Annotated in this window: 41 protein-coding genes, 2 tRNA genes and 1 pseudogene (2 of these 44 running past the window's edge); 24 read left to right on the forward strand and 20 right to left on the reverse strand. The window is 28.6% G+C overall.

Translation table 11 applies throughout. The features are described from left to right. The 6 genes and pseudogenes from M9408_RS01465 to yihA form a co-directional block, all read left to right on the forward strand. Window positions 1-669: the 3' portion of a YicC/YloC family endoribonuclease gene (locus M9408_RS01465; RefSeq protein WP_250257412.1), read on the forward strand. It extends 198 nt beyond the left edge of the window; only the last 669 of its 867 coding nucleotides appear in the window; its start codon lies beyond the left edge, outside the window; the stop codon is at window positions 667-669. A 1012-nt stretch (window positions 670-1681) separates the two neighbouring features. Next, window positions 1682-2122 carry a MarR family winged helix-turn-helix transcriptional regulator gene (locus tag M9408_RS01470; RefSeq protein ID WP_250257414.1) on the forward strand — a complete coding sequence of 147 codons (441 nt, stop codon included), beginning with the start codon at window positions 1682-1684 and terminating at the stop codon, window positions 2120-2122. Window positions 2123-2436: 314 nt separating this feature from the next. Next, window positions 2437-3075 (forward strand): guanylate kinase, encoded by a 639-nt coding sequence (gmk, locus tag M9408_RS01475; RefSeq protein ID WP_250257415.1) that lies wholly within the window; start codon window positions 2437-2439, stop codon window positions 3073-3075. Window positions 3076-3148: 73 nt separating this feature from the next. Beyond that, window positions 3149-3328: pseudogene (gene rpoZ, locus M9408_RS01480) on the forward strand (DNA-directed RNA polymerase subunit omega); the annotation flags it as partial. A gap of 639 nt (window positions 3329-3967) precedes the next feature. Beyond that, on the forward strand, window positions 3968-5392 hold the full coding sequence (gene glnA / locus M9408_RS01485) for a type I glutamate--ammonia ligase (protein WP_250257463.1): 1425 nt from the start codon (window positions 3968-3970) through the stop codon (window positions 5390-5392). A gap of 126 nt (window positions 5393-5518) precedes the next feature. Then, complete coding sequence (gene yihA, locus M9408_RS01490) at window positions 5519-6124, forward strand: ribosome biogenesis GTP-binding protein YihA/YsxC (protein ID WP_250257417.1); 606 nt, start codon at window positions 5519-5521, stop codon at window positions 6122-6124. A 153-nt stretch (window positions 6125-6277) separates the two neighbouring features. On the opposite strand, the gene polA is transcribed toward yihA, so the two are convergent. The 10 genes from polA to ftsY form a co-directional block, all read right to left on the reverse strand. After that, window positions 6278-9073 carry a DNA polymerase I gene (gene polA / locus M9408_RS01495; protein ID WP_250257419.1) on the reverse strand — a complete coding sequence of 932 codons (2796 nt, stop codon included), beginning with the start codon at window positions 9071-9073 and terminating at the stop codon, window positions 6278-6280. 183 nt (window positions 9074-9256) lie between these two features. Further along, window positions 9257-9886, reverse strand: coding sequence for a thiol:disulfide interchange protein DsbA (dsbA, locus tag M9408_RS01500; protein WP_250248591.1), 630 nt, complete (start codon window positions 9884-9886; stop codon window positions 9257-9259). A 465-nt stretch (window positions 9887-10351) separates the two neighbouring features. Next, window positions 10352-11833 (reverse strand): 4-hydroxy-3-polyprenylbenzoate decarboxylase, encoded by a 1482-nt coding sequence (gene ubiD, locus M9408_RS01505; RefSeq protein WP_250257421.1) that lies wholly within the window; start codon window positions 11831-11833, stop codon window positions 10352-10354. Between the two features lie 308 nt (window positions 11834-12141). Beyond that, entirely contained in the window at window positions 12142-13782 is a 1641-nt protein-coding gene (gene ubiB, locus M9408_RS01510) for a ubiquinone biosynthesis regulatory protein kinase UbiB (protein ID WP_250257423.1), read from the reverse strand. Window positions 13783-14348: 566 nt separating this feature from the next. Continuing rightward, window positions 14349-15107: a bifunctional demethylmenaquinone methyltransferase/2-methoxy-6-polyprenyl-1,4-benzoquinol methylase UbiE gene (gene ubiE, locus M9408_RS01515; protein ID WP_250257425.1), complete on the reverse strand. Its 759-nt coding sequence runs from the start codon at window positions 15105-15107 to the stop codon at window positions 14349-14351. Window positions 15108-15211: 104 nt separating this feature from the next. Beyond that, window positions 15212-16750 (reverse strand): DNA recombination protein RmuC, encoded by a 1539-nt coding sequence (gene rmuC, locus M9408_RS01520; protein WP_250257427.1) that lies wholly within the window; start codon window positions 16748-16750, stop codon window positions 15212-15214. Between the two features lie 299 nt (window positions 16751-17049). Further along, complete coding sequence (gene udp / locus M9408_RS01525) at window positions 17050-17832, reverse strand: uridine phosphorylase (RefSeq protein ID WP_250257429.1); 783 nt, start codon at window positions 17830-17832, stop codon at window positions 17050-17052. 239 nt (window positions 17833-18071) lie between these two features. Continuing rightward, window positions 18072-20363: a 5-methyltetrahydropteroyltriglutamate--homocysteine S-methyltransferase gene (gene metE, locus M9408_RS01530; RefSeq protein ID WP_250257431.1), complete on the reverse strand. Its 2292-nt coding sequence runs from the start codon at window positions 20361-20363 to the stop codon at window positions 18072-18074. Window positions 20364-20675: 312 nt separating this feature from the next. Continuing rightward, window positions 20676-21524 carry an RNA polymerase sigma factor RpoH gene (gene rpoH, locus M9408_RS01535; protein ID WP_250257432.1) on the reverse strand — a complete coding sequence of 283 codons (849 nt, stop codon included), beginning with the start codon at window positions 21522-21524 and terminating at the stop codon, window positions 20676-20678. A 638-nt stretch (window positions 21525-22162) separates the two neighbouring features. Next, window positions 22163-23089: a signal recognition particle-docking protein FtsY gene (gene ftsY, locus M9408_RS01540; RefSeq protein WP_250257434.1), complete on the reverse strand. Its 927-nt coding sequence runs from the start codon at window positions 23087-23089 to the stop codon at window positions 22163-22165. A 471-nt stretch (window positions 23090-23560) separates the two neighbouring features. Here ftsY and rsmD point away from each other — a divergent pair, with 471 nt between their 5' ends. Continuing rightward, window positions 23561-24154, forward strand: coding sequence for a 16S rRNA (guanine(966)-N(2))-methyltransferase RsmD (gene rsmD, locus M9408_RS01545; protein WP_250257437.1), 594 nt, complete (start codon window positions 23561-23563; stop codon window positions 24152-24154). Window positions 24155-24310: 156 nt separating this feature from the next. On the opposite strand, the gene pgi is transcribed toward rsmD, so the two are convergent. The 3 genes from pgi to M9408_RS01560 all read right to left on the reverse strand — a co-directional run bounded on the left by pgi (window position 24311) and on the right by M9408_RS01560 (window position 27745). Then, window positions 24311-25966, reverse strand: coding sequence for a glucose-6-phosphate isomerase (pgi, locus tag M9408_RS01550; RefSeq protein ID WP_250257465.1), 1656 nt, complete (start codon window positions 25964-25966; stop codon window positions 24311-24313). Between the two features lie 424 nt (window positions 25967-26390). Continuing rightward, entirely contained in the window at window positions 26391-27293 is a 903-nt protein-coding gene (locus M9408_RS01555; protein WP_250257438.1) for a homoserine O-succinyltransferase, read from the reverse strand. A 378-nt stretch (window positions 27294-27671) separates the two neighbouring features. Next, window positions 27672-27745, reverse strand: a tRNA-Ile gene (locus tag M9408_RS01560). Between the two features lie 673 nt (window positions 27746-28418). Between M9408_RS01560 and mnmG the strand changes: the two genes are divergently transcribed. From mnmG to glmU, 10 genes are all read left to right on the forward strand, one after another. Continuing rightward, window positions 28419-30317, forward strand: coding sequence for a tRNA uridine-5-carboxymethylaminomethyl(34) synthesis enzyme MnmG (gene mnmG, locus M9408_RS01565; protein WP_250257440.1), 1899 nt, complete (start codon window positions 28419-28421; stop codon window positions 30315-30317). A 625-nt stretch (window positions 30318-30942) separates the two neighbouring features. After that, window positions 30943-31755 carry a F0F1 ATP synthase subunit A gene (gene atpB / locus M9408_RS01570; protein WP_250248576.1) on the forward strand — a complete coding sequence of 271 codons (813 nt, stop codon included), beginning with the start codon at window positions 30943-30945 and terminating at the stop codon, window positions 31753-31755. 43 nt (window positions 31756-31798) lie between these two features. Further along, the gene (gene atpE, locus M9408_RS01575) at window positions 31799-32038 is read left to right on the forward strand and encodes a F0F1 ATP synthase subunit C (protein ID WP_250236172.1); all 240 of its coding nucleotides are present in this window, start codon (window positions 31799-31801) and stop codon (window positions 32036-32038) included. Window positions 32039-32097: 59 nt separating this feature from the next. Continuing rightward, entirely contained in the window at window positions 32098-32580 is a 483-nt protein-coding gene (atpF, locus tag M9408_RS01580; protein WP_250257442.1) for a F0F1 ATP synthase subunit B, read from the forward strand. Further along, complete coding sequence (locus M9408_RS01585; RefSeq protein WP_250257444.1) at window positions 32581-33126, forward strand: F0F1 ATP synthase subunit delta; 546 nt, start codon at window positions 32581-32583, stop codon at window positions 33124-33126. Window positions 33127-33163: 37 nt separating this feature from the next. Next, entirely contained in the window at window positions 33164-34705 is a 1542-nt protein-coding gene (atpA, locus tag M9408_RS01590) for a F0F1 ATP synthase subunit alpha (RefSeq protein WP_250257445.1), read from the forward strand. Window positions 34706-34739: 34 nt separating this feature from the next. Then, window positions 34740-35606 (forward strand): F0F1 ATP synthase subunit gamma, encoded by an 867-nt coding sequence (gene atpG, locus M9408_RS01595; protein ID WP_250257447.1) that lies wholly within the window; start codon window positions 34740-34742, stop codon window positions 35604-35606. 29 nt (window positions 35607-35635) lie between these two features. Then, on the forward strand, window positions 35636-37027 hold the full coding sequence (atpD, locus tag M9408_RS01600) for a F0F1 ATP synthase subunit beta (protein WP_250257467.1): 1392 nt from the start codon (window positions 35636-35638) through the stop codon (window positions 37025-37027). Window positions 37028-37059: 32 nt separating this feature from the next. Then, complete coding sequence (locus tag M9408_RS01605; RefSeq protein ID WP_250257449.1) at window positions 37060-37494, forward strand: F0F1 ATP synthase subunit epsilon; 435 nt, start codon at window positions 37060-37062, stop codon at window positions 37492-37494. Window positions 37495-37611: 117 nt separating this feature from the next. Continuing rightward, window positions 37612-39000 (forward strand): bifunctional UDP-N-acetylglucosamine diphosphorylase/glucosamine-1-phosphate N-acetyltransferase GlmU, encoded by a 1389-nt coding sequence (gene glmU, locus M9408_RS01610; RefSeq protein ID WP_250257451.1) that lies wholly within the window; start codon window positions 37612-37614, stop codon window positions 38998-39000. A gap of 242 nt (window positions 39001-39242) precedes the next feature. Here the strand turns inward: glmU and mnmE are convergent, their stop codons facing one another. The 4 genes from mnmE to rpmH form a co-directional block, all read right to left on the reverse strand. Continuing rightward, a complete protein-coding gene (mnmE, locus tag M9408_RS01615; protein ID WP_250257453.1) occupies window positions 39243-40658 on the reverse strand; it encodes a tRNA uridine-5-carboxymethylaminomethyl(34) synthesis GTPase MnmE in 1416 nt (471 codons plus the stop codon). A gap of 75 nt (window positions 40659-40733) precedes the next feature. Further along, on the reverse strand, window positions 40734-42656 hold the full coding sequence (gene yidC / locus M9408_RS01620; protein WP_250257455.1) for a membrane protein insertase YidC: 1923 nt from the start codon (window positions 42654-42656) through the stop codon (window positions 40734-40736). Beyond that, window positions 42635-42982, reverse strand: coding sequence for a ribonuclease P protein component (rnpA, locus tag M9408_RS01625; RefSeq protein WP_250257456.1), 348 nt, complete (start codon window positions 42980-42982; stop codon window positions 42635-42637). Before rnpA ends, yidC begins: the two co-directional genes overlap by 22 nt. A 29-nt stretch (window positions 42983-43011) precedes the next feature. Further along, a complete protein-coding gene (rpmH, locus tag M9408_RS01630) occupies window positions 43012-43152 on the reverse strand; it encodes a 50S ribosomal protein L34 (protein ID WP_250232548.1) in 141 nt (46 codons plus the stop codon). Between the two features lie 341 nt (window positions 43153-43493). On the opposite strand from rpmH, the gene dnaN reads away from it, so the two are divergent. The 3 genes from dnaN (at window position 43494) to M9408_RS01645 (ending at window position 47957) form a co-directional block, all read left to right on the forward strand. Then, window positions 43494-44600, forward strand: a complete 1107-nt coding sequence (dnaN, locus tag M9408_RS01635) for a DNA polymerase III subunit beta (protein WP_250256956.1) — start codon at window positions 43494-43496, stop codon at window positions 44598-44600. A gap of 313 nt (window positions 44601-44913) precedes the next feature. Continuing rightward, window positions 44914-47331, forward strand: coding sequence for a DNA topoisomerase (ATP-hydrolyzing) subunit B (gene gyrB / locus M9408_RS01640; RefSeq protein ID WP_250256958.1), 2418 nt, complete (start codon window positions 44914-44916; stop codon window positions 47329-47331). A gap of 215 nt (window positions 47332-47546) precedes the next feature. Continuing rightward, window positions 47547-47957 (forward strand): Hsp20 family protein, encoded by a 411-nt coding sequence (locus M9408_RS01645; protein WP_250236204.1) that lies wholly within the window; start codon window positions 47547-47549, stop codon window positions 47955-47957. A 144-nt stretch (window positions 47958-48101) separates the two neighbouring features. Here M9408_RS01645 and M9408_RS01650 read toward each other — a convergent pair whose 3' ends face one another. Next, on the reverse strand, window positions 48102-49109 hold the full coding sequence (locus M9408_RS01650) for an AI-2E family transporter (protein WP_250248556.1): 1008 nt from the start codon (window positions 49107-49109) through the stop codon (window positions 48102-48104). Between the two features lie 411 nt (window positions 49110-49520). Between M9408_RS01650 and glyQ the strand changes: the two genes are divergently transcribed. Together glyQ and glyS are read left to right on the forward strand one after the other, a co-directional pair. Continuing rightward, window positions 49521-50435: a glycine--tRNA ligase subunit alpha gene (gene glyQ, locus M9408_RS01655; RefSeq protein ID WP_250256959.1), complete on the forward strand. Its 915-nt coding sequence runs from the start codon at window positions 49521-49523 to the stop codon at window positions 50433-50435. 24 nt (window positions 50436-50459) lie between these two features. Further along, window positions 50460-52544: a glycine--tRNA ligase subunit beta gene (gene glyS / locus M9408_RS01660; RefSeq protein WP_250256960.1), complete on the forward strand. Its 2085-nt coding sequence runs from the start codon at window positions 50460-50462 to the stop codon at window positions 52542-52544. A gap of 162 nt (window positions 52545-52706) precedes the next feature. Here glyS and M9408_RS01665 read toward each other — a convergent pair whose 3' ends face one another. Then, a complete protein-coding gene (locus tag M9408_RS01665; protein ID WP_250236217.1) occupies window positions 52707-53324 on the reverse strand; it encodes a Fe-Mn family superoxide dismutase in 618 nt (205 codons plus the stop codon). Between the two features lie 355 nt (window positions 53325-53679). Here M9408_RS01665 and M9408_RS01670 point away from each other — a divergent pair. Next, window positions 53680-53753: transfer RNA gene (locus tag M9408_RS01670), tRNA-Leu, on the forward strand. A 197-nt stretch (window positions 53754-53950) separates the two neighbouring features. Then, the gene (locus M9408_RS01675) at window positions 53951-56023 is read left to right on the forward strand and encodes a M3 family metallopeptidase (protein ID WP_250256961.1); all 2073 of its coding nucleotides are present in this window, start codon (window positions 53951-53953) and stop codon (window positions 56021-56023) included. Between the two features lie 355 nt (window positions 56024-56378). On the opposite strand, the gene M9408_RS01680 is transcribed toward M9408_RS01675, so the two are convergent. Next, window positions 56379-57671, reverse strand: the 3' portion of a protein-coding gene (locus M9408_RS01680) for an inorganic phosphate transporter (protein ID WP_250256962.1). Its footprint extends 330 nt past the window's final position; only the last 1293 of its 1623 coding nucleotides appear in the window; the start codon falls outside the window, past its right edge; its stop codon occupies window positions 56379-56381.

Here is a 57671-nt window from a genome sequence, read left to right on the forward strand (position 1 = left end):
AATAGTAATTGTGATAATAATAATATAAGCACGCTTATTGTTAATAAACAGTTGGTTTATCATCTTGTTTCTTATGCAAAATGGGTAAAAACATTAATTAATGATGAAGGTGAGATAAATCCAATAGATATTTTATCTTGGCCAGGAGTAATAACATATGAAAAAAATGACATGAATAATGTTAGTACTGAATTATTAATATGTTTTAAAGAGGCATTACATAATTTAGTGCAAAATAGGGAAAGAGAAGGTATTTTTTTAAAAAATAAAATTGTTGAACGTTTACATTTAATGTATAAGGAAGTTAATGAAATTCGTCAATATATTCCTAATGTATTAGAGTGGAAGCGAAAGAAACTTTTGGAACAAATGCAGGATGTTTGCGTTTATGTTGATCCAATACGATTAGAACAAGAGTTATTAATAGTAGCCCAGAAAATTGACATTTCAGAAGAAGTAGATCGTTTAACAGGTCATATCAAAGAAATGCATCGCGTTCTTGATCAAAAAGGATCTATTGGTAGGCGATTAGATTTTATAATACAGGAACTGTGTAGAGAAGCTAATACATTAACTTCAAAATCTATAAACTCTCATATTACTCAATTAGCAATCTCTTTAAAAATATTTATTGAACAAGTTCGAGAACAAACTCAAAATATTGAATAAAATATAGCCATTAAATAAAGAGTTTTTTGTTTAATTTGAATTAGATTGTTTAGTTGTATCTATATTTATTGTCAATAGTTGATTTCGATAATTTTTGAATTAAATAAAATATTTTAATTAATTATCTTAGAACTAAGATTTTAATATTAAAATTCTATATTTTATTTATGTAAACATTGTTACTTACACTTTTGCATTATGTTGCAATCATTACTAGAAATATATTTCTAGTTTAACAGCCCTATTTAATCAAAAACGATATATTATTTGATATTGTTTATAGATGAACTGTTATCATATATTTATGAATAAATTATATTTCTTCAAAATTTAATTTTTTGTTAAAATAACATATCAATTTGTAAACCAAAATATTTTACTATAAATTAAATGATATATATCACTTAACTTACGGTATTTTTATGAATTTATATAAACTGAAATGTATAATATATTATTATTTAAAAATATTATTTATTATTAAATATAAATTTAAATAATATTCTTATAAAAAAATAAAAAGATATTTTATTTTTTTATAAGAATATTATTTAAAGATTGTGATTTATATCTGTTTAAATGTAAATATATAATTTTAAATTAAAAATAAATCATAAAAAATAAAAAAATTATTTTTTTGTAAATCTATCAGAAATTTTCTTTTTCCTACAGTAATATTTCAAATTTAAAAAAACTCCGATAAAATAAAAATAGCAAACAATATAAAAGTTATATATCAGAATATATGCGTTTTGGAGTAACAATGTCTGATTATTTCAATATAATTGAAAATATTAATTTAGTAGAATTACAATAATTTAGGAGGCATGAACTGAAATAATTGATTAAATAAGTGTTGTTAATTATTAGGTTAAAATAATTAAACTGAAAGTTATTATTTTAATAAACAATATACTGCAGATAATTTATTTTATAATTTAACCTGATATTAATTGAAACTGTCAAATACAGTCCTATTATCGTTATTGATTTAATATAGAGATACACAATTATGAATAGATTAACAGATATTTCAAATATGGTAGAATCTTTATCCCGTATTTATCATCGTTTACGCAAAGAAATAAACGGTCAGTTAGTTAATGAAGGACTTTCGATGTCTAAAATGAAAATATTACATCTTATTACTACCGGTAAAACTAGTGCAACAGACATTAAAAATTATATGGGATTTTCTTCAAGAACTGTAGTAACAGTACTTGACGCGTTAGAAAAGGATGAAATGTTACGCCGACAACAAAGCTTGACAGATCGCAGAGTAAAGTATGTTCATATTACAGAAAAAGGACGTGATAAATTACGTATTGCTAAAGATACGCATAATATTATTTTAGACCGTATGTTTTCTCCTTTGTCTGATATGCAACTTAAAAGTTTTAGAGAAGTATGTAATTTGCTTGAAATACGACAAAAAAATAATATATTAAACTAATATAAACGTGTTGTATATTATAATATACATTATAAGCATTTAGTAACATAAATAGGGTTTTCGGCAAGACTGTTTTATGAATTTAGTACATAACCATATAATAATCACTATTGAATTATCTAATAATTGTTAAGTCTTGCCGAAAACCCTCCATCAAAGACTATTAACAATTAAATGTGTTAATGTAGATGGTAAGTTTTAGTATCAACTAGAATTAATTGTAGACCGTGGTCATGATTTAGTCATGTACAAAATAATAATATATTTTTAAAAATTGATTATTCATATAATTAAAAGTTGTATATTCCTTTACGATGAAGAATTTAGGAACATTATGCGTCATATCTGCTCCAAGTGGCACAGGAAAGTCTACGTTAATTCAAACTTTAATGCAATATAATGGTTTCATTTATAAAATTAAATTATCTATCTCTTATACTACACGTATTAAAAGATCTGGGGAAATTCATGGAAAAGATTATTATTTTATTTCAAGAAAAAAATTTAAATATATGATTAATAAGAATAAGTTTTTTGAATATGCTAAAGTTTTTGATCATTATTATGGTACCTTGAAAAATGATATCAAAACTATGTTAAGTACTGGAATACATGTTGTGCTCAATATTGATTGGAAAGGAGCGCAACAAATTCGAAATAAAATAAAAAATAATATTTATACTATTTTTATTTTACCTCCATCAAAGAAAGAATTATCACGTCGGTTATATTTTAGGGGACAAGATGCAAAAAAAATTATTGCTGAACGTATGAAGCATGCAATGGATGAAATTAGTCATTTTAAAGAATATGATTATGTCGTGGTAAATGATGACTTTAATATTGCTCTAATACATTTACAATCAATTATATTATCTGAACAATTGCGTATAGCATATCAAAAAATACACCATGCAACATTAATACATAACTTATTGTTACCAGACGTATAGCAATAATACGAAATTTACATAATAATGCTCTTAATATGGTTAGTAATTTAAAAATTAATAAGGATACAATAAAATGGCACGTATTACTGTACAGGATGCTGTAGAAAAAGTTGGTAATAGATTTGATTTAATATTAGTTGCTGCACGGCGTGCACGACAAATGCAGATTGGTGGAAAAGAAACGTTAGTTAAAAAAAATAACAATGACAAATATACTGTGCTTGCTCTTAGAGAAATAGAAGAAGATTTGATTGCTAAGTAAATTTTAATATTTGTATATAGTGTAAACATTATATGGTTTTAAGTTTTTAAATTATCTTTACAAGTTAGAATTTATATATAGCAAATATGAAAAATAGTCTTAAAAGACTATTTTTATCATGTAATTTAAATATTGAAGTAATGTATTGCAATATTTATTTTTTTATTAACATTTATATTTATATTCTAAAATAGCGTATGAATTACATATGTTTTTAAAGATAAAAAATTTATTACAAAAAAATTAATTTTTTCAATCTATAAAAAACCATATATTTATTGCAGTGCTTTATAGTATGTATTTTTATAGCAATAAAATACTGCATTGAGGTTTAAGTAATTAAAAATTATTATTCGTACAAATATTTATTTTGTTAAATTGTATTGTTATAAAATTACAATGAGTGACGTTATAATTTCAGATTAAGAATTGTAAATTTAGGTAATTATCAATAGCACTTGCTAAATATATCAAATACTAATAATATCAATGATCATTCCAACACGGATATATTTAAATTAAATAAATTTTTAGAAGATATTGATAGCAACAATTTTTATAAGTAATAATTCTAAAGTGTTATTTTATGACTGTATTATCATGGGATCTATAATGGCTGAGAGATCAAATATGACAGATATCGAAAAAATTTTTTCCATTCTTAATGAAAAACAAATAAAATTTGTTGATTTGCGTTTTACCGATACAAAAGGAAAGGAACAACATATTACTATCCCTAAAATGCAAGTTGATGATCATTTATTTAATAATGGCAAGATTTTTGACGGATCTTCTATTAAAGGCTGGAAAAATATTAATGAGTCAGATATGATTTTAATGCCTGATCCCACTAGCTTTGTGATAGATCCATTTTATGAAAATACTACAGTAATTATTCGTTGTGATATCTTCGACCCTAGTACTATGAAAAATTATGATAGGGATCCACGATCTATAGCTAAACGGGCAGAAATGTTTTTGTATAATTCTGGTATTGCTGATGTTGTAATGTTTGGGCCTGAACCAGAATTTTTTTTATTTGATGACATTCGTTTTGAAACAACACAATCAGGGTCTTATGTGATAGTTGATGATCGAGAATCGGCGTGGAATAGCGGTAAAGTATATAAAGACGGAAATAAAGGTCATCGTCCTAGAATAAAAAGTGGATATGCTCCAGTGCCTCCAATAGATTCTTCGCAAAATTTACGCTCTACTATGTCTTTAATAATGGAAAAAATGGGATTAATTGTAGAGGCTCATCATCATGAAGTTGCAACATCTGGACAAAATGAAATAGCAACCCGGTTTAATACTCTTACCAAAAAAGCTGATGAAATACAAATATATAAGTATGTAGTACATAATGTTGCTCATAGTTCTGGTAAAACTGCGACTTTTATGCCAAAACCCATTATAAATGATAACGGGTCAGGTATGCATTGTCATATATCTTTACATAGAAAAGATGTTAACTTATTTTCAGGCGAACAATATGGATATCTCTCTGATATAGCTTTATTTTATATTGGAGGAATTTTGCGTCATGCTAAAGCATTAAATGCTATAACTAATCCAACTACTAATTCATATAAACGTTTAGTTCCAAATTATGAAGCTCCAGTGATGTTGACTTATTCTGCTGGTAATCGTTCCAGCGCTATCCGGATTCCATCGATTATTAATAAATCAAAAAATGATGCATCATGTCGCGTTGAAATTCGTTTTCCTGATCCAGCTGCTAATCCTTATTTAGCTTTTTCTGCGTTGCTTATGGCTGGATTAGATGGAATTATTAATAAAGTCCATCCTGGAGCACCTATAGATAAAAATTTATATACTATTTCTAAAAAAGAAGCATTATCTATTCCGTGTATGGCATCATCTTTTGATGAGGCATTGAATTCTTTGGCAGAAGATTATACATTTTTGACACGAGGCGATGTTTTTAGTGAAGATTATATCAATGCTTATATTCTGTTATGTCAAGAAGAAATCAGGTTAGTACATATTACTCCGCATCCTGTGGAATTTGATTTATATTATAGTGTTTAAAGTTTTACATTAATTATATGATGACTCATCATATAATTAATGTAAAACAGGGTAGTTGTTATAATTAAATATATAAATTTAAGTAATTTATTTTCATTTTACCATAATTATACATAATATATATGTATGAAATATAATTATCATATCACTTATTTTTTAGTAAGTGTGCCTGGAATTTGTAAATTACCTGACGGAAAGATGGGTATGGAGGTGGCTTTTGTTGGCTATTCTAATAGCGGGAAATCTAGCGTTATTAATGCTCTAACTTATCAAAAAAAACTTACCAAAGTCAGTAAAACACCAGGATGTACGAAACTAATTAATTTATTTGAAGTAAAACCGGGCATTCGTCTTATTGATTTTCCTGGTTATGGTTATGCTAAAGGTATAACCATAAGAAAAAATTATTGGCATGATGTGGCATGCAAATACTTGGAGAAGAGAGAGAATTTAAAAGGATTGATTTTAATCATGGATATTAGGCGTCCTATAAAAAATTTAGATCAAAAAATAATTGAAAGTGCGCTTTCTATGAAAGTTCCGGTTTTTACTCTATTAAATAAATCAGATAAAATTTCTAGAAATATTTTGAAAGTTACAACTCAAAAAATGATTCATGACATGAATATAAGGTTTACAACGTCGTGCATACAAGTTGCGCCCTTTTCTGCTGTTAAGAAACATGGAATAGAATTGTTAAAAATTACTCTTAATCATTGGCTAAAATATTGAAGTAATAACGTAATACATATCTATAAAATTCAACATAATATTTTATATATTTAGAAATTGTATAATATATATGGTAAATAAGTTGTTTTAATTGGTGTTTAATATTTGTATATATATATTATTTATATGATGTATACATTAAATTTAATAATATTAATGTGCTTGCTCCCAATTTTTTCCAATACCGATATCTACTTTTAGTGGGACATCAATAACAAAACATTCTTCCATTAATTTTTTAATTTGTTTCACAGCTGGATCTAGGATTTCATGGTGCACTTCAAATACTAATTCATCATGAACCTGCATGATTATACGTGCTGGAATTTTATTTTTTTGTAACCAATTATCAACAGATATCATTGCTTTTTTAATAATATCAGCAGCACTTCCTTGCATAGGAGCATTGATTGCTGCTCTTTCAGCACCTTTTTTTTGAGAAATATTAGAAGAAAAAATATCTGGTAAATATAATTTTCGCCCATCCAATGTAGATACATAGCCATATTTATTAGCATGCTCTCGAATATGTTTCATATATCTCATGACTCCAGGATACCGTTTAAAATAACGATCTACATATTTTTGCGCTTCTTTACATGTTACTGATAATTGACGTGCTAATCCAAATGCACTCATTCCATAAATTAATCCAAAATTGATAGTTTTAGCTTGATGTCTTTGTTCATTAGTCACTAAATGTAATGCAGTTACAAATATTTCGGAAGCTGTTGTAGTGTGAATATCTTTTCCAGAGAGAAAATCATTAATTAATTTGATATCTTGAGATAGGTGCGCCATTATTCTTAATTCTATTTGTGAATAATCTGCAGCTACAATTAAAAAATTTGTTGGAGCAATAAAAGCTTGACGTATTTTTCTACCGTCCAAATTTCTATTTGGAATATTTTGTAAATTTGGATTAGTAGAAGAAAGACGTCCCGTAGAAGTTCTAGTTTGATTATATGAGGTATGTACTCGATTCGATTTCTTATTAATCATAGTAATTAATTTATTAGTATAAGTAGATTTTAATTTAGCTAAACTACGATACCGTAAAATGATTTTTGGCATTGGATATTTTTTTGATAATATTTTTAATACTTCTTCATTGGTTGAAGGAGCGCCAGTAGGTGTTTTTTTTAAAATTGGCAATCTTTGTTTACTATACAATATTTCTTGTAATTGCTTGGTTGAAGAAAGATTAAAAGAAGTATTTACTAATTGATACGCTTCCAGTTTTAATGCATTGAGTTGAGAATCTAATTCCATTGAATGAGCGTTAAGTAGTTTTTTATCTATTAATACGCCATAGTTTTCGATACGAGATAATATGGATATTAAAGGCATTTCTATTTCTTCAAATATTTTTTTTAGTTTATTGTTTGTGTTTATCTTTGGCCATAAAATATGATGTAGATTGAACAGGGATTTAATGAATTTAGCAGCATGTAGAGATTGCGATTGTACATTATGTGCGTCTAAGATAATACTATTTTTATGGTAATTATTTTTAAAATCTATAACAGCGTTGAATGTATCTTTATCTAAAAAATTTCTTATATCTTGATAATTGGAAGTACCATACAATATGTATAATTCTAATATGACATCGAATGCCATACCAACTAAATTTATATTGTAACGTTTAAATATAGCGTAACTAAACTTTAGATGTTGCCCAATTTTTTTTATTTCTGAATTTTCTAAAATTGGCTGTAGCGTTGACAGTATTTCTTCAAGATATAAAAAACCTTGATGATTATTAATTAAATTAGTGTTTATAGGAATAAACGCACTTTCATCAGGATTTATAGATAAACATATGCTTATAATATTAGCTGTAGCAGCGTTAAACATATCTGTATGTATGTTAAATATAAAGAATTTAGATATTTTAATTTTTTCAATCCAATGATAAAGCATTTTAATATCATGTATTATTTTGACAATTTTTTTTTCTTTGACATAATCTAATAATAAATTACTTTTTTGATTTAAAAACGTACTTTTTAGGCATTGATTTGACGATAGCTTATTTAAGCGTATATCTTTATACAACCATTTTTTTGATTTTAAATCTATTAACCAATTTTTGAACTCATATCGTTTAAATAATGATAATAAAGTATCAATATTTGCCTGTTGTCTTGCTAGCTGATAAACAGAAGTATCTAAGGATACATCTGTTTTGATGGTTGTTAATTTATAAGAAAGAAATGCTATTTCTTTATTGATTTGTAATATATTTTGTATCGCCCTAGCGCCCCGTATCTTCAATATACCAATGCTATCTAAATTTTCATATAATGTTTTTAAATTTCCTATTTTTTTTAATAATATTTGTGCAGTTTTTTTTCCTACTCCAGGAACACCAGGAATATTATCCGAACGATCTCCTGTTAATGCTAAATAATCAGCTATCAATGCTGGTGGTATTCCAAATTTTTTTTCTACTTCTTTGGGAGTAAATATAATATTTGATATAGTGTTAATAAGAGTTATCTTAGATGATACTATTTGGGCCATATCTTTATCTCCTGTACTAATTAATACAGGATTTCCTGATTGTGCGTAAGATATAGCTAGCGTTCCTATAACATCGTCTGCTTCTACATTAGGTACCTGAAGCGTTGGCAGTCCCATGGCTTGTATTATCTTGCATAGTGGATCTATTTGAGTAAATAGATCTTTAGGGGTTTTAATGCGATTAGCCTTATATTTTTCAAATAAGTTGTTACGAAATGTTTTTCCAATTGTATCAAAAACAATTACCATATGAGCAGGTTGATATCGCACTAATAGACTTTTTATCATGTTGATTACTCCATATATTACCCATACTGCTTCTCCATTACTGGTTTTTAATGGTGGTAATGCATGATAGGCACGATGTATATAAAAAGAACCATCCACTAAAATTATCGGATTATTTATAATTGTAATCATAATGATATTTTATATATGATTTAATCTTAGAAAAGATTAAAGAATGCTGGATACTTATTTAGTAAATTTATCAGGTAACAATATTATCATAGATAATAAAATAATAAAAATTAAATGAAGTTGTGTTATATAACTTAAATGAGTATATGTATAGTATGATAATTACATAAATATATAAAATTTTTATGTTTTATTTATGAGTAAATTTAATAGTTCACAAAATTGTTGCGTATAGGCATTTACTGATGATATATCCAATTTGTCGTTTTTTATCATATACTTACCATTGATAAATATCGATGGAACTCCCCTGAGATGAAAATTTATTGCTGCCTGTTCTTGATCTGATACTAAAGACTTTACTAATATACTATCCCAAGCAGTATCAAATTCTTCTGCATTAACGCCAGATTTAATAAATATTGTACGAATATCTTCTATGGTATGGATAGATTGTTGCTTTTGTATCGCTATAAATAATATGGGACTAATTTTGTTTTCTATTCCTAATACTATTGCCACAGCCCAAGCGTGTGTTAATTGTTTTCCTAAATTACCTAAAAAATTTACATGATATTTATAAAAATTTACGTTTTTAGGTAGTGTTTTTTTTACATTGTTTGAGATATGATAAATTTGTTCGAACTGATAACAATGAGGGCAATAAAAAGAAAAAAATTCTAGTAGTTTAGGGGCATTATGAATAGGTTTATTTAATAGAATGTATTGTTTTCCTTCAATAATTTCAGATGAAATGCTTTTGCATGAAAATGTTAAAGAAATTACTATCAAAATAAGATGTAATTTTTTCATACAACCTCCTAATAATCCCATAATATTCTATTTTGACTTGTTGATGTGTGGTCTTAATTATCATACTAATATTATTTTGATATGTATGAGAATTGGTGTGCTTATTGTAAATTAATAGGTTTTATAATTATTATATTAGTTAAGTGTAGTAATAAATAAAAATATTTTTACAATAATTATTTACTCTTACTAAGATGTTTGCACGATTTATATAAAAACTTAAAAAGTTGAGATTATTTTAATATTTTATATAAATGGTCACATAAATAAATACAGGGATAATTTTAGGACAGTATCAATCATTAACTATAAAGAATATTGTTATACACAATAGAAAGATATCTAATTAAGTATAGAGTAATTTATATTTTATATATAAATGCTGTTTTTAATTAAAGAACAGAGTATATAGTGATTTTGTCATCATAAAGATATGATGGTTTTTGCATTTGGAAAATTACATTATTATTGTTTTTTTTTATGAAATATGTTTAATTTATCCCAAATACTATCAATATGATGTCGTACTGTATTATGCATTTTAATTGGGATACCCCATTCTCTTTCAGTTTCTCCGGGCCATTTGTTTGTAGCATCCATACCTATTTTAGCGCCTAATCCAGAAACTGGACTAGAAAAATCAAGGTAATCAATTGGAGTATTTTCTATTATTATCGAATCTCGAGCGGGATCCATACGTGTAGTAATTGCCCATATAACATCATTCCAATCCCGTGCATTAATATCGTCGTCACATATAATAATAAATTTAGTGTACATAAATTGTTTTAGAAAAGACCATATTCCAAAAATTATGCGCTTGGCATGCCCAATATATTGTTTTTTTATGGTTACAATAGCTAATCTATATGAACAACCTTCAGGAGGTAAATAAAAATCTATAATTTCTGGAAATTGTTTCTGTATTATAGGAATAAATACTTCATTCATTGCCATTCCAAGCATCGCAGGTTCATCGGGTGGACGTCCAGTATAAGTAGAATGATAGATTGGATTATTTCTTTGAGTAACGTGGGTAATGGTGCATATTGGAAATTGAGCGGTAGTATTATAGTACCCTGTGTGATCTCCAAAAGGACCTTCTATTGCTGTCTTGCCTCGTTCTAAATATCCTTCTAAGATAATTTCAGAATTAGCTGGAACATCCAAGTCACATGAAATGCATTTAATTACTTCAGTTTTATAGCCTCTTAATAGACCGGAAAAAGCATACTCTGATAATGTATCAGGGATAGGGATTACTGCTCCTAGTAAAGTAGCTGGATCAGCTCCTAATGCTATAGTGATTGGAAATCTTTTTTCTGAAGTATATTTATTCCATTCTTGAAAATCTAATGCTCCACCACGATGAGATAGCCATCTTATAAGAATTTTGTTTTTAGATAGTACTTGTTGGCGATAAATCCCAAGATTTTGTCGTCTTTTTTTTGGCCCACGAGTTATTGTGATTCCCCAAGTAATTACAGGAGATATGTCTTTAGGCCAACAACGCATTATTGGCATATGTGTAATATCTACGTCTTTATTACACCAAATATTTTCTTGACACGGAGCTGTACTTACGCGCTTGATAGGCATATGTAAAATATGACGAAAATGAGGCATTTTAGAAAAAAAATCACGTATTCCTGTTGGGAGTTCAGGTTCTTTTAAAAATGCAAGTAATTTTCCAACATCACGTAATGATGGTAAATTTTCTTTGCCCATACCTAAAGCTATTCTATTAGGAGTACCAAATAAATTACAAAGAACAGGTATTGTATATCCTTTAGGGTTTTCAAAAAATAGTGCTGGTCCTCCAGATTTAATGGTACGATCAGCAATTTCTGTTATCTCTAAATCAGGGTTAATGGGAAGAGTAATTCTTTTTAAGTCTCCTTTATACTCTAAAATTTTAATAAAATCACGCAAATCTTTGTATTTCATGATATTTGATAGGCATTAAATTTATATTATTGTTCCTAATTTGGTATTACTTTTACAACGATACTCATTATATACAATATACATTATATATTGCAATTAATAGATTATTTTTTAAAATAATTCAAATTTTAATTATATTAGTAATTTTTAAAAAACTATATTTAGTTGTTATAATGTTAAAATAATTATATTGAATATAAAATATTTTTATTTTTTATAATATAAATATGAAGATATTTCTTTAAATTGTAAAAATAATGTTTTATTAGAAATAAAATTAGATATGAAGTTAATAATAATGATAATAATTACTGCATGATACGTTTCCACCCAATTGTCCAAACGAATATTCCGGTGACAAATAAAAAAATAGAAAAATTTTTAAAATATTTATCTTGTATACACAAGAAAATACTGCTGGTAATTAATGTTGCTCCAACGCCAAATAAAAATAATGCTTGACTTTGATTAGTTCGTTGCGTTTTTAACTCTGTTATCAAAATTTCTATTTTTTTTTGTAGCATACAAGAACGTTTAAATTCATTAGATAATATAGCGGGTAATTCTGGTATTTTATTTATCCAATGAGGTACTTTGTCTGCCAAATTACATATTGTTGTTGAAAACTTTAATTGATCTTGCATCCATTTTTCTAAAAAAGGTCTAGCAGATTTCCAAAGATCTAAATGAGGATACAGTTGCCTTACTATTCCTTCAACGTATAATAAAGTTTTTTGTAGTAAGATTAATTGAGGTTGTATTTCCATATTAAAACATCGTGCAGTATTAAACAAATATAGTAATATTTTACTAAAAGGAACATTTTCTAGAGGTTGTTCAAAAATTGGCTCAAATACTGTTCTCATCGCACATTCAAAGTCTTCAATGTTAGTATTGATGGGTACCCAGCCCGAGTCAAGATGTAATTCGGCTATCTTACGATAGTCGCGATTAAAAAATGCGATAAAATTTGCTGCTAAATAGTATTTATCTTTTTTATTTAAAGATCCAATAATGCCACAATCAATACTAATGTATTTTGGATTTTCTGGATGTTTATAACTAATGAATATATTACCAGGATGCATGTCTCCATGAAAAAAACTATCTCTAAATACTTGAGTAAAGAATATTTCTATCCCGCGTTCTGCCAATAATTTCATATTAGTTCTTTGTTTCTTTAATGCAACTATATCATATACGGATATGCCATAAATACGCTCCATAACCATAACTTTTTCGCTGCAAAAATCTACATATACTTTAGGTATGTATAATATTTGACTGTTTTTAAAATTTCTTCGTAATTGAATAGTATTGGCTGCTTCTTTTAATAGATTAAGTTCGTTAAAAAGGGTTTTTTCATATTCTGAAACCACTTCTGAAAACTTAAATTTTCGTCCTTCTGGGAGAAATTTATAAATCCAATTAGCTAATCTATGCATTAAACGTATATCTGTTTTAATAATAGGCAAGAGACCTGGACGAATAACTTTGATTACTATAGCTTTATTGGTTTTCTTAAATCTGGCGGCATGTACTTGTGAAATAGATGCAGATGCCAATGGTATTTCTTGAAAATCTTTAAACCATGTTTCTAGTGGATTGCCAATAGCACGTTCTATATATGTTTTAGCAAGGATACCGTCAAAAGGCACCACGCGATCTTGCAGCATTGATAATTGATCAGCAATGGAATCTGAGAAAATATCACGACGAGTAGAAAGCATTTGACCTAATTTAATCCATATTGGACCTAATTCTTGCAATGCTAAACGAAATCGTTCTCCTAAAGTTAGTTGGTAATGTTTATTTAAAATACGTAAAAAAAATCTACTTCCTATTCTTAATGGGAAAATTAATCGATGGGTAGGAACGAAATCACTTAATCCATAATTTAGTATTGTTTTAATTATGTAATAAAATCGATATAATTCATCAACAAACATTAAATTTCCTATAATTTGTTTAAATAATTAGATAAATATTTTAGGTATATTTAAGAAAACTGCAATAATTCTAGTGTACTTTTAGTATGAGTGTCTGTTGATCATTAATAATTATAATTTAACACTTTCAATATGAACAATATCCATTTTTGTAATAGTAGAAACTTAGAAATATTGGATCATATGATTTATTTTTTAATAAGACCCGTTAATGTAAATAAAACAAAATTAGTAATATATAACCAGATATCATCTAAATGTTTTATTAAATATATTATAATCAATTATAAATTACTGTTATTTATTAAATTAATATTTTTATATTCTGCACTATATATTTATCAAAAGTAACAATAAATGTTGCAGTATATCTGCATTATACAATATAATTTTTTTTAATACTGAAAGTATGCAATAGTTTCTTATTAAGATATAAAATAGTCAGATATTGTGGTGTTATGCGGAATAATTTTTTAAAATTTAACATGATTGTCTATCATTTTGGTGATGATTAATAAGATAATTAAAAATTGATTTTAATAGTTTATTAATATAAATATATTGTTTTAATATTTATGTGCACAATGTAATACTGCAATTCCGCAAGTCATATTAAAATATTTAACATTATTAAATCCTGTTTGCATCATCATATTTTTCAAAGTTTCCTGGTCTGGATGCATACGAATAGATTCTACAAGATAGCGATAACTATTAGCGTTTTGAGCTATTAACTCACCTATTTTGGGTAAGACGTGAAATGAATATAAATCATATATTGTATTTAATATTTTAAAAATAGGCACTCCAAAGTCTAAAATGAGTACTTTACCTTTAGATTTTAGAACTCTATGTATTGAAAATAATGCTTGTTCCTTGTTTGTAAAATTACGTAAACCAAAAGAAACAGCGACACAATCAAAAGTATTGTCAGGGAAAGGCAAAGCTTCAGCATCAGCCTGCACATATATCACGTTATTTAATATACCTAAATTACGCAATTTTTTTTGTCCTATATCTATCATAGAATCATTGATATCTACTAATACTACTATTCCTGAATTGCCAACTAATCGTGAAAATTTAATACTTAAATCTCCTGTGCCTCCGGCTAGATCTAGCACTTTTTGTCCGGTATACACTGTACTGTGATGAATCATGCATCGTTTCCACATTCTGTGTATACCGAAGGACATTAAGTCATTCATTAAATCATATTTTGACGCTATATCATGGAAGATTTTAGATACTAGTAATGTTTTTTTATTTTTGGGGACTTCTTGAAAGCCAAAATGAGTCAAATTTTTTTTGTGTTTATTATTCATATTTAATTTGTTATTGTAATACCTTCGTTAGATTTTTATTTATTGAAAATTTAATAAAATAAGTATTTGGATTTTACTAATTTGTATATTTTAGATGTATTTCATCAAGAGTTCGTTAAAGATTCATGACATGTATTTTGGGTGATATTATCTTCAAAATCAGATGGATTATAAGAAGGATTATTTTGTTTATCACATAAAAATATAGAATGAGGAGGGGTCTCATTAGTAATAATTGGTTGTTTTATTTGTACCCCAAGTGCTCTAAAACTTTCTGCTTGACTTATAATATTACCTTTTCCTTCAGAAAATTTATTTTTCGCTGCGTTGTAAATAACTTCTGCTTTATTCAGATATAGACCAATTTTGTTTAAGTCATCCATAAACAGTCGTAGTTTATCATATAAACGCCCAGCTTTATCAGCAATTTTTTTTGAGTGACAATTTTGATACTCATAGCGCCACAGATTATTAATAGTACGCAAAGCAATCAACAACGTTGTAGGACTAATCAACATGATATTATATCGCATGGCATCAGTTAATAATGATACTTCTTTTTCAATAGCTAACATAAAAGCAGATTCAATAGGAACAAACATTAAAATATAATCTAATGTGTTTAATCCAAATAATTTTTGGTAATCTTTTTTACTTAATGACTTTATGTGCGCACGCAATGAATGTACATGGTCAGCTATAGCCAATTGTCGATCTTCTTCATTATTGCTATTGAAATAACGTTCATAGGCCACTAAAGATATTTTGGAATCAATTACTACATTTTTACCTTGGGGTAAATGGATAATGACATCAGGCTGTAATCTATGTCCATTTGTTTGTTTTATACTGACTTGTATATGAAATTCATGACCTTCTCGCATGCCAGAAGCTTCTAATGCACGAGTTAAAATTACTTCTCCCCAGCTACCCTGGGTTTTATTGTTTCCTTTTAATGCTTGTGTTAAATTAATAGTTTCCTGAGTGATTTTTGCGTTTAATTGATGTAAATTACGAATTTCATATGTTAAAGTATGCCTGGCTTGTTCTTCTTTTTCAAAATTGTTTTGTATTTGATTTTTAAAACCCTCTAATTGTTCTTTTAATGGATATAATATTCTATCAAGGGTTATTCGGTTCTGTTTATCTATCTTGTATCCGTTTTGTTCAAAAATACGATTCGCTAAATTTTCAAATTGCATAGTTAATCGGTTTTCACTATCAATAAATAACTTTTGCTTTTCTTCTGTTGCAAGCTTATATTCTTCTAAACGAATGTTTAATTCTTGTAGTTTTAATTCTTGAGTATGATTTAAACTCAATTGTATATGTAATTCATGATTTAATTGCTCAGATTTTTGGTGATAATAATCTAATAATTTTAAACGTTCTTCAGTAGTGGATAATTTCCCATGTAGTTCGTATACTATTTGTGATTTGTTTTGCAATTTTTGTTCAATATCATGCCGTAAATCAGATTCATTTTTTAAATTTTGTTTAATTATACATAAGGTATTTTCGTGAGCTGTACAGTCATTTTTATATCTTTGAATACAGCGTTTTTCTATAATTTTACAGAATATTCCAGTAATTAAGGAACCTACTAACATACTAATTATATTATATAAGTAAAATAGGATCATTGTCATATATTCTCTACTATGGAATATAACTATAAAAATATTATAGCAGTCATTTGCTATTAGCTATTATATATGATGTTTGAACAATTTAAAGATCTAAGTTACCTAACATTATATCATGTTTCAAAACATATTATTTATTACTATAAAAAATATTTAATCATATGAAAGTATTTTTATTGTAAAATAATATATTTATTAAAATTTTTTAAAATCAATTAAATTGTGTCATAATCAATTAAATCAAAAATTTAAACAATAATAATAATTAATAGTTAATGTTATCAAAATTAAATTAATTATGTGCAGTTATTACCTTCAGTAAGAATAATGTGAGCTCCTTCAATTACAACTTTGATCGCCATATTTTCAGCATTGCGCATCCAAATAACATTTGGAGTTTCTTGTTGTGTGCGATTTACGATAATACCTGTTACAACTCCTGCTCGTAATCCTTGAGTTAAACACATAGTCAACAATGTTGCAGATTCCATTTCGTAGCTCATGACCCCCATGTTTTTCCATTCTTCCATAGAACCACGCAATTTTTTAATAATTCGACCAGAATATGTATCTTTTCTTTCTTGTCCGGGATAAAACGTATCTGAAGATACAGTCACACCATAATGTGATTTAATGCCAATTTTTTTAGCAGCTTTAATTAATGCCATACTACATGATAAGTCTGCTGTTGCTGGAAATTCTAATGGAGCAAAATGTTGACTGGCTCCATCACAACGGACGGCGGCAGTTACAATTAATACGTCTCCTATTTTTATATATTTTTGGATAGCACCCGCAGTGCCTACGCGTAAGAATGTACGTATACCTAATTGGGACAATTCTTCTATTACAATAGAAGTGGATGGCCCACCTATTCCTGTAGAACAAACGATTATTGTATTTCCATTAATTTTTGCGGACCAAGTAGTAAATTCTCTATAGCTAGCAATATATTTTGGATTATTCATAAGCGAAGCAATTTTTTTAACTCTGTTAGGATCTCCCGGAAGAATAGCTAAAGTTGCGCCTTGAAGATCACTAATCTTTAAACCTAAATGAAATGCGTTAGTTATAGACATAAAATTTTTATTACTTAACTATGTTGATAGTGATTATACGTTTGTTTTATAGTTAAAAACTAATTATGATTTTTTCAAAGTTCTTTGATTTTTATGAATACAAATAATATAAATTCAAATTTCTTTAATGATTATTTATTAAATAAAAATTTAACAGATATACTTTATAATAATTCAATGGGCTGAGTTATTTTATTATGATGTTTTATTATTAAATCATTAAAATTGTTAGTTATAACTTATGAGTACTGTTTACGCAATACTTTTACCGCAGATACCATATTTTTTAATGATCGTTTAGTTTCAGGCCATGATCTCGTTTTTAGTCCACAATCAGGATTAATCCATAAACGGTTTTTTGGAATATATTTCAACAATTGATTAATTTTTTCGATAAGATCATTCTGAGTTGGTTCATTTGTGGAATGAATATCATATATACCTGGGCCAATTTCATTTAAGTTTGTTATTGCATGTTGTATGGTTTCTAATATTTTTTCATCTGACCTAGATGCTTCTATGCTGATTACATCTGCATCTAATTCTATAATTGCATGAATAATATCACTAAATTCGGAATAGCACATATGAGTATGAATCTGGGTATCATCTTTTACAGATGATGCAGTGATCCTAAATACATTGATCGCCCATTCTAAATATTTTTTTTGATTAGAATGTTTTAAAGGCAATCCTTCTCGTAAAGCTGGTTCATCAATTTGTATTATTCGAATTCCAGATTTTTCTAGATCTATTACTTCATCACGTATTGACAGCGCTAATTGCAACGCTATTGTTTTACATTGTAAATCTTCACGTAGGAATGACCAAGACATGATAGTCACAGGTCCAGTTAATATACCTTTTATTGGTTTATTAGTTAATGATTGGGCATAACTTATCCATTTTGTAGTAATAGGTTTTAAACGACTAATATCTCCAATAATTACCGGAGGTTTCACGCAACGAGAACCATAACTTTGTACCCATCCATTTTGAGTAAATACAAATCCATTTAAGTTTTCTCCAAAGTATTCTACCATATCATTTCTCTCTGGTTCTCCGTGAACTAAAACGTCTAAATCTAATTTTTCTTGTTCCACAATAATTTGTTTAATATAGTTTTTAATGCCAACGCAATAATCTTTTTTATTGATTTGGTTATTTTTAAAGTTTGAGCGAAGTTTACGAATTTCTTCAGTCTGAGGAAATGAACCGATAGTAGTGGTCGGAAATAATGGTAAATTAAACTTTTTATGCTGCAATATAACTCGTGTTGTGTATGGAGAATATCGAGAGTGTGGAATTTTGTTGATATGCTCGAGTCTTTTTTTAACTTGTATATTATGAACTGTAGCAGAGTGAGATCTTAAACTGTTAGCAACATAATATTCATTAAGTATATTTTCTTCATATGTTGAGTTATTTTTATTTTTAGAATTTAAAGCAGTGCATAACATTTTTATTTCAGAACATTTTTGCAATGCAAAAGCAAACCATTCTGTGATATGTTTATCTAATTTTTTTTCTATATTTAGATCAATAGGGCTGTGTAATAAGGAACAAGAAGAGCCTATCCATATCTTACGTTCTTCTACTAAAGGGGATAATTTTTTGAACCAATAATGTAGATTAGTTTTCCATATATTACGTCCGTTAATTACTCCTGCTGATAATATCCAATGTTTTGGTAGTTGCGTGTGAATTAAAGGAACATCATCAGGACCAGAAACTAGATCTACATGTAAACCATCTATTTTAAGTTGTTTAATAGTATTTAGATGATGATATATACTGTCGAAATAAGTGGTTAGTAATAATTTAACTTTACCATGGAGTTGTTCATACACATTCAAATATGTTTCTAACCATTTTGATGGAAGCTCTAAAACTAATATGGGTTCGTCAATTTGTACCCAATCAATGTTCTTTTTTGAAAAAATATTCAATATATCTTGATATACTGATAATAGAGCAGGTAGTAATGATAATCGATCAAATTGTTTTCCTTTTACTTTTCCTAACCAAAGATAACTAATTGGCCCAAGTAGTATCGGTTTTATTTTATATTTTAATGATAAAGCTTCATCTATTTCATCAAATAATTGAGTCCAATTTAATTTAAATTCTTGAGTTTGGATAAATTCGGGAACTATATAGTGATAATTTGTATTAAACCATTTTTTCATTTCTGAAGGAGGTATCAGCTTGTTATTTAAAGAATAACCTCGGCTTACCTTAAATAGCGTATTTAAAGTAATTTTTTCCTGGAAAACGCGATGTCTATTTGGAATATTATTAAGCATTAAACTGGTCGTTAGAACATGATCATACCATGCAAAATCACCTACTGGAATCCAGTCTATACCAGAATCTTTCTGTTGTTTCCAATGACGAATACGCAATGTACGGCCTATTTCTAATAATTCATATTCTTGTATTTTTCCGTTCCAATAATTTTCTAGAGCGTACTTTAGTTCTCTATGTAAGCCAATACGAGGAAATCCTAATGTATGACCGACAGTTGTCATAATTTACTCCATGATCTATCTTTAGTTATATACAGTGGGTTTCAAGAATGAAAATAAAAATATTTTCAAAGATTATTGTTGATATCAACAGTTCATTCAATGGCTATTAAATTAATTTTTAATTAAACCAACATTTGATTATATATAGTATTATTAATTAGTTACTGAGTATAATATATTGTATTAGATAATTTAAGTGCCTCATCCATGGTAATAGTATCAAATGATTATATATATAGTCAAGTAACTAAAATTTTTATAAATATATGTTTAATAGTTTGTGTTTTTATAAATGACATTTATAAAAATTAATTAGTTCTGTATTATTAATTTCATTTTCTTCATGGCGTTTTTTTCTAATTGACGTACTCGTTCCGCAGAAACACCGTATTGATTGGCCAATTCTTGTAATGTACTTTTATTATTATCTACGTTTAGCCATCGCGCACGAATAATATGTTGACTGCGTTTATCCAGGGCATTTATAGCTGTGTTTAGCTTATCACTAACTTGATCTATCCACTCATTTTCTTCGTTAGAAGTGATTATTTTATCTTGTAAATATAGTATAGGTGCTATTACTCCTCGATTATCTTCATCTGAAGATTGTTCAAAAGTCATATCTTGTGCTGCCATACGAGATTCCATTTCGCGCACGTCCTTGCTAGTTACGTTTAATGCTTTCGCAACTATTTCTATTTCTCCTGCATTAAACCAACCTAAACGTTGTTTAGCTTTTCTTAAATTAAAAAATAGTTTGCGCTGTGCTTTAGTAGTAGCTATTTTTACAATACGCCAGTTTTTTAAAACATATTCATGGATTTCTGATTTAATCCAGTGCACAGCAAATGATACTAAACGAACGTCTAATTCCGGATTGAATCGACGTACAGCTTTCATCAAACCAATATTACCTTCCTGTATTAAATCAGCCTGTGGTAATCCATAGCCGGAATAATTGCGAGCAACATGAATGACGAATCTTAAATGCGATACAATAAGTTTTTTTGCTGATTCTAAATCTCCATGATAATATAATCGCTCAGCCAATGCTCGCTCTTCTTTTGAAGTCAGAAGAGTATAGGAATTGGCCGCTCTTATATATGCTTCTAAAGTTCCTTGGGGAACTAAAGTTATACTATTTTGCATATTTTTAGGCATTTATTCTCCTAAAACGATTACATGTATACAGACGATTATATCATGCAATACAGGATATACATGAAACTAAGTATAAAATAATTCTGTTATATTCAAAGGAATATCTATGCATCCTATACATAGCACAACATATTTATAATAGAATCATCATGAATTTGTATTATTAATTTCATGACATTAAAGTACCGTAAAAGTTACTTATTATCAATAAATAAATATTGTTCCTAATGATATCATATGGCCTACAATCTGGTTGTAGTAAGGAATATAAATCTTTTTAAGTTAACATCGATAATGATTAACGATGTGTATTTTATATTTAGAATAAAAATTTTTATACACATACATTAGCGGATTTATCTATATAATTATTGTGAGTAATGATGGCTTTTGCAGTTTTAATTTACTTCTTTATTAATGCCCTAGTATATGTTAAGATTTTGCTTTAAATTAATTGTAATTGGTATTTTACTTTTTTAAAATCGAATAATTTTTAGAAAACATCCGTAAAAGTATAATAGATATTAATAACATTATGTCATAATAATTACCTGTAAAGAGATTTTTGTTATTTAATATAAATATTTTGTTTTAAATAAGTATTTATATAAATTAGACGTAGTGGTTGATCATTAAGTTTATTTTTTAAAAATAGCTTCAACAAAATTGTGTGGTTCAAATGGTTGAAAGTCATCGATATTTTGTCCTATTCCAATATATCGTATTGGAATAGAAAAATGGTCAGCGATAGATAAGAGAGCGCCGCCTTTAGCACTTCCGTCCAATTTGGTCATAATTAATCCTGTAATTTTGATTGCGTCATTAAAAATGCGTACTTGGCTGATAGAATTTTGTCCGATATTAGCATCAAGAACTAGCATAGTTTCATGAGGCGCTTCTATATCAATTTTTTTTATAACTCTAATAATTTTTTTTAATTCTTCCATTGCATAGATTTTATTTTGTAATCTACCCGCAGTGTCTATAATCAGCAGATCAGCAAGTTTCATTTTAGCCATTTTAACGGCATCAAAAATTACCGAGGCAGGATCGGAAGTAGTATTATTTTTTATTACTGCAACACAACCACTACGTTTTCCCATAATTTCCAATTGATCTGTTGCTGCTACTCTACAGGTATCTCCTGCCGCTAACATTACAGATTTATTTTTTAAGTGATAATAATATGCTAATTTTCCAATAGTAGTAGTTTTTCCAACACCATTAACTCCTACCATTAATATGATAAATGGTTTTCTTTCTTCTATAAGTAATGGTTTATCGATAGATATAAGTATGTTCAATATTTCATCACGCAATGTATCATAAAAAGATTTGTTATTGCAATTAGCATGAAGGTTAATATAATTTTTTAAATTATTGATAATTTTTTGAGTAGTTTGTGTACTTATATCAGCAACCAATAACTTATTTTCAATATTGTTTAATATATCGACATCAACTTTTTTGTTACGAACCAATTTTGTTATGTTGTCACCTAATTTTTTTCGAGTATTTAATAAGCTCTGTTTTAATCTATTAAAAAAATTATATTTATAGTTCATATGTACTGGCCCTTCGTTATTGTTAGTATATTAAATGCTACTTTTGTTTTATATTTTTTGAAATACTTACAATTAATTAATAATGACTTACGTAAGCAACAGAAATATATTTGAGTCTTATAGAAAATTTTTAAAAATAAATTATTTATGTAGATAAAATGTTTTATGTCGTTCTTTATAAGAATACAATATATTCAATATTATTGATTAATTTTAAGTATTAGGTATGGTTAACTAATAACATAACAAATCATGAGTTATAGGGTATGAAGATATTAAGTTATTGTACGTTATAATTATAAATATAATCTATAATTTTTTATAATGTGTAGAACATATAAGTCCATGTCTAAATAGTTAGATTTTATCAGAAGAACATAAAGCTAGTATTATTTCTGACGGTAGATGTTTTACATTAAAAGATTAGAATTACCATGAGCTACTTATTTTATCGTGTAAGAGATACAGTATATGTCTAAAAATAAATCACGATTCAGTGCTGTTGGGAAAATTAGAATTATTGGAGGTAAATGGAAAGGGCGTAAAATACCTATTATTCAGTGCGCTAATGTACGTCCAACTACTAATCGTATACGTGAAATGCTGTTTAGCTGGCTAGCTCCTATTATTTCTGGTGCTATCTGTTTAGATTGTTTTGCTGGAAGCGGTGCATTAGGTTTAGAATCATTGTCTAGAGGAGCTAATAAAGTAACTTTTTTAGATAATAAATATATGTGTATCACAGCATTGATGACAATTATACGGTCTTTTTTAGAGTACAACAGTGAAGTAATATATACTGATTGTCGTTCTTGGTTACGACGAGCAATTGCTGCTTATGATGTGATTTTTTTAGATCCTCCCTTTCAGGATAATGTTATTATACCTGAGGTTATTTTTTTATTAGAACGGTATAATCTTTTTAAAAAAGAATCTTGGATTTACATAGAAACTTCAAAAAATAAAAATATTTTTAATGTCAATATAATTCCTAGTTATTGGTTTTTATATCGAAAAAAAACTACTCAAAGTATTGTATGCTATCTTTTTGTAAGAAAATTGTAAAATTTATAGATAAAATAAAAACTAAACAAAATGCCAGTTAAGATTAAAAAGTATCTTACTATTTAATAATAATTACACATAATCTTTGTTACAATTAGTTTGTTACATATGTATAAATAGCGAATGAATAGGTGGTTTTATAATGAAAGAATTATGTTAGTTACGCCAGGATTTGTAATAATTGATTAAACCATGAGTCGAGCTGTCGTGGTTATTAGGAATGATGTTTTCACATTTTAATTCTGATAGAATGCTATTAGCTAGTTTTTTTCCTAGTTCTACTCCCCATTGATCAAAGGTGTAAATATTAAAGATGACACCTTGTGTAAATATTTTATGTTCATATAAAGCAATTAAAGCTCCTAAAGTATAAGGAGTAATTTTTCTAACTAAAATGGAATTACTGGGGTTATTTCCTTTGCATATTTTAAACGGGACTGCATGTTGTTTGGATTTATAATATTTATTAGATGTTTTAGATTCTTGCAATATTTTTTCATGCGTGTTCCCAAAAGCTAATGCTTTAGTTTGAGCAAGAAAATTTGATATTAATTTTTCATGATGATCAGATACGGGATTATGGCTTACTACTGGTGCTATAAAATCACATGGAATCATTTTAGTGCCTTGATGAAGCAGTTGATAAAACGAATGTTGTCCGTTAGTTCCAGGTTCTCCCCATATGATAGGACCAGTTTGATATGTAATAGGGTATCCATTACGATCTATACATTTGCCATTAGATTCCATGTTTACTTGTTGTAAATACGCCGTAAAACGATGCATATATTGATCATAAGCAAAAATTGCCTCGGTTTCTACTTTAAAGAAATTATTGTACCAAATACCAATAAGCGCTAAAATTACTGGCAGGTTTTTATTTAAAGGTGTGTGATAAAAATGCATATCCATGGCATGGGCTCCTGTCAACAACAATTCAAAATTATTAACCCCCAATGATAGCATTATAGATAAACCAATAGATGACCATAACGAATAACGGCCACCTACCCAGTCCCAAAGTTCAAACATGTTTTCTGATGGATCAATACCAAATTCACAAACCTCAATAGTATTTGTAGACAATGCTATAAAATGTTTAGATATATGTTGTTTATTAGGAGTAGCTTTACAAAACCAATTACGTGCACTGTGTGCATTAGTCATAGTCTCTTGAGTAGTAAAAGTTTTTGATGCTATTATAAATAATGTATTTTCTGGATTTAAACATTTTAATGTTTCAGAAATGTGAGTTCCATCTATATTAGAAACAAAATGCATATTTAAATGGTTTTTATATGGTTTTAATGCTTCAGTTACCATATAAGGACCAAGATTGGAGCCTCCAATTCCTATGTTAACAATGTCTGTAATCATTTTATTTGTATATCCTGTCCAACTGCCTTGAATAATACGATTACAAAATTGTTTCATTTTTTCTAACACTGCATTTATTTGTGGCATTACATCCAATTTATTCACTAAAATAGGTGTATTTTTTCTGTTTCTTAAAGCTATATGTAATACAGAGCGATCTTCACTATAATTAATTTTTTCACCGTGAAACATATCTGAGATCGCTCCTACAAGATCGCATTCTATAGCTAAAGATATCAGTTTAGTAATGGTTTTGTTTGTAATTAAGTTTTTCGAATAATCAATTAAAATTTCGTTATCAAATGTTTTAGAGAAATGACTAAATCTGTATTTATCTTGATTAAACAAATCACTGATTGATATATTCTGCATGTCATAAAAATGTTGTTTTAGATGCTTCCAGGCCTGTGTATGAGTAGGATTTATGTTTTTCATCATTCATTCCGCATTTTATTGTAAAAATAAATAAATAGAAATAGAAGTCTAAAATCAACTTTCAGTTAAATATTATTATTGTCACTGCTATATTGTGCCAATATAGCAGTGACAATAATAATATCATATTTTAATAGATATCAATATAATTAAAATTTATGATTATGGAGGTTAAAACATATTAAATAATTATTTATTTTTGAATTAAATTTATTGTATTTGTTTATATTTAATTAAATTACGTTTTTTATCTCAATGAGATATATTTTGGAAAATATATTATTAGCGTAATTATATACATAGGAAGCATACATATATTAATTACAATTTATTAATCACAATAAACAACCTAAAACTTAGCTTTTGTAATAAATGGTTTAAAATATGAAATCATTATTCTTTTATTCATTTTATTTAAATGAAATTAAGTATTTTGTGACATTTGATATACATAATGATTTAACCAATTGGAAAATAATAAATATGCATGGCTTCTCCAATTTATTTTAGGAATTAAATTAGGGTTATTTTTAGGAAAATAATGATCTGGTAATGTTGGATTTAGCCCTAATTTTTTATCTCTATAATATTCTTTAGATAGAGTAAGCGCATCATATTCTGGATGCCCCGTAACAAATATTAAACGTTTGTCTTGACTAATAAGTAAATATACGCCGGCTTCATCAGATTCTGCTAAGATTTCTAAATCTGTGTTTTGATAAATCAAATTTTTTGGAAAATCTGAATAACGAGAATGAGGCGCTGCAAATATTTCGTCGAATCCTTTTGTTAAAAGTACATGAGAATTTATAGTGTTATGTTGATAGATTCCTACTAATTTTTTTTTTCGGATAAATTTAGGAAGATTATATAATATTTTTAAAGCTGCCTGTGTAGCCCAACAAACAAATAATATTGAGGTAATATGCTCTTTTGCCCATAAAAATAATTTCTTGATTTGTGGCCAAAAGGTTATATCTGTAAAATCAATTAGTCCTAGGGGAGCCCCAGTTACAATTAAACCATCAAAATTTTGATGTTGAATATCTGTAAAACTGCAATAAAAACTATTTAAATGTTCAACAGGTGTATTTTTAGGAATGCGGTCGTCTATGCGTAGTAGTTGGATATCAATTTGTAAAGGAGAATTTGATAATAATCGTAAGAATTGGTTTTCTGTTTCAATTTTTTTTGGCATTAAATTAAGAATTAATATTTTTAAGGAATGGAGTTCTTGAAAAATATCTTGTGATTTTTGCATAACAAAAATATCTTCTTTTTGCAAAAATTTTACCGCAGGCAATTTATCTAATACCCGAACTGGCATAGTGTTACGATCTTTGATATATATGTACAAAATTTATTTAATTTTATATGATTTATTATTTCGTCTATATACACATACTACAATTTCCATCCTTTGTCGTAAAAATAAAATAAGTTTTAATGAAAATTAAAAATTTTTAACGCATCTGTATAGAATACAGACATTAAATTATAGCTAAAACGGTTGATTTTGTGTCAGTAGACACGACTACGCGTATGTATAGTTAAATTAAAAAGTGGAATTAGTACTAATAAATGCGATTATATAGAAAATCCAGTACTACTGTAGTCTATCAAGATCTATTTGTATAGTAAATGAATATTTCTGTATTTTTTAATGAGATGAAAGGCCCCTAATAAAGTAACGTATCAATAATGATAGGCCTGAGTGGAATTGAACCACCGTCCTCACCCTTATCAGGGGTGCGCTCTAACCGCCTGAGCTACAAGCCTATTGTAATATATAATAGAAACTATATCATTTTTATAACTTCAACCATCAATAATATGATGGCGTATATTAATTATTTTGTTATTGAAATTGTTTGTTATTATTAACATAATGTGTGGTGACTCATAGAGTAGAGATTTGTATAATGTGAACTATTTTTGTCACAATAGCATAATTAAGAATGTTTATTCAAGTATTTCTATGTATTTACACAGTAATCAAAAAATTATCAAATAATAGTAATTTATCAACTTTTTATTTTTACAATATATACGATACCAATTATCAATATTGCAATTTTTAATCATTCCGTAACAGTATATACTATGATTAAAATAATTATTGTGTAATTGCCAAGTAATAATATCGCTTTAGTTTCTATATAAATAAATATTTAATTATTTTTTGTAGTTGAATTTTTTAATCCTTTTAAATACAATTATTACAACGGTATTGTTGAGTAAATAATATTGCATATTAGTATTGTGATAATGTATTTTTGAAATATAGGGTTATTTTCATTACAGTGTATATAATTTATGGTACATATTTGGATGAAATTTATTGTTGTTCTGTCTTTGCATAAGTATTTAGATGCTAATATTATTGAAAAATTTTTGTTGATACGAAATCGTTCTAATACAACAAGTATTATTTGTGTAATGAGGTCAATGTATGTTTTATTCGACTCACTTTGATGTTATTGTTGTTGGGGGAGGTCATGCCGGAACAGAAGCGGCGTTAGCTTCTGCTAGAATGAAATGCAATACTTTATTAATTACGCATAATATTGATACACTTGGGCAGATGTCTTGTAATCCAGCTATTGGTGGTATAGGAAAAGGCCATTTAGTAAAAGAAATTGACTCAATGGGTGGAGCGATGGCATGTGCTATAGATAACGCAGGCATTCAATTTAGAATACTTAACAGAAGCAAAGGGGCTGCTGTTAGAGGAACGCGTGCACAAGCAGACAAAATATTATATCGTCAAATAATACGTAATACTCTTGAGTATCAAGAGTCTTTACTAATTATTCAGGCTTCAGTAGAGGATTTAATAATTAACAAAAATAAAATTGTTGGAGTTTTTATTCCAAAAATAGGAATGAAAATTAGTGCTACATCTGTTGTATTGACAACAGGGACGTTTCTGAATGGTAAGATTCATATTGGAATGAATAACTTCAGAGGTGGTCGCGCTGGAGACGTAGAATCATCCTCAGTGTTATCTAAACGATTAAAAGAATTTTCTTTAAGAGTTGGTCGTTTGAAAACAGGCACCTCTCCTCGTGTGCATAGTAAAGGGATAAACTTTGATGCTTTAGAAGCACAATATAGTGATAGTCCTGTTCCTATATTTTCATTTATAGGATCTGAAAAACAACACCCTAAACAAGTGCCTTGTTATATTACATATACCAACGATAAAACACATGAAATAATTAGATCAAATTTAAATCAAAGCCCTATACATGCAGGATTAATAGAAGGGATTTCACCTCGTTATTGTCCATCTATAGAAGATAAGATAACGCGTTTTTCAGATCGTAATGCTCATCAAATTTTTTTGGAACCTGAGGGGTTAACAACGCCTGAAATATACCTTAATGGCATTTCCACGAGTTTGCCATTTTATGTGCAAATACAAATGATTAAATCGATTCAAGGATTAGAAAATGCTCATATAATCAGACCGGGGTATGCAATTGAATACGATTTTTTTGATCCTCGTGATTTAAAATTAACATTAGAAAGTAAATTTATTTCTGGTTTGTTTTTTTCTGGACAGATTAATGGTACTACAGGTTATGAAGAAGCAGCTGCCCAAGGGTTATTAGCAGGAATAAATGCAGCTAGATTTTCTCAAAATAAAGAAGGATGGTATCCTAGAAGAGATCAAGCATACTTAGGAGTTCTTGTAGATGATTTGTGTACATATGGAACAAAAGAACCTTATCGTATGTTTACGTCACGCGCTGAATATCGTTTGTCTTTACGAGAAGATAACGCTGATTTAAGATTAACTGCAATTGCGCGACAATTAGGCCTAGTAGATGAGTTACGTTGGAAAAATTTTTGTTTAAAAAAAGAAAGTATTGAAAAAGAACGTCAGAGATTACGTAATGTTTATATTTTTCCATATAGTACAGATGCTAAACAGTTAAATAATTTTCTTAAGACGCCTTTAACATATGAAGTTAATGGTGAAGAGTTATTAAGAAGGCCAGAAGTTAATTATGTAACTTTATCTAAGTTAAGAGTGTTTAGTTCGTTTGTGTCGGATCGTCAGGTATTTGAACAAATTGAAATTCAAATAAAGTATGAGGGCTATATTCGTCATCAACAAAAGGAAATAGAAAGGCGTATTTGTAATGAGCATATATTACTACCAACTGACATAGATTTTAATGTTGTTTCTGGATTATCTAAAGAAGTAATCGATAAACTTAATGATTATAAGCCTTATTCGGTTGGACAGGCTTCTAGAATTTCTGGTGTAACTCCTGCGGCTATTTCTAATTTGTTAGTTTGGTTGAAGAAAAAGGGTTTGTTGGGTCATGGCACATGTTAATTACGTTAAATGATAATAACGTCATATTAACATAAAAAACACTACTTGTGCATTTTAGACGTTTAGTATTTTAGCGTATAACACTGAGATGAGAAAGATAGTATATGATTTTATGAATTATTTTATAGAGAAATGATACTTACGTATATGGTTTGAGTTGATTTAATTTATATTTAGATATGTAAAAAGAAAGAAGATTATGCTGAGGTTTATTTAGCAGGATGGTGGAGTGTTAATGTTGTGTAATCTATAGAAAATAGATGTTTAATTAATATTTGTAGTGGAGAGTTATATTGTTTATTATTTGTTTTTGATATGTATATAGCGTACTATTATAAAAAGTTAATTAATTTCATGTATTTCGTATAATTGATTTCAGTATGTCGCGATGATCATTGATTTATTTAAGTAAATCGGCGTTTGGGGCTTTTGTTGATATTTAGTTTTATTCAAAAATTGAATTTGGGTATTTTATTTGAAATAGTAAAGGTTTATAAGATCCTATTTTAGTGTGCTATATACTGTTATAATTGGCTATATATCACAAGATATAATTAATATTAAATAAGAGTATTAGAAAATTTTCTGATGTATGGAAAGTAATAATGTTTTTGAAAGGTGGTTTATGTTAGCAATAAAAAACACTTCTCAGGAATATATTGGGCATCATTTGCATCATTTACAATTTGATTTAAATACTTTTTTATGGATGGATGCAGAAAAGATTTCCTCTTTTTGGGTGTTAAATGTAGATTCTATATTTTTTTCAACACTGTTAGCCGTTGTATTTTTGTTGATCGTTGGGCGTATTGCCAAAATTGCAACTTGTGGTGTTCCTACAAAAATACAAACGTTTATGGAACTGATAATATTGTTTGTTGATAATAATGTAAAAGACATTTTTCATGGTAAAAATAAATTAATAGCGCCGTTATCTATGACTATTTTTGTTTGGATTTTCTTAATGAATGCTATGGATTTGTTTCCTATAGATTTATTACCTTATATAGCGAAACTTACATTTGGGTTGCCTTTCTTACGTGTTGTGCCGTCTGCTGATATAAACATAACTTCTTCAATAGCTTTAAATGTGTTTATACTTATTGTATATTATAACATTTATACTAATGGTATTCGTGGATTTATTAAAGGATTAATATACCATCCGTTTAGTCATCCATTGTGTATTCCTGTGAATTTGATTCTTGAAATTATTAGTTTATTGTCTAAACCAGTATCACTTAGTCTTAGATTGTTCGGCAACATGTATTCTGGAGAGTTGATTTTTATTTTAATATCTGGATTGTTACCATGGTGGGGCCAATGGGCATTAAGCTTGCCTTGGGCTGTTTTTCATATTTTAATTATTATATTACAAGCTTTTATTTTTATGGTATTGACGGTAATTTATTTGTCTACAGCTCATGATCCATGTTGAAATAGATACTATATAACACACAAGATTGTAGATAGGAGGTTTTATGGAACATTTAAATTGTGATATGTTGTATATGGCTGCGGCAATAATGATGGGATTAGCATCAATTGGAGCGGCCATTGGTATTGGTGTTTTGGGTTGTAAATTTTTAGAAGGTGCTGCGCGTCAGCCAGATCTTATTCCTATTCTTCGTACTCAGTTTTTTATTGTTATGGGATTAGTTGATGCAATACCTATGATTACTGTAGGCCTTGGTTTATATGTAATGTTTTCTGCGGTTTAACAATTAAAATTTATGGATATATTATTTTCTATTAATTATTAGATGTTGGGATTGATACTGTGAATATTAATGCAACAATATTGGGTCAGTCTATTTCGTTTGTTTTATTTGTTTGGTTTTGCATGAAATACGTATGGTATCCATTTATGTCTGCTATTGAAAAACGTCAAAAAGAAATTTCCGATAATTTAACTTCTGCTAACCATACCAAAATTGAATCTGAACGCGCTCATGCTAAAGCCTTGCTTTGCTTAACACAGGCTAGGATTAAAGCTCAAGACATTATACAACAAGCAAATAAATGCAAAATACAAATAATTGATGAAGCTAAACATGAGGCAGAAAAAGAGCAAAATAGAATTTTATCTCAAGCACGCAAACAGATCCTTTATGAGAAAAAATGTGTTACTGATGAATTGAGAAAACAAATAAGTAAGATTGCAATTGAGGGAGCAGAGAAGATTATAGAACATTCTATAAATGAATTAGTTGATAGAAATATTATAAATAAGATCATTAATACATTATCGTATGAGGATTAAATGCCTAATGAGGTTGTCATTTCCCATATATATGCAGTGGCTATATTTAATGTAGCTATAGCATATAAAAATGTAAGAAAATGGGAATCAATGCTTGATTTGTTTTCTAAGATAAGTCAGCATAGTTTAGTGCGATCTTTATTTTTTAGATATTTAGAATCAAAAAAATTATCAAATATATTTATTGCTATTTGTGAAGATTATCGAAAAAAGCAAATTGATATTTTTGGTAAAAATATGATTTATATTATGGCGGAAAATAATCGATTATCGCTGTTACCAATTGTTTTTAAAGAGTTTGTCAATCTGTGTGCTATACATGCAGGCATGGTAGAAATAGAAATTATCTCTGGTTCTCCTTTAAGCTGTAGACAGTTAAATAAAATTTCTGATGCAATGGCTAAGCGTTTATCTAAAAAAGTAAATTTAGTGCATAAAATAGATAAAGCTATGCTAGCTGGGGTAATGATTCGTGTCGGAGATACTATTATTGACGGAAGCATACGTGGGCGTATTTTACGTTTAAATCATATACTACAATCTTAATATTTTTAGTTTTATCCCTTTAGGTGTAAATAAGATCATGCAATTAAATTCAAATGAAATTAGTGAATTAATTAGGCGGCGTATTGCTCAATTTGATATAACGTATGAGACTCGTAATGAAGGTACTATTACTGCAGTAGGAGATGGGGTAATTCATATACACGGTTTAACAAATATAATGCAAGGTGAAATGATTGCTCTTCCGTCAAATCAGTTCGCTGTAGCATTAAATTTAGAACGTGATTCTGTCGGCGCGGTAGTTATGGGTTCATATCTAAATTTATCCGAAGGAATGGTGGCCAAATGCACAGGAAATATATTGCAAGTGCCTGTTGGAACGGAATTATTGGGAAGAGTAGTAAATACATTAGGTATGCCTGTTGATAATAAAGGAGCAATTCAATGCTCTTGTTATCTTCCGGTAGAAGCTAGTGCACCTAGTGTAATAAATCGAAAATCGATAGATGAACCAATTCAAACTGGGTATAAATCTGTTGATTCCATGGTTCCTATCGGACGTGGTCAACGTGAATTAATTATAGGAGATCGACAAACTGGGAAATCTGCATTAGCAATTGATACTATTATTAATCAACGTTATAGCGGGGTTAAATGTATTTATGTTGCTATTGGTCAAAAAGCCACAACTGTGGCTAGTGTTGTAAAAAAATTAGAGCAGCATCATGCATTAGCTAATACTATTGTGGTTCTTGCATCTGCGTCTGAGTCTGCTGTATTACAATATTTAGCTCCTTATGCTGGATGTGCTATGGGAGAATATTTTAGAGATCGCGGGGAAGATGCCTTAATTATATATGATGATCTTTCTAAGCAAGCAATAGCTTATCGTCAAATTTCTTTATTGTTACGACGTCCTCCTGGACGAGAGGCGTATCCAGGAGATATATTTTATTTACACTCTCGTTTATTAGAACGAGCTGCTAGAGTCAATTCTGATTACGTTGAGAGACGTACTCATGGGAAAGTGACAGGGAAAACTGGTTCGTTGACTGCAATACCTATTGTCGAAACTCAAGCTGGAGATGTTTCTTCGTTTATTCCAACTAATGTGATTTCTATTACTGATGGTCAAATTTTCTTAGAATCTAATTTATTTAATTCAGGGATTCGTCCCGCAGTAAATCCAGGAATTTCAGTATCTCGAGTGGGAGGATCTGCTCAAACCGATATCATGAAGGTGTTATCCGGTGGAATTCGTACCGCTTTAGCTCAATATCGCGAATTAGCTGCTTTTTCTCAGTTTGCTTCAGAATTAGATGAAGTTACACAAAAACAATTAAAACATGGTCAAAAAGTTACTGAATTGTTAAAACAAAAACAATATGCACCTATGCCCCTGTCACATCAATCTATTGTTTTGTTTGCGGTGATACATGGTTATTTAGAAGATGTTGAAGTATCAAAAATAAGTGATTTTGAATCTGCACTAATATTATATATGACTTATAAGGAAAAGGAACTTATGAAAATAATTGACCATGACGGTTTATATGATATGAATATTGAAAATAAATTTAAGAATATTCTTAAAATTTTTAAATTAAATCGATCTTGGTAAATTCAAACGCATTATCGTTATGGAATGAGAAAACATGTCTAGCACAAAAGAAATACGTGGGAAGATAGACAGCATTCGAAATATACAAAAAATTGCTAAAGCTATGGAGATGATTTCTGCTTCTAAAATTTATAAAACTCAAAAACGCATGTTAGTAAGTCAACCATATGCAGAAACTATACGTAAAGTTATTAATCACATTGCTTTAGGAACATTAGAATATAAACATTCTTATTTTGAAGAACGAAATATTCAATCTGTTGGTTATTGGGTGGTTTCAACGGATAGAGGATTAACGGGAGGGCTAAATATTAATTTGTTTAGAACGTTGTTACGTGATTTCAGCAAATGGAATAACACAGGAATATCAATTAAATTAGCAGTTATTGGGTCTAAAGCTGCTTCTTTTTTACATTGTATAAAACAGACAAAGATAGTTAGCTGTATTTGTGGGATTGGAGATATTCCTAAAATGTCAGATTTAATCGGTTCAATCAGGGTGATGTTGCAATTATATAATAAAAAAAAAGTAGATAGATTATATTTATCATATAATAAATTTGTCAATACTTTATCTCAAGTTCCTCAAATTTTGCAGATTTTACCGATTGTTTCTAACGATAAAGTCGTATTAAAAAATCAACATTGGGATTATTTATATGAACCAGATTCTAAAATATTATTAAATAATTTATTACAGCGATATGTTGAATCACAAATCTATCAAGGAGTAGTAGAAAATTTAGCTAGTGAACAATCTGCTAGAATGATGGCAATGAAGACTGCTTCAGATAATGGGGAAGTTATTATTAATGATCTAAAGCTATTTTATAATAAAGTTAGGCAAACTAAAATTACAGAGGAGTTAATAGAAGTTGTTTCAGGATTTTCTGTAATGTAAATGACAAGATAGTTAGGGGTATGATTGATATGAATTCTGGGAAAATAATCCAGGTTATTGGAGCGGTGGTTGATGTTTTGTTTAAGCAAGATGCAGTACCTACTGTATATCATGCGCTTGAAGTATGTACTGATAATGGATTTAATAAAAAATTGATATTAGAAGTAGCTCAACAATTAGGTGGAGGTATAGTACGCTGTATAGCCATGGGAAATACAGATGGATTGCGTCGCGGATCAACAGTAATTGATTTAAAACGTTCTATTGAAGTTCCAGTAGGAAAAGAGACTTTAGGTCGTATAGTAAATGTGTTGGGTGAACCAATTGATATGAAAGGGCCGATTAAAGAAAAAGAAAGACGGTCTATTCATAGATCTGCTCCGCTTTATTCTGAATTGTCTACTAGCCAAGAGCTTTTAGTGACTGGTATTAAAGTAATTGATTTAATGTGTCCATTTGCTAAAGGAGGCAAAATTGGTCTTTTTGGAGGAGCAGGAGTTGGAAAGACTGTCAATATGATGGAGCTTATTCGTAATATTGCTGTAGAATACTCTGGTTACTCAGTATTTGTTGGTGTTGGAGAACGCACTCGTGAAGGTAATGATTTTTATCACGAAATGGTAAATTCTCATGTTATCAATAAAGTTGCGTTAGTATATGGTCAAATGAATGAGCCGCCCGGAAATAGATTACGTGTGGCTTTAACTGGTCTTACTATGGCAGAAAAATTTAGAGATGAAGGATATGATGTATTGTTGTTTATAGATAATATATATCGTTATACTCTTGCTGGAACTGAAGTATCTGCGTTGTTAGGTCGTATTCCATCAGCAGTAGGATATCAATCGACATTATCAGAAGAAATGGGCATTTTACAAGAACGCATTACTTCTACAAATTTAGGTTCAATTACTTCAGTACAAGCAGTGTATGTTCCTGCAGATGATCTTACAGATCCATCCCCTGCTACCACTTTTTCTCATTTAGATGCAACTATAGTTTTAAGTCGTCAAATTGCCGCTCTTGGTATTTATCCTGCAGTAGATCCATTAGATTCTAATAGTCAACAATTAAATCCACTTATTGTAGGGCAAGAACATTATGATGTTGCTAGAGCCGTTAAATCAATCTTACAACGTTATCAAGAACTTAAAGATATTATTGCTATTTTAGGTATGGATGAATTATCAGAAGCAGATAAATTGATAGTGTTACGTTCGCGGAAAATTCAACGGTTTTTATCACAACCGTTTTTTGTTGCTGAAGTATTTACAGGATTTTCTGGTAAATATGTTTCTTTAAAAGACACCATCCAAGGATTTAAAGAGATTATAGCAGGAAAATATGATCATATTCCAGAACAAGCATTTTATATGGTAGGGACCATTGAAGAAGTTATAGAAAAAAATAAAACTCTTTAAAATTTTTGTTGATAAATGTATAAGGTATGTATATGTCTGTGAGTAGTTATCATTTGACTGTTGTTTCTGTTGAAAGTCAGATATTTTCTGGTGTAGTCCATAAAATTCAAGTAGCAGGTATTGAAGGTGAAATGGGTATTTTTTCAGGTCATGCTCCGTTGCTTACGTCGATTAAACCGGGGGTGTTACATATAGTAAAATTATGTGGGGATGAAGAATATGTATATGTATCTGGGGGTATTCTTGAAGTTCAAAAAAATATAGTAACAATATTGGCAGATACGGCTATTCGTGCTGAAGAATTAGATGAAAAAAAAGCTGAAGAAGCGAAATATGAGGCTGAAAAACATATTAAAAACTTACGTTATAATGGTGATGTAGATTACATTAAAATTTCTTCAGAAATATCTAAAGCTATTGCAAAACTTAGATTGATTGAATTAACTAAAAAAAATAAGCATATGTAATACATGATTGCAATACAATATTATGTAAAAAGTTTTATGTGCATAAGTGTAATTATATATCGTGATTGCGTAAAGAAATTTATTTCATAAATAAAAAATAAAAGAGATATATAAATTATGTCGCATGTTAGTTTTAGCGCAATTATTCTTGCTGCTGGTAAAGGTAATAGAATGCTATCTGATGTACCAAAGCCGCTACATCAAATTGGCGGAAAGTGTATATTACAACATTTAATTGATTCTGTAGCACAAACGGGAGTGCAGCGCATATATATAGTATATGGCTATAAAGGTGAAGCAATAATGGAAAAAATTAATACAGATCGATATAAAGTTCCTGTACATTGGATATTTCAACATGAGCTTGTTGGAACTGGAAATGCTGCGCAGAGAGCATTATCTATCATCAGTGATAGCGAAGAAATTCTTTTTTTGTATGGCGATGTCCCTTTTGTGTCCTATAGGACATTACAACGACTACATACTATTAAATCACAGTGTGATATAAGTATGTTAACAGCTATATTATCTAATCCAAATGGATATGGACGTATTATACGAAACCAAAAAGGTAATGTTATTAATATAATAGAACATGATGATATGATTAATGATGATCATAAAAAAATAAAAGAAGTGAATACTGGTATCTTTATTGCTATTTCTGGTAATTTAAAGCGTTGGTTAGACTCATTAACAATTCATAGATCAAAGGATGAATTTTATTTAACAGATGTAATTCAGATAGCTCATCAATCAGGCTATAGTATAAATACTATTCATCCTTACGATACATTTGAAATTATGGGAGTAAATAGTAAATCAGATTTAGTGTCTTTAGATAGACAATATCAACAGAGACAAGCGCAAAGGTTGTTATCGTCAGGAGTAACAATATCCGATCCAAACAGATTTGATTTAAGAGGAACATTAGTATGTGGAAAAGATGTATATATTGATGTAAATGTAATTATTGAAGGAAATGTATCTTTAGGGAATAGAGTGAAAGTAGGGGCAAATTGTATATTGAAAGATACAGTGATTGAAGACGATGTAGTGATATATCCGTTTTCAATTGTTGAAAACGCAAAAATAAGTATTCAGAGTAATATCGGACCATTTGTTCGACTAAGACCAGGAACTGAATTAAAAGAAAACAGTCATGTAGGAAATTTTGTTGAGATAAAAAATACTCAATTGGGTAAACAATCAAAAGTGAGACATCTTAGTTATTTAGGTGATGCAGAAATTGGAGCACAAGTAAATATTGGAGCCGGAACAATTATTTGTAATTATGATGGCATCAATAAACATCATACTGTTATTGGAGATGGTGTTTTTATTGGAGCTGATAGTCAATTGGTAGCTCCAGTAACTGTTGGAAAAAATGCAACTATCGGAGCTGGAACTACAGTAACTCAAGATGTACCAGCGGGTGAAACTATTATTAGTAGAATACGCCAGTTTTCTATTTTAAATTGGAAACGATCAAAAAATAAAAAATAATCCTATTGCTTTATTTTGTTTAATTAAGGGTTATATACTATTATATGAAATATCTTATTATGGTTTTATATTTTGACATTAACCTTATTGTGTGTTCATACTTTAAAAGTATGTTAATTTAAAAATGCAACAATTACGTATTTATTGGTTTTCAAGTGATTATATCACTATTACAAAATTAATAGTTTTAGGTTAATATTTATGAAATATTATTTAATTTTATTATAAAGTTTATCAAATGATTATTTTCCAACGCAAAATGTGGAAAAAATTTTTTCTAATAAATCTTCAGAAGTAAAGTTGCCGAAAATTTTACTTAGTTCATTGTGCGCTAATCTAAGATCTTCAGCAAAAAGTTCATTGATAGTCATAACAGATAATAATTGATTTTGAGCAGATAAAAGATATTTAGAAGTTTTTTTAAGAGCATTTAAGTGGCGCCTACGGGCAATAAAGTTTCCTTGATTTTCAGTCAAGCTATAAGGATAATTTTTTTGTTGTTTAGATTTTATATGAGTATTTAAATGTTTTCGTAATAAATCTGTTCCATGATCAAACAAAGCCGATAGTGTGATACACGTATAATTATTTATTTTGCTAATTCCAATTTGTTCCTTAGTTAAATCAGATTTATTACGTATAATTGTAATGGGAATCTTTTTTTTATTTTTAACAGATAATGTTTTTTCTACACATTCTAATGTAATATTATATTTTTTATTTGAATCATCATTAGAATCAATTACCCATAAGATATGATCTGCATTATTTAATTCGTTCCATGTACGTTTTATTCCAATTCGTTCTATTTCATTAGAACTATTTTTTTGTAATCCAGCAGTATCGGTAACATGGTACGTTACTCCATCTAATTGGATAGATTCATGTAACGTATCTCGTGTCGTTCCAGATATTGTGCTGACAATGGCTCTATTAATGCCAATTAATATATTAAATAAACTAGATTTTCCTGCATTTGGGTTACCAGCAATTACAATTTTTATTCCTTCGCGCAATAAAATACCGTAACAGGTTGATTCGTATACTTGTTGCATATCATTTATAATATTTTTTAATTTTTTTTCAATATTATTATATGGTAATATATTAGTTGCTTCTTCTGAAAAATCAATAGATGCTTCTATGTGCGTACGTAAATTAGTAAGATTCTTTGAAATTATATGTATTTTACGAGAAAAGGCCCCCTGCAGGGTATTCGATGCCGATTTTGCAGCTTGATATGAAGAGGCATCAATAATGTCAGCGATCGCTTCTGCTTGTATGAGATCTATTTTATTATTTAAGAATGCTCGTTTGGTAAATTCCCCTGGATGTGCTATTCGAATATCAGAAGATGTTTTTAAAATACGTTCTAATAATAGATCTAAAATCATTTGACCACCGTGTCCATGGATTTCTAGTATATTTTCTCCTGTAAAAGAATGTGGTTCGGGAAAAAATAAGGCTATCACTTTTTCTAATATGAATCCGTCTGTATCCAAAAATGGCAAATACTCCGCTTTTCTAGGTTCGAGTATTTTTCCTAATAATTTGGGAATAATTTCAGGAACTGAAATTCCAGATATTCGTATAACTCCAATACCTCCATGCCCTGGAGGCGTAGAAATAGCTACTATTGTATCAATTATATAATTCATAAACTTTTCGTTATTTTGATAACATATATATTGAATAGAAAAATATATTTTTGTTAAAAATCATATTTTATTAATTTAAGCATCTTTTTGGTTGTGTAATCCTTTTTTTTCTAATCCTTGATAAATTATTTGTTGTTGAATGATAGTAATTACATTACTTACTATATAATATAACACCAAACCAGATGGAAACCATAAGAAAAATACAGTAAAAATTATTAACATGATAGTCATCATTTTTTTTTGCATCGCGTCGGTAATAGTGGTAGGTGACATCTTTTGTATAAAAAACATAGTAATTCCCATTATTACCGGCAATATATAATAAGGATCTTGGGCGGATAAGTCATGAATCCAGAAACAAAATTTAGCATGTCTTAATTCTACAGAGCCTGATAACATATAATATAAAGCTAAAAATATTGGCATTTGAATTAATAGAGGCAAACACCCTCCTAATGGGTTTACTTTTTCTTCTTTATATAATGCTATAGTTTTTTGATGATATTGATATTTATCATGTTTGTATTCTTCTTGTATTGCAAATAATTTAGGTTGTAGCAAACGTATTTTTGCCATAGAAGTATATTGTGCTTTAGTTAACGGATACATAGTTAAGCGTATAATTAATGTTATGATGATAATAGATATACCCCAATTTTCTATATAGTTATGAATTAAACTCAATAATTTAAATAATGGTTGAGAAATAAACCACAACCATCCATAATCAATCATTAAGTCTAAATTTGGAGCTATTGTTTTCATTTTTTCTTGAATTTTTGGCCCCATCCATAATATAGACTTTAATTCGCCTTGTCCTCCTACAGGAATGAACACCGCATCAGATCGAAAACCTATAGAAACACTATTGTTTTTATGATAAGTGGTATAAAAAATATTATTTCCTTGAGTGAGAGGGATCCAAGCAGTCGCAAAATATTTTTGAGACATTGCTATCCACCCATTAGAAGTATTAATTTTTAAATTCATATTTTTTATGTCTTTGAAGCTATATTTTTGATATTTTTGTTTGTCAGTAGAATATGCTGATCCTCGATAGGAATATAAAGGAAAGCTGTCTCCATTATTGTTATCATCATATGATTGAGGATAATGTATAGATTGCACTAAATTTCCAAACAATTTAATTGCTAATGGATGATCACTCATATTTTTTATGGTATAATATACGTGTATAGAATAGTCATTCCTATTAAAAATATAGTTTTTAGCGTAAGTGATGCCATTGCCAGCACGATGTGTTAAAGTTAGTTGTAGCTTATTTTTATTTTTTGGCAGAACAAATAGATTTTGATTAGGATCAGTGGTGTATAGCAGTTTTTTATCGTTAAATGGGGATTCTGGTTTATTTTTAATTATTATCCCGCTGTTCGCCTGATATATAAACTCTTGTGAAGTACTTAATAAGGGAAAAGGTTCTTTAGAATTTAAATTTTTTAAATAATTTGTTAAATATGCCTCTTCGATATCTCCTCCATAAGTGTTTATCTTCAGCAGAAGTACATCTGTTTTTACTGTAATTACATGACTTTTATTGTGTATGTATTGTATATTGTTATTACTTTCAGAATGAATAAGTGGATGTGTGCTCTTATGTATATCTGTTTTTTGAATTTTAATTCTTTGATGATATTCCGTTTGCCATGTTTGCCACAGTATAAACGACATAATTAAAAAAGCTATCACAAAGAAATTACGTTGCGAGTCCATGTTGATTATGCCCTGAATATGTGAATATGAAGAAGACATAAAATCTTCATTGTTATTTGAAACTAAGGGATGACATCGTAATATGCGAATACATGCCATCCAACTACCTTGTAGCACTCCAAATTTACGTATTGATTCGAGCCCGTATTGAGAACATGTTATTTGAAAACGACAATGATGACCTAGTATAGGACTGACACCGATTTGATATCCATGTATCAACCATATTATTATTTTTTCTATTAACACAAATGGTGATACCATAACTTTTCAAGCTCTTTTATTAATGTACTATTTTTAAAATGAATAATTTCTTTTGAGTTAATAGTTAGCACAAAGTCTTTAGATGATAAATTATGCTGATTTATACGAAAGGTTTCGCGCATGTATCTTTTAATTCTATTTCGTTTGTAAGCGTGTTTAATATATTTTTTGGATATAGCTAGTCCAATACGGGGATATCCTAATTGGTTGGATCTACTAAACAAGGTTATTCCGGTTATTTTAATACGTTCTGGGTTTTTAAATACAAAAACAAATTCATTTGCAGTCAACAATCGCGCCCGTTTAGGTAGAAATTTTCTATTCATTTAGTTACATTAACAGTTTTATGTAATATCTAAACAGACACAACCAATCGAACACGTCCCTTAGACCTACGTCTTGATAATACCCGACGACCTTGTCTCGTTGACATTCTTATCCGAAATCCGTGTGTTCTATTTCGTTTTAATATGGAAGGCTGAAAGGTGCGTTTCATATTTAAATTTTTGTATGTTTACTTAATAATAAAATATAATCTTTGATTATTTGTTTAGTTATTTTATGTGAAACCAATTTTTATGTTATAGGATACTATATAAAAAGTCAAAAACATTTGAAAATTTATCTTGTTGTTTTTATAGATTAATGGATTTTGTTAGAATAATGTTAATAGAAGATAATTAGTTATTTTAATGTATAACATATTTTTGAACATCACTATTAATGAATTTATATTTGTAATTGTATATACTATTGTACATTGTATAATGAGCTTAGGATTTCAGTTTTAATGATTATTGTGTAATTAACTAAAATGTTATCCAAAATAAATCTACTATGAATTTTACAATAAGCAGGACGTCTTTGTATCAGCCTTTGCAAAAGGTTGTAAGTATTATTAGCGGGCGACCTAGGATGCCCGTTTTAACTCATGTGTTATTAGAAATTAATGATGATTGTTTATATATCACCGCCACAGATTTGGAAATAGAAATAACAGTTAAAGTGATGTTAGGAGATAAATATCCTGTTGGATCTGTTACGGTACCAGGACGTAAGTTTTTTGAAATTTGTCGTAGTTTACCAGGATTGTCAAAAATTTCTATTATGTTAAAAGACAATAAATTAATTATTTGTTCTGGATGTAGCACATTTTCTTTATCTACTTTTCCTGCATCAGATTTTCCTAAATTAGAAGAATGGGATAATAGAACAAAGTTAATTATATTGCAATCCACTTTAAAAGAAATGATTGAATTAACTCAATTTTCTATGGGTCAGCAAGACGCGCGTTATTACCTAAATGGTATATTTTTTGAAACTAAAGAACATACTTTATGTATTGTAGCAACGGATGGACATCGTTTAGCAAGTTGTAAAACCATTGTAGATTCATTATTACCTTATCAGGCAATTATTATACCCCGTAAAGGAATTATTGAAATTTTACGTTTATTAAATATTGGAAAAAAATTGATAAATATTCAAACAAATAATAATAGTATTCGTATGCAGATGGATAATTATACTTTTACTTCTAAATTGATTGACGCTGTATTTCCAAATTGTCATGATATTTTTTTGAAACAACCGAAAAACATGTTAGAAGTATCACGTGATACCATGACACATGCTTTAAAGCGCGCAGCGATTCTTTCTAATGAAAAACTTCGTACCGTTCAGTTTATTTTAACCGCGAATCAATTAAAAATAACTACACATAATTTTGAATATGAGGCATCAGAAGAAATTTTAGATGTTTCATATTCAGGTGAAGATATTAAAATATCTTTTAATGTAGATTATTTGCTTGATGTACTTAATGTCATGGCAGGTGTACAAATTGTACGGTTTTTTTTTACAAATGAAATATCCAGCGTTCAAATTGAAAGTATAGAAAAATATTATGACGCAACTTATATTGTTATGCCAATTCGAGTATAAAACGATTTACATATTATAGGTTAACGTGTATTTTAATATTGGAATGTATGTTAGATTTTGAGTGTGTAGTTAACAATAAAATTATAACAAACAATCTGCATATATAATTATGTATTTGAAATTAAAAATTGCATAATGCAAATTTATGTTTATTCTTATGTAAATAGGGTGTTGGAGATATAAGAAATAGTTATTTATATATTAGATATGGCACAATTTGTAAAAAAGCAATAATTCGATGATGACTATCTTTGATATGTATATTTATAACTTACCAATTTATATTATATGTGCATTATAAAGGAATAAAGTCATGTTGAGTGCTTATGATTCTTCAAGTATTAAGGTATTAAAAGGATTAGATGCAGTACGAAAACGTCCTGGGATGTATATCGGAGATACTGATGATGGCACAGGATTGCACCACATGGTGTTTGAAGTAGTGGATAATGCCATTGATGAAGCTATTTCGGGTTATTGTCAAAAAATAGTTGTTACAATTCACCAAGATAATTCAGTGTCAGTTCAGGACGATGGGCGTGGTATTCCTACAGGTATACATGAAGAAGAAGGAGTATCTGCAGCTGAAGTGATTATGACTGTATTACATGCTGGAGGGAAGTTTGATAATAGTAATTACAAAGTATCAGGAGGATTGCATGGCGTTGGAGTGTCTGTAGTGAATGCGTTGTCAGAACGGTTAGAGTTAGTAATACAAAGAGATTTTAAAATCTATAAGCAAATATATCATGAAGGAAAACCACAATCACCTTTAGAAATTATAGGAAATAGCAAACAAAGTGGTACTACAGTACGGTTTTGGCCAAGTCTTAAAATATTTACAAATAAAACTGAATTTCAATATGAAATTTTAGCGAGACGTTTTCAAGAATTATCATTTTTGAATTCTGGTGTTTTAATTATTTTAAATGATTACCGTAACAATAAAAAAGAAAATTTCTGTTGTTCAGGTGGAATACAAGCTTTTGTACAATATTTGAGTATTAATAAAATACCAATTCATCCTAATATATTTTATTGCTTAGAAAATAAAGGAGAAATTAACATAGAAGCTGCATTACAATGGAATGATAACTTTCAAGAAAAAATATATTCTTTTACTAATAATATTCCGCAAAAGGATGGTGGAACTCACTTAGCAGGATTAAAAGCTGCCATTACAAGGGCGATGCATTTTTATATGGACAAAGAAGGATATAACAGAAAAGTTAAGGTTGTTACCATAGGAGATGATGCTAGAGAAGGATTGGTTGCTATATTATCTATTAAAATACCAGACCCAAAATTTTCTTCTCAAACTAAAGATAAATTAGTTTCATCAGAAGTAAAAACTGCCGTTGAGTCATTAATTTACGAAAAGTTGATTGAATTTTTTCTGGAGAATCCAGTAGATTCTAAGAATATAATAAACAAAGTTATAGGAGCAGCTCGTGCTCGAGAGGCAGCACGAAAAATTAGGGATTTGACACGTCGTAAAGGACTATCGGATTTTTCAACACTTCCAGGTAAATTAGCTGATTGTCAAGAAAAAAATCCAGTTTATTCTGAATTATATTTGGTAGAAGGAGATTCTGCTGGCGGTTCTGCAAAGCAAGGTAGAAATCGTAAAAACCAAGCAATTTTACCGCTTAAAGGAAAAATATTGAATGTAGAAAAAGCACGTTTTGATAAAATGTTGACTTCTCAAGAAGTAGTAACATTAATTACTGCACTTGGATGTGGCATTGGTCCAAATGAATATAATCCAGATAAATTACGATATCATAATATTATAGTTATGACTGACGCAGATGTTGATGGAGCTCATATTCGTACTTTGTTATTGACTTTTTTTTATCGTCAGATGCCAGAAATTATTGAAAGAGGACATATATTTATTGCACAACCTCCTTTATATAAAGTACAGCAAGGACATAAAGAAGAATACTTTAAGGACGAAGAAGCGATGAATAAATATCAAATATCAATGGCAGTAGTTAACGCTCGTTTTTATATTAATTCTGATACACCTCCTTTAATAGGAAAAATATTAGAGCAATTGATTTTTGAATATTATTTGATACGAAAAATAATTGTGCGTATGGAACGTCAATTTCCAAAGATATTACTTAATAGATTGATTTATCATACAGTTTTATCCGAAGAGCAATGGTACTATTATAAAAGTGTTGAAACATGGATGGAATCCTTAGTTAAATCGTTGCGTCATTTTGAAGAATATGGCAGCAGTTATGATTTTATTATTTTAAAAAATCATGAGCGTGAATATTTTGAGCCGATATTACGTATACGAACATATGGGGTAAATATAGATTACGTATTAAGTATGGATTTTATTAAAAGCCATGAGTACAGAAAACTAGTATCTTTTGGAATAAGAATGAATGAATTATGTCTTTCAGATGATTCATATATAGAATATAGGCTATACCGTAAAAAGGTTTGTTCTTTTGATCAAGCAGTAGAGTGGCTTATGCAAGAATCTAGAAAAGGGTTAATAGTGCAACGTTATAAAGGACTAGGTGAAATGAATCCAGGTCAGTTATGGGAAACAACTATGAATCCTAAAAATAGATGTATGTTGCGTGTCACAATAAAAGACGCAATAAAAGCTGATCATTTATTTACTACACTTATGGGCGATTTAGTTGAACCAAGACGTGCATTTATTGAAGAAAACGCATTAAAAGCAACAAATATAGATTATTAATGTATATCAGATAAATATCTGATGGTATACTGTTGATACGGTGCCATTTTTATCTTGTTTATTAACATAAGTTTTTATTATATAATAATAAGTTGATATTATAAGAATATATAGTTGCTATGATGTAGATGTTAGTATGATAGATATCGATCATTAAAATATTAATATCTTTATGTTTATAAAATTTATCAATCACTTTATTAGGAGTATTATAAATGCGAAATTTTGATTTTTCGCCATTATATGGGTCTGTTATTGGATTTGACAGATTGGTTAATTTTTTGGAAATTGGACAAAATAATGGAAATTATCCGCCTTATAATGTTGAATTGGTTAGTGAGCACAAATACTGTATTTCTATTGTAGTAGCTGGTTTTACAAATAGTGAATTAGATATCACAATGCATGATAATATGTTAGTAATAAAAGGAATACATGCTGATTCTCATCAAAATTCTAAAAATTATTTGTATCAAGGTATTACTGAGCATGATTTTGAAAGAAAATTTCAATTATCCGAACATATTCAAATAACAGGAGCAAATTTGGAATATGGAATTCTTTATATACATTTGGAAAGAATATTACCAGATACACTAAAACCAAGGCGTATAGAAATTAAATAGTAAAGTAATTAGATTTGTTGTTGTATCGTTGTATATGAAAAACCAAAATCGGGTTTGTGTCAATTAATGAATTAAACCCGATTTTGGTTTTATCTATTTTGATACTTGTTAATTACTTATGTATGTATTTTTTGGATTTAAATATTAAATTAGTTTTTTTAAACGTAGTTCAGTTTTCAAATAAGCATAAAAAATTGGAGCTGCTATTAAACCTTCTAGACCAAATATTGCTTCTAGAAAAAGCATTGAAAGTATCAATTCCCAAGGGTTAGCATTAATTCTGTTTCCAATAATTTCAGCATTAAGAAAATATTCTAATTTATGAATTAATATTAAATAAATAAACATTATTATCCCAATGCTCAATGAAATAGATAAAGCAGAAATAGTGATCATAATATTAGAAATAAGATTTCCTATAATTGGTAACATACCTAAAATAAAAGTGATAATAATTAAAGTTTTTCCTAATGGCAAAGATTTTTCAATTAATGGTAACAAAATAAAAATCATAACAGATGTTAATAATGTATTTACTAAAGAAATTTTAATTTGAGCAAAAACAATATTACGAAACGCTTGAGAAAGGTTGTATATACGTTCTGATAGTTGGATAGTAAAACATGTATTATTAGTATGATTTTGTGTAGATTTAGTACAAGACACCAGGGTACCGATTACTAATCCTATTAGTAAAGTGATAAATCCGTGTAGAAAAGTATGACCCATATTGCGGATAAGAATTAAGTTCGATTCAATCCAATTAAATATTTGATCTTTTAGTTCTTCAGTAGTATTTGGTAAGAAAGAGGGTAAGAAATCGGGGAGTCGTTTTTTTAAATCAGAAAAGATTCGATTAATTTCAGTAGAAATGCTAATATTATTAATATCTTCTGTAAAAAAATTAGTACAATTAATAATTACTATAGTTATCACAATAGCGATACTTACCGTGATCAGTATCACAGCAGCCCAACGAGCACGATTTGCTCCAACAAAACGTTCAAAGTAAGATGCAGAAGATACTATAATTTCATAAGTTAAAAATCCAGAAAAAAAACAAGGAAATAAACCTAATGGTATAATAATCATTATACCTGTAAATATTATTATATAAGAAATTATCATGATTGATGTGTCTTGTGAAATCATTTTTTATTTCCTAATAATATATATAGATATTAGAAATATATAGTTTCTTATCAAGATTTAGAGTAACCTAAAGATTTTGTAATTTTATGTATATGAATTTTAGATCGTCATATAGCATGTTTTTAAAGTTAATTGTAAAATTAACATTATTTTAAATAATTTAATTGATATTCTTTTAATAAAAATTAGGTGTGTACATAACAAAAGAAAAGTATATAAATCTTAATAAATATATAAAATGTAGATGTTGATATATTTTAGTTCTAAATATTTTTAGTGACATGATGACTAATTACTGTTAGTAAATATATATCATGTTTTTATTGCACGATTGTATCATAAACAATATTGAAATAATTGATATTATTATAAATATGAAATGTAGAAATTTTTTGAATAAATAAGATAAAAATGCACTGTAATAATAATTACAATACTTTTCAGGGATTGATACAAGCACTAGAAAATTATTGGGGATGTCGTGGTTGTATTATAGCTCAACCATTAGATATAGAAGTTGGAGCAGCAACTTCACATCCTATTACTTTTTTTAATGCGATTGGTCCAGAACCTGCTTCAGTTGCTTATGTTCAAGTATCTCGTCGTCCTATGGATAGTCGATATGGCCAGAATCCAAATAGGTTGCAGCAATATTATCAGTTTCAAGTGATTATGAAACCTTCTCCCAAAAATATGTTGCAATTATATTTAGATTCTTTAAAAACGCTCGGAATAAATTATATAAAAAATGATATTTGTTTTATTGAAGATAATTGGGAAAACCCCACGCTCGGGGCGTGGGGTTTAGGTTGGGAAATTTGGTTAAATGGCATGGAAGTAACACAATTCACTTATTTTCAGCAAATAGGTGGGTTAGAATGTAAACCTGTTACAGGAGAAATAACTTATGGACTAGAGCGGTTAGCCTTGTTCTTACAGGGTATAAATAATGTTTATGATTTAGTCTGGGGACATAGTGCACTAAGAGCAGTTACGTATGGAGATTTGTTCCATCAGAATGAATTAGAACAATCAGTTTATAATTGTGAACATACAGATATTGCATTTTTGTTTAGAATTTTTAGTCAATATGAACATGAAGTAGAAAATTTAATTAATATGGAACAACCACTAGTTATTCCAGCATATGAACGAATTTTAAAAGCGATACATATTTTTAATTTATTAGATGCTAGAAAATTGATTTCTATTACAGAAAGAAAAAATTATATTCTACGTATTCGTAAGTTAGCAAAAATAATAGCAGAAACTTATTACATGTTTCGTAAAAATTTAGGATTCCCTACGTGTATAAAGAAATCATAATGTAATACAAGGACAATATTTATTATGAAAAAGTATACCTTTTTAGTAGAGATTGGTACTGAACCGTTGCCATCGAAACTTTTAAAAAAATTAGGAAAAAACTTTTTTTATCAGATTATCAGCGGTTTAAAAAAGAATAATTTTATTTGCGATCAGGTTAATTGGTATGCATCTGCCTGTCGTTTAGCGGTTAAGGCTAGTATCAGAATAAAAAGAAATCATTATGATAGCACTATATTTACTAATCAAATAGATAGTGATGATATACGTAATAAATGCGTTAAAAATATATATAATCAAGAAAATTTTATAACAAGTAAAATGAATATTCAAGGCAGTAAACAAACTGATAACTATCAAGAAATATTAAAATGTGATGATAATGTAGCAGTGCATAAAAATTATGAACATTTATTCTGTGAAATAATTAGCACTGCTTTAGAAAAATTAAATAGTTATACAATGATGCGTTGGGGAAATATAGATATTCCATTTGTTAGACCCGTACGAACTATGACTATATTGTTAGATACATATTTAATTAAAGGTTGTTTTTTTGGTATACAAACAAACCGAATGTTGCGTGGCAACAGATTTATGCAAGATAATAAAATTGTTCTTGAGCATGCAGATGATTATCCAGATATTTTGACTAAAAATGGTTGGGTAATAGCGGATTATGTTGTGCGTAAAAATGTTATACGATCTGCGGTAGAGAAAGAAGCGGAAAAACTTGGAGGCGTTATAGATACTCAGGATAATAATTTGTTGGAAGAGGTTACTTCTCTAGTAGAATGGCCTGTAATTCTTTCTGGTAGATTTAATGATAAATTTTTAGAATTACCGCATGAAGTGATACTTCATATTATGAGATACGATCAAAGATATTTTTCGGTATATAATGTTATTAATGGCATGTTGTTACCATATTTTATTTTTGTAGCAAACACTATCTCAAATAATTGTGAGAAAATTATTATTGGTCATGAGAATGTAATAACTCCACGTTTGATGGATGCAGAGTTTTTCTTAAGAAATGATAATAAATGTCGTTTAGAAGATTATATTCCTAAATTAAATTCTGTTTTATTTCATAGAAAACTTGGTACTTTACGTGATAAAAGTTGGCGTATAGAAGAATTATCTGGTTGGATAGCTAATCAAATAGATGTAGATATCCAACAAACAAAACGCGCTGGGCATTTATGTAAATGTGATCTTATGAGTAACATGGTATTTGAGTTTCCTTCAACTCAGGGTACTATCGGAATGTATTATGCTCGCCGTGATGGAGAATCAGAAAAAATAGCAGTAGCGCAACAAGAACATTATCAACCGCGATTTTCTGAAGATAAATTGCCTACAACTTATGTGTCTTGTGCTGTATCTATTGCAGATAAAATAGATACTATATCGGGTATATTTGGAATTAAAGAATTTCCAAAAGGTAATAGAGATCCATTTGCTTTAAAAAGATCTGCTATTGGAATATTACGTATTCTTATAGATAAAAAATTACCGTTAAATTTGTTATCTTTAATAAAAAAATCAGTGGAATTATACGGTGAACAACTGATTAATGCGGAAGTTGTTAACGATATCTATAATTTTATGTGTAATCGTTTATTTTCGTGGTATTCTACAAGGGGTTATAGATCAGATATTGTAAGGGCAGTTTTAAACGTTGAATCTGCTAATATAGCAGAGGTTGATGCTCGAATAGAAGCGGTAACTAATTTTTGTAAATTGAAAAAAGAAGAGAATATTAAATTAAATTTGATTTATAAAAGAATATTGAACATTGTATCAAAAAAACAAATATCATACAATGATGATGTGAAATTTTATTTGTTTACAATGCCAGAAGAAATTAATCTAGCCATGCAGGTAATTTCAATAGAAAAGAAACTGCAGGAATTATGTACTCAGCATCGTTACTACGATGCGTTAGTTGTTATGATAAAAATATTTAGCGCAGTAAATATGTTTTTTGATAATGTTATGATTATGGACAAAAATGAGAATGTACAAATTAATCGATTAACTTTATTAAATAAAGCAAAAAAATTATTTTTAAAGGTAGCAGATGTTTCGTTACTACATCTTTAATCCTATGTTACATATGCTTGTTATTTGTGTCGTCTGTGAAAATAAGCTCAGGTTAAAAATTTTATATTCAAGCACTTAAACTTATTAATTAAATTTTTTAGTATAAGAGCAAATGCTTGAATATATTACAATTATCATATGTGTTAATGAATGAGCAGTATTTTATACTTGGTTAAATTGTGCAGATACTTCATCCCAGTTAACTACATTCCAAAAAGATTTAATATAATCTAATCGACGATTTTGATATTTTAAATAATAAGCATGTTCCCAAATATCTAATCCAAGAATTGGGTATCCATTTGTTCCAGAGATATCTGTTCCCATTAATGGGTTATCTTGATTAGCAGTAGATACTATAGATAAAGTATTGTATTGTTTTATTAACCATACCCAACCAGATCCAAAATGACTGATAGCAGTTTTTTCAAAACGATCTTTAAAAAAAGATATACTTGAAAAATTGTATTCTATTGCATCTTTTAATGATCCTTGAAGCGTAGTATTCTTTTTAAGAAATTTCCAAAAAAGGCTATGATTGATATGGCCTCCAGCATTATTACGTAATATAGTTTTTTTTTGATTAGGTAAATTATTCAATTTTTGTATTAATTCTATAATAGATAAATTAGAAAATTCAGGTAAATCGGCTAGTGCTGCGTTAGCATTATCAATGTACGCTTGATGATGCTTTGTATGATGAATCTTCATAGTTTGTTCATCAAAAAATGGTTCTAAAGCATGATATGGATAAGTTAAAGAAGGTAATGTAAAACTCATAATAAAATTCCTCCATGATGACGTGAATATTAGAATAATAATTTAAAAATCAACAATATTAAAATACATAACAAGTAATAATATTTATTTTAGATAATTTACTGATAAACATAACTTATACAACATTTTTATATTACTCAGCAATAGAAATATATAATATATTTTTAGATATATATATTATTGAAAGAGCGCGCTAATATAATTTTATTATTTTAAATGATGTTATTTATGTTTTTGTTTATACTTTAAATATTTGATTGATGATGTTGTTATTAATTCAGGTTATATTAATAATGTTTTAATTTTTTATTGTATTTATAATTGGTAAAAGTAAGAAATATTCTATATTATAGGATGGTGAGTGGTGTAGTTTAGTAGCGCTATACGTTCAGGACGTATAGGTCGGAGGTTCAAATTCTTCCTCACCGAGAGAGATAAACACTAACAAATTTTTATTTAACATTTTTGTATCTATAATAGAGTAATTGTAAATGATATTTTTTATTGAAATTATTCAATAAGTAACGATGTTTATCGTATTGGATATATAAAGTAAAAATACATCTGATTATAGTGCATAAGATTTATAAAATTGGAAAATATAGCTATAAATTAAGGTTTACTGTATGTATAATAATGAATCACTTCATTCTTTTGTATTTCCTCTATTTTCTTCTATTGATCCAAAATATATAAAGGAATCTATACAGCAGGTTTTGACTAATTGCTATAATACGGTAGATCAGGTTGTATCAAAAGAAAATATAACTTGGGATACGTTATATTATCCATTAATGATCGCAGAAAATGAATTGCAACGTACTTGGTCTCCGATAGTACATTTAAATTCTGTAAAACATAATTTGGAATTACGTAAAGTTTATGAAGAAAGTTTGTTACTTATATCTGAATATAAAAATTGGATCAATCAACATTATGGATTGTATCAATCTTATCAGTTATTACAGAATGGGGACTCTTATCAGCAATTAAGCATAGTACAAAAAAAAGTTATAAATAATGTTTTATGTAACTTTAGATTGTCGGGAGTTGATTTATCTCTGAAACAAAAAAAAAGATATATTTATATAACTTCTAGATTGTCACAGTTGAGTTTAAGTTATGCTAATAATGTATTTGACGCAACATTAGGTTGGAGTAAATTAATTACCGAAAAGAAGGAACTATCTGGCATACCAGAGGGTAGCTTAGAAAACGCTCGCTTAGAAGCACAAGCTTATGGGAAAAAGGGATGGTTATTTACGTTGCAATATCCTAGTTATTCTTCAGTTCTTTTATATTGCGATACCCAAGTACTTAGAGAAGAATTATATTGGGCTTTTAATACTCGTGCTTCTGATCAAGGACCTAATAAAGGAAGGTGGGATAATACTATAATAATGGATGAGATTTTGGCATTGCGCCACGAATTAGCACAAATGTTAGGATTTAATAATTATCTTGAAAAATCTTTAATGAAAAGAATGATACAAAATCCAGAACAAGCGTTTAATTTTCTTGCGAATTTATCTACTCAAATATGTCATAATGAATATAAAGAATTTTTAGAAATTCAAAATTTTGCTAAAACACAATATTCCTGTACATCTTTAAATCCGTGGGATCTTGCATATTATAGAGAGAAACGAAAACAATATCTTTTTTCTATTACTCCTGAAGAGTTACGTTACTATTTTCCTGAAAAAACAGTGCTTCATGGGATGTTTTTAGTAGTGAATCGTATTTATGGAATCTTTATTAAAGAACGTTATGATGTAGAAACATGGCATCCTGATGTACGATTTTTTGATATTTTTGATGATGAAAATAAATGGATGGGAGGATTTTATTTAGATCTCTATCTTAGAGAAGATAAACGTGAAGGTGCATGGATGGACGAATTAGTAAGCATGATGTATCGACAAGACGATATTAGTCAAAAACCTATTGCATATCTAACTTGTAATTTCGGTCGTTTAGACAATAAAACATCGTCATGTTTGTTGACACATAACGATGTAATTACTTTATTTCATGAGTTTGGGCATGTATTACATCATGTTATGACACGCATCGATGTTCCGGAAATATCTGGAATTAACGGGGTGCCTTGGGATACAGTAGAATTACCCAGTCAACTTATGGAAAAATTTTGTTGGGAACCTGATGTATTACGACTAATTTCTGCGCATTATCAAACAAAAGAACCATTGTCTGACTATATAATAAATAATTTATTAAAAACAAAAACATATCAATCATCGTCTTATCTTTTACGTCAAGTGATATACGGATTGTTTGATTTACGAATACACTATGAATATTTTTTAGGAAAACAGGGAAATGCATTGAAAGTATTTAACGAAGTAGTAAAACAAATATCGACACATCATTTTCCAAAAAATTGGGAACGGTTTCCTCACTCTTTTGTTCATATTTTTTCTGATGGTTATGGGGCAGGATATTATAGTTACTTATGGGCAGATATGTTAGCATCTAATGTTTGGTATCGTTTTAAAAAATCAGGTACTCTTAATCCAAAAATAGGAAAATTATTTCTTAATAAGATTATTGCATTAGGGGGAGTTATTGATTTAAGAAAATGTCTTATAGAATTCTGTGAACACGCAGTAACAGTAGAATCTATGTTACGATACTATGATCTTCCTATACCTGCTGATAATCATTTGTTGACGTAATTGTAATCTATTACTAATATAACACAGTTTTAACGTATTAATATATTGTAAATTAATCATAATAAATTGTTTGTGTAGATTATTTATTATTGTTAATATGTGAAAATTGTTGTTTTCAAGGTGATGTACACATCAGTTTTAAACTATTTATCATAAAGGTTATCGAGATCTAAAATTTATAGATGTATCATATTTGCTCTGGTTTTATAAGAAGTTTTTAATGATTATATTTTAAGTGATTAAGTTAAGATGTCACATAGTTGAATAAAACATATTAATTAAATCAAAAAATTTTTTTAATAGAACTACATCAGATTAAAGATTATTGTTAAAAATTTTATCATATCTATTTAGTTTATATTTGAATATATTTATGTAATAATTTTAATGTAATCCAATAGAAACTCCCACTTAATATGATAGAAACAGGCAAGGTTAAGGACCAAGTTATTAAAATATTTTTTATTGTTTTTCTTTGCACCCCCCAGCCACGCATTAGCATACTTCCTGTGATAGATGAAGATAATACATGAGTGGTAGAAACTGGCATACCAGCATAACTTGCTGTGCCTATGGATATAGCCGTAGTTAGCTGTGCTGATAGGCCTTGTGCGTAGGTCATTTCTTTTTTTCCTATTTTTTCACCAATAGTGATAGCAACTCGTTTCCAACCAATTATTGTACCTAAAGATAATGATAGTGCAACAGCTAAAATAATCCAAGTTGGGGCATATTCAATTGTATTCAGTAAATGTTCTTTTAAGTGATTAAGAAAATTTCTATTATTATGAGAGGTTTCTGGAAGCGCCACTATTTGATCTAAAATATCTACTATATAGATCAGTAACTGCCTCATTTGAGAACGTTGTTCTATATTTAGTTCTGCATAATTATCTAAATTTTCAAGCAGTAACGAAGCGTTATGAATAATAGTAAGGGTTAATGATAAATCATGGAAAATTTTTTTAACTTGTATTTCTGTGTCTGGAGAAGATAGATATTGATTAAAATATGTTATGTTATTGTTTTTTATAAAAGTTTGTGTAGTATCTGTGATGGAAGGCACAATAACTTTTAACTGATTCAATGCTATTGATATAGGTATGGATGTTATTTCTGATGGAACGATAGTTTTAAAATTGTTATAGTGTTGAGTATAATATTCATAAAAATTATTGACTGCATTTCTAGTACGAGAGATATCATGGCTGCTAGCATTCATATTAAGCATAAAGCTTGCCGGAGCCACTCCTATCAGTAGTAACATAATCAAACCAATTCCCTTTTGTCCATCATTTGCTCCGTGAGAAAAACTGACTCCAGCTGCAGATAAAATGAGTACAACACGAGTCCATAACGATGGCTGAGATCTTCCATATTCTTCTGTTTGTTGAGTTGGAGTAATATGAATATCTTTATGTTTTTTACCGTTATTCCAATATCGACACAGTATTAACATCATTATTCTAGCTAATGTTACACCTATTATTGGTGATATTATTAATGATAAAAAAATATTAATTAGTTGCGGGATATTTAATCCTTGCATCATTGGGCAATTTGTAATTATCGCATGAACTAACCCAATTCCGATTAATGTACCGATTAGAGTGTGAGAACTGGAAGTAGGTAATCTGAGGTACCACGT

Origin of the sequence: Candidatus Blochmannia vicinus (assembly GCF_023586525.1) — a bacterium.
In the GTDB taxonomy this organism is placed as follows: domain Bacteria; phylum Pseudomonadota; class Gammaproteobacteria; order Enterobacterales; family Enterobacteriaceae; genus Blochmanniella; species Blochmanniella vicinus.

Bases quoted from the DNA above. Each gene is read 5' to 3' on its own strand.
- mnmE (WP_250257453.1), bottom strand. From the start codon at position 40,658: ATGAATTATATAATTGATACAATAGTAGCTATTTCTACGCCTCCAGGG.
- atpB (WP_250248576.1), top strand. From the start codon at position 30,943: ATGTTAGCAATAAAAAACACTTCTCAGGAATATATTGGGCATCATTTG.
- pgi (WP_250257465.1), bottom strand. From the start codon at position 25,966: ATGAAAAACATAAATCCTACTCATACACAGGCCTGGAAGCATCTAAAA.
- glyQ (WP_250256959.1), top strand. From the start codon at position 49,521: ATGCACTGTAATAATAATTACAATACTTTTCAGGGATTGATACAAGCA.
- M9408_RS01585 (WP_250257444.1), top strand. From the start codon at position 32,581: ATGCCTAATGAGGTTGTCATTTCCCATATATATGCAGTGGCTATATTT.
- M9408_RS01555 (WP_250257438.1), bottom strand. From the start codon at position 27,293: ATGCCAGTTCGGGTATTAGATAAATTGCCTGCGGTAAAATTTTTGCAA.
- atpD (WP_250257467.1), top strand. From the start codon at position 35,636: ATGAATTCTGGGAAAATAATCCAGGTTATTGGAGCGGTGGTTGATGTT.
- yidC (WP_250257455.1), bottom strand. From the start codon at position 42,656: ATGGTATCACCATTTGTGTTAATAGAAAAAATAATAATATGGTTGATA.
- M9408_RS01665 (WP_250236217.1), bottom strand. From the start codon at position 53,324: ATGAGTTTTACATTACCTTCTTTAACTTATCCATATCATGCTTTAGAA.
- rpmH (WP_250232548.1), bottom strand. From the start codon at position 43,152: ATGAAACGCACCTTTCAGCCTTCCATATTAAAACGAAATAGAACACAC.
- atpG (WP_250257447.1), top strand. From the start codon at position 34,740: ATGTCTAGCACAAAAGAAATACGTGGGAAGATAGACAGCATTCGAAAT.
- glyS (WP_250256960.1), top strand. From the start codon at position 50,460: ATGAAAAAGTATACCTTTTTAGTAGAGATTGGTACTGAACCGTTGCCA.
- gmk (WP_250257415.1), top strand. From the start codon at position 2,437: ATGAAGAATTTAGGAACATTATGCGTCATATCTGCTCCAAGTGGCACA.
- yihA (WP_250257417.1), top strand. From the start codon at position 5,519: ATGAAATATAATTATCATATCACTTATTTTTTAGTAAGTGTGCCTGGA.
- atpE (WP_250236172.1), top strand. From the start codon at position 31,799: ATGGAACATTTAAATTGTGATATGTTGTATATGGCTGCGGCAATAATG.
- ubiD (WP_250257421.1), bottom strand. From the start codon at position 11,833: ATGAAATACAAAGATTTGCGTGATTTTATTAAAATTTTAGAGTATAAA.
- ubiB (WP_250257423.1), bottom strand. From the start codon at position 13,782: ATGTTTGTTGATGAATTATATCGATTTTATTACATAATTAAAACAATA.
- M9408_RS01650 (WP_250248556.1), bottom strand. From the start codon at position 49,109: ATGATTTCACAAGACACATCAATCATGATAATTTCTTATATAATAATA.
- rsmD (WP_250257437.1), top strand. From the start codon at position 23,561: ATGTCTAAAAATAAATCACGATTCAGTGCTGTTGGGAAAATTAGAATT.
- M9408_RS01605 (WP_250257449.1), top strand. From the start codon at position 37,060: ATGTCTGTGAGTAGTTATCATTTGACTGTTGTTTCTGTTGAAAGTCAG.
- glmU (WP_250257451.1), top strand. From the start codon at position 37,612: ATGTCGCATGTTAGTTTTAGCGCAATTATTCTTGCTGCTGGTAAAGGT.
- gyrB (WP_250256958.1), top strand. From the start codon at position 44,914: ATGTTGAGTGCTTATGATTCTTCAAGTATTAAGGTATTAAAAGGATTA.
- udp (WP_250257429.1), bottom strand. From the start codon at position 17,832: ATGTCTATAACTAACGCATTTCATTTAGGTTTAAAGATTAGTGATCTT.
- atpA (WP_250257445.1), top strand. From the start codon at position 33,164: ATGCAATTAAATTCAAATGAAATTAGTGAATTAATTAGGCGGCGTATT.
- mnmG (WP_250257440.1), top strand. From the start codon at position 28,419: ATGTTTTATTCGACTCACTTTGATGTTATTGTTGTTGGGGGAGGTCAT.
- M9408_RS01675 (WP_250256961.1), top strand. From the start codon at position 53,951: ATGTATAATAATGAATCACTTCATTCTTTTGTATTTCCTCTATTTTCT.
- rnpA (WP_250257456.1), bottom strand. From the start codon at position 42,982: ATGAATAGAAAATTTCTACCTAAACGGGCGCGATTGTTGACTGCAAAT.
- rpoH (WP_250257432.1), bottom strand. From the start codon at position 21,524: ATGCCTAAAAATATGCAAAATAGTATAACTTTAGTTCCCCAAGGAACT.
- glnA (WP_250257463.1), top strand. From the start codon at position 3,968: ATGACAGATATCGAAAAAATTTTTTCCATTCTTAATGAAAAACAAATA.
- dsbA (WP_250248591.1), bottom strand. From the start codon at position 9,886: ATGAAAAAATTACATCTTATTTTGATAGTAATTTCTTTAACATTTTCA.
- polA (WP_250257419.1), bottom strand. From the start codon at position 9,073: ATGATTACAATTATAAATAATCCGATAATTTTAGTGGATGGTTCTTTT.
- ftsY (WP_250257434.1), bottom strand. From the start codon at position 23,089: ATGAACTATAAATATAATTTTTTTAATAGATTAAAACAGAGCTTATTA.
- M9408_RS01645 (WP_250236204.1), top strand. From the start codon at position 47,547: ATGCGAAATTTTGATTTTTCGCCATTATATGGGTCTGTTATTGGATTT.
- ubiE (WP_250257425.1), bottom strand. From the start codon at position 15,107: ATGAATAATAAACACAAAAAAAATTTGACTCATTTTGGCTTTCAAGAA.
- rmuC (WP_250257427.1), bottom strand. From the start codon at position 16,750: ATGATCCTATTTTACTTATATAATATAATTAGTATGTTAGTAGGTTCC.
- metE (WP_250257431.1), bottom strand. From the start codon at position 20,363: ATGACAACTGTCGGTCATACATTAGGATTTCCTCGTATTGGCTTACAT.
- dnaN (WP_250256956.1), top strand. From the start codon at position 43,494: ATGAATTTTACAATAAGCAGGACGTCTTTGTATCAGCCTTTGCAAAAG.
- M9408_RS01470 (WP_250257414.1), top strand. From the start codon at position 1,682: ATGAATAGATTAACAGATATTTCAAATATGGTAGAATCTTTATCCCGT.